49 protein-coding genes and 2 tRNA genes are annotated in these 54,559 nt (G+C 49.4%); 21 read left to right on the plus strand and 30 right to left on the minus strand.

What is annotated here, in order from left to right:
- Window positions 1-141: 141 nt before the first annotated feature.
- Window positions 142-1,482: a DUF3747 domain-containing protein gene (locus ACR6Z4_RS25795; RefSeq protein WP_479720213.1), complete on the minus strand. Its 1,341-nt coding sequence runs from the start codon at window positions 1,480-1,482 to the stop codon at window positions 142-144.
- A gap of 427 nt (window positions 1,483-1,909) precedes the next feature.
- Here ACR6Z4_RS25795 and ACR6Z4_RS25800 point away from each other — a divergent pair, with 427 nt between their 5' ends.
- Both ACR6Z4_RS25800 and ACR6Z4_RS25805 read left to right on the plus strand, forming a co-directional pair.
- The gene (locus ACR6Z4_RS25800; RefSeq protein WP_479720214.1) at window positions 1,910-2,272 is read left to right on the plus strand and encodes a single stranded DNA-binding domain-containing protein; all 363 of its coding nucleotides are present in this window, start codon (window positions 1,910-1,912) and stop codon (window positions 2,270-2,272) included.
- 147 nt (window positions 2,273-2,419) lie between these two features.
- On the plus strand, window positions 2,420-2,887 hold the full coding sequence (locus ACR6Z4_RS25805) for an NUDIX hydrolase (RefSeq protein ID WP_479720215.1): 468 nt from the start codon (window positions 2,420-2,422) through the stop codon (window positions 2,885-2,887).
- 287 nt (window positions 2,888-3,174) lie between these two features.
- Here ACR6Z4_RS25805 and ACR6Z4_RS25810 read toward each other — a convergent pair whose 3' ends face one another.
- The 3 genes from ACR6Z4_RS25810 to trpS form a co-directional block, all read right to left on the minus strand.
- Window positions 3,175-3,549, minus strand: a complete 375-nt coding sequence (locus tag ACR6Z4_RS25810) for an NfeD family protein (protein WP_479720216.1) — start codon at window positions 3,547-3,549, stop codon at window positions 3,175-3,177.
- A 61-nt stretch (window positions 3,550-3,610) separates the two neighbouring features.
- Window positions 3,611-4,558, minus strand: a complete 948-nt coding sequence (locus tag ACR6Z4_RS25815) for a methylenetetrahydrofolate reductase (protein ID WP_479720217.1) — start codon at window positions 4,556-4,558, stop codon at window positions 3,611-3,613.
- A gap of 140 nt (window positions 4,559-4,698) precedes the next feature.
- Entirely contained in the window at window positions 4,699-5,709 is a 1,011-nt protein-coding gene (gene trpS / locus ACR6Z4_RS25820) for a tryptophan--tRNA ligase (RefSeq protein WP_479720218.1), read from the minus strand.
- Between the two features lie 119 nt (window positions 5,710-5,828).
- Here trpS and ACR6Z4_RS25825 point away from each other — a divergent pair, with 119 nt between their 5' ends.
- From ACR6Z4_RS25825 to ACR6Z4_RS25845, 5 genes are all read left to right on the plus strand, one after another.
- On the plus strand, window positions 5,829-6,131 hold the full coding sequence (locus tag ACR6Z4_RS25825; protein WP_479720219.1) for a hypothetical protein: 303 nt from the start codon (window positions 5,829-5,831) through the stop codon (window positions 6,129-6,131).
- 103 nt (window positions 6,132-6,234) lie between these two features.
- Window positions 6,235-7,593 (plus strand): ATP-binding protein, encoded by a 1,359-nt coding sequence (locus tag ACR6Z4_RS25830; RefSeq protein WP_479720220.1) that lies wholly within the window; start codon window positions 6,235-6,237, stop codon window positions 7,591-7,593.
- Window positions 7,590-9,701 (plus strand): tetratricopeptide repeat protein, encoded by a 2,112-nt coding sequence (locus ACR6Z4_RS25835; RefSeq protein WP_479720221.1) that lies wholly within the window; start codon window positions 7,590-7,592, stop codon window positions 9,699-9,701. The genes ACR6Z4_RS25830 and ACR6Z4_RS25835 overlap by 4 nt, the downstream gene beginning before the upstream one ends.
- Before the next feature lie 64 nt (window positions 9,702-9,765).
- Window positions 9,766-10,161 (plus strand): hypothetical protein, encoded by a 396-nt coding sequence (locus ACR6Z4_RS25840; protein WP_479720222.1) that lies wholly within the window; start codon window positions 9,766-9,768, stop codon window positions 10,159-10,161.
- Window positions 10,162-10,173: 12 nt separating this feature from the next.
- Complete coding sequence (locus ACR6Z4_RS25845) at window positions 10,174-10,608, plus strand: HNH endonuclease (RefSeq protein ID WP_479720223.1); 435 nt, start codon at window positions 10,174-10,176, stop codon at window positions 10,606-10,608.
- 29 nt (window positions 10,609-10,637) lie between these two features.
- Here the strand turns inward: ACR6Z4_RS25845 and ACR6Z4_RS25850 are convergent, their stop codons facing one another.
- The 3 genes from ACR6Z4_RS25850 to ACR6Z4_RS25860 all read right to left on the minus strand — a co-directional run bounded on the left by ACR6Z4_RS25850 (window position 10,638) and on the right by ACR6Z4_RS25860 (window position 13,113).
- Window positions 10,638-11,156, minus strand: a complete 519-nt coding sequence (locus ACR6Z4_RS25850) for a L,D-transpeptidase (protein ID WP_479720224.1) — start codon at window positions 11,154-11,156, stop codon at window positions 10,638-10,640.
- A 115-nt stretch (window positions 11,157-11,271) separates the two neighbouring features.
- Window positions 11,272-11,919 (minus strand): helix-turn-helix transcriptional regulator, encoded by a 648-nt coding sequence (locus ACR6Z4_RS25855; protein ID WP_479720225.1) that lies wholly within the window; start codon window positions 11,917-11,919, stop codon window positions 11,272-11,274.
- A gap of 57 nt (window positions 11,920-11,976) precedes the next feature.
- Window positions 11,977-13,113, minus strand: coding sequence for an ABC transporter permease (locus tag ACR6Z4_RS25860; protein WP_479720226.1), 1,137 nt, complete (start codon window positions 13,111-13,113; stop codon window positions 11,977-11,979).
- Between the two features lie 292 nt (window positions 13,114-13,405).
- Between ACR6Z4_RS25860 and ACR6Z4_RS25865 the strand changes: the two genes are divergently transcribed.
- A complete protein-coding gene (locus tag ACR6Z4_RS25865) occupies window positions 13,406-13,810 on the plus strand; it encodes a hypothetical protein (RefSeq protein ID WP_479720227.1) in 405 nt (134 codons plus the stop codon).
- 227 nt (window positions 13,811-14,037) lie between these two features.
- Here ACR6Z4_RS25865 and ACR6Z4_RS25870 read toward each other — a convergent pair whose 3' ends face one another.
- From ACR6Z4_RS25870 to cysK, 4 genes are all read right to left on the minus strand, one after another.
- Window positions 14,038-14,421, minus strand: a complete 384-nt coding sequence (locus ACR6Z4_RS25870) for a DUF1823 family protein (protein WP_479720228.1) — start codon at window positions 14,419-14,421, stop codon at window positions 14,038-14,040.
- A gap of 56 nt (window positions 14,422-14,477) precedes the next feature.
- Window positions 14,478-14,900 (minus strand): DUF488 domain-containing protein, encoded by a 423-nt coding sequence (locus tag ACR6Z4_RS25875; RefSeq protein ID WP_479720229.1) that lies wholly within the window; start codon window positions 14,898-14,900, stop codon window positions 14,478-14,480.
- A 1-nt stretch (window position 14,901) separates the two neighbouring features.
- Complete coding sequence (locus ACR6Z4_RS25880) at window positions 14,902-15,717, minus strand: hypothetical protein (protein ID WP_479720230.1); 816 nt, start codon at window positions 15,715-15,717, stop codon at window positions 14,902-14,904.
- 199 nt (window positions 15,718-15,916) lie between these two features.
- The gene (gene cysK / locus ACR6Z4_RS25885) at window positions 15,917-16,876 is read right to left on the minus strand and encodes a cysteine synthase A (RefSeq protein WP_479720231.1); all 960 of its coding nucleotides are present in this window, start codon (window positions 16,874-16,876) and stop codon (window positions 15,917-15,919) included.
- A gap of 179 nt (window positions 16,877-17,055) precedes the next feature.
- Between cysK and dapB the strand changes: the two genes are divergently transcribed.
- The gene (gene dapB, locus ACR6Z4_RS25890) at window positions 17,056-17,883 is read left to right on the plus strand and encodes a 4-hydroxy-tetrahydrodipicolinate reductase (protein WP_479720232.1); all 828 of its coding nucleotides are present in this window, start codon (window positions 17,056-17,058) and stop codon (window positions 17,881-17,883) included.
- A gap of 168 nt (window positions 17,884-18,051) precedes the next feature.
- Here dapB and ACR6Z4_RS25895 read toward each other — a convergent pair whose 3' ends face one another.
- Window positions 18,052-20,322, minus strand: coding sequence for a RelA/SpoT family protein (locus tag ACR6Z4_RS25895; protein WP_479720233.1), 2,271 nt, complete (start codon window positions 20,320-20,322; stop codon window positions 18,052-18,054).
- A gap of 865 nt (window positions 20,323-21,187) precedes the next feature.
- On the opposite strand from ACR6Z4_RS25895, the gene patD reads away from it, so the two are divergent.
- On the plus strand, window positions 21,188-21,553 hold the full coding sequence (gene patD / locus ACR6Z4_RS25900) for a heterocyst frequency control protein PatD (RefSeq protein WP_479720234.1): 366 nt from the start codon (window positions 21,188-21,190) through the stop codon (window positions 21,551-21,553).
- 167 nt (window positions 21,554-21,720) lie between these two features.
- Here patD and ACR6Z4_RS25905 read toward each other — a convergent pair whose 3' ends face one another.
- Together ACR6Z4_RS25905 and ACR6Z4_RS25910 are read right to left on the minus strand one after the other, a co-directional pair.
- Window positions 21,721-23,571, minus strand: coding sequence for an SUMF1/EgtB/PvdO family nonheme iron enzyme (locus ACR6Z4_RS25905; RefSeq protein ID WP_479720235.1), 1,851 nt, complete (start codon window positions 23,569-23,571; stop codon window positions 21,721-21,723).
- Window positions 23,572-23,738: 167 nt separating this feature from the next.
- Window positions 23,739-24,119 (minus strand): Pepco domain-containing protein, encoded by a 381-nt coding sequence (locus ACR6Z4_RS25910; RefSeq protein WP_479720236.1) that lies wholly within the window; start codon window positions 24,117-24,119, stop codon window positions 23,739-23,741.
- Between the two features lie 346 nt (window positions 24,120-24,465).
- Here ACR6Z4_RS25910 and ACR6Z4_RS25915 point away from each other — a divergent pair, with 346 nt between their 5' ends.
- Window positions 24,466-24,885, plus strand: a complete 420-nt coding sequence (locus ACR6Z4_RS25915) for an element excision factor XisH family protein (protein WP_479720237.1) — start codon at window positions 24,466-24,468, stop codon at window positions 24,883-24,885.
- A complete protein-coding gene (locus tag ACR6Z4_RS25920) occupies window positions 24,870-25,208 on the plus strand; it encodes an element excision factor XisI family protein (RefSeq protein ID WP_479720238.1) in 339 nt (112 codons plus the stop codon). The genes ACR6Z4_RS25915 and ACR6Z4_RS25920 overlap by 16 nt, the downstream gene beginning before the upstream one ends.
- 200 nt (window positions 25,209-25,408) lie before the next feature.
- Here ACR6Z4_RS25920 and ACR6Z4_RS25925 read toward each other — a convergent pair whose 3' ends face one another.
- Entirely contained in the window at window positions 25,409-26,434 is a 1,026-nt protein-coding gene (locus ACR6Z4_RS25925; RefSeq protein WP_479720239.1) for an ABC transporter permease, read from the minus strand.
- 170 nt (window positions 26,435-26,604) lie between these two features.
- Between ACR6Z4_RS25925 and ACR6Z4_RS25930 the strand changes: the two genes are divergently transcribed.
- Entirely contained in the window at window positions 26,605-27,006 is a 402-nt protein-coding gene (locus tag ACR6Z4_RS25930) for a four helix bundle protein (protein WP_479720240.1), read from the plus strand.
- 225 nt (window positions 27,007-27,231) lie between these two features.
- Here ACR6Z4_RS25930 and ACR6Z4_RS25935 read toward each other — a convergent pair whose 3' ends face one another.
- From ACR6Z4_RS25935 to ACR6Z4_RS25945, 3 genes are all read right to left on the minus strand, one after another.
- The gene (locus ACR6Z4_RS25935; protein WP_479720241.1) at window positions 27,232-28,722 is read right to left on the minus strand and encodes an ABC transporter ATP-binding protein; all 1,491 of its coding nucleotides are present in this window, start codon (window positions 28,720-28,722) and stop codon (window positions 27,232-27,234) included.
- Between the two features lie 224 nt (window positions 28,723-28,946).
- Entirely contained in the window at window positions 28,947-30,233 is a 1,287-nt protein-coding gene (locus ACR6Z4_RS25940) for a BMP family lipoprotein (RefSeq protein ID WP_479720242.1), read from the minus strand.
- A 147-nt stretch (window positions 30,234-30,380) separates the two neighbouring features.
- The gene (locus tag ACR6Z4_RS25945; protein ID WP_479720243.1) at window positions 30,381-31,994 is read right to left on the minus strand and encodes a flavin monoamine oxidase family protein; all 1,614 of its coding nucleotides are present in this window, start codon (window positions 31,992-31,994) and stop codon (window positions 30,381-30,383) included.
- An 809-nt stretch (window positions 31,995-32,803) separates the two neighbouring features.
- On the opposite strand from ACR6Z4_RS25945, the gene ACR6Z4_RS25950 reads away from it, so the two are divergent.
- Both ACR6Z4_RS25950 and ACR6Z4_RS25955 read left to right on the plus strand, forming a co-directional pair.
- A complete protein-coding gene (locus tag ACR6Z4_RS25950; RefSeq protein ID WP_479720258.1) occupies window positions 32,804-33,271 on the plus strand; it encodes an NfeD family protein in 468 nt (155 codons plus the stop codon).
- A gap of 460 nt (window positions 33,272-33,731) precedes the next feature.
- On the plus strand, window positions 33,732-34,595 hold the full coding sequence (locus tag ACR6Z4_RS25955) for an SPFH domain-containing protein (protein WP_479720244.1): 864 nt from the start codon (window positions 33,732-33,734) through the stop codon (window positions 34,593-34,595).
- A 112-nt stretch (window positions 34,596-34,707) separates the two neighbouring features.
- Here ACR6Z4_RS25955 and folP read toward each other — a convergent pair whose 3' ends face one another.
- Window positions 34,708-35,583, minus strand: a complete 876-nt coding sequence (gene folP, locus ACR6Z4_RS25960) for a dihydropteroate synthase (RefSeq protein ID WP_479720245.1) — start codon at window positions 35,581-35,583, stop codon at window positions 34,708-34,710.
- A gap of 487 nt (window positions 35,584-36,070) precedes the next feature.
- On the opposite strand from folP, the gene ACR6Z4_RS25965 reads away from it, so the two are divergent.
- The 3 genes from ACR6Z4_RS25965 to ACR6Z4_RS25975 all read left to right on the plus strand — a co-directional run bounded on the left by ACR6Z4_RS25965 (window position 36,071) and on the right by ACR6Z4_RS25975 (window position 42,708).
- Window positions 36,071-39,286, plus strand: a complete 3,216-nt coding sequence (locus tag ACR6Z4_RS25965; protein ID WP_479720246.1) for a tetratricopeptide repeat protein — start codon at window positions 36,071-36,073, stop codon at window positions 39,284-39,286.
- Window positions 39,287-39,625: 339 nt separating this feature from the next.
- Window positions 39,626-40,222, plus strand: a complete 597-nt coding sequence (locus ACR6Z4_RS25970; protein WP_479720247.1) for an SMI1/KNR4 family protein — start codon at window positions 39,626-39,628, stop codon at window positions 40,220-40,222.
- A 311-nt stretch (window positions 40,223-40,533) separates the two neighbouring features.
- The gene (locus tag ACR6Z4_RS25975; protein ID WP_479720248.1) at window positions 40,534-42,708 is read left to right on the plus strand and encodes a glutamine synthetase III family protein; all 2,175 of its coding nucleotides are present in this window, start codon (window positions 40,534-40,536) and stop codon (window positions 42,706-42,708) included.
- Window positions 42,709-42,879: 171 nt separating this feature from the next.
- Here the strand turns inward: ACR6Z4_RS25975 and ACR6Z4_RS25980 are convergent, their stop codons facing one another.
- The 5 genes from ACR6Z4_RS25980 to ACR6Z4_RS26000 form a co-directional block, all read right to left on the minus strand.
- Window positions 42,880-43,449: a DUF421 domain-containing protein gene (locus tag ACR6Z4_RS25980; RefSeq protein ID WP_479720249.1), complete on the minus strand. Its 570-nt coding sequence runs from the start codon at window positions 43,447-43,449 to the stop codon at window positions 42,880-42,882.
- 156 nt (window positions 43,450-43,605) lie between these two features.
- The gene (locus ACR6Z4_RS25985; RefSeq protein ID WP_479720250.1) at window positions 43,606-44,508 is read right to left on the minus strand and encodes a bacteriohemerythrin; all 903 of its coding nucleotides are present in this window, start codon (window positions 44,506-44,508) and stop codon (window positions 43,606-43,608) included.
- Between the two features lie 44 nt (window positions 44,509-44,552).
- On the minus strand, window positions 44,553-45,176 hold the full coding sequence (locus ACR6Z4_RS25990; RefSeq protein ID WP_479720251.1) for a tetratricopeptide repeat protein: 624 nt from the start codon (window positions 45,174-45,176) through the stop codon (window positions 44,553-44,555).
- A complete protein-coding gene (locus ACR6Z4_RS25995; protein ID WP_479720252.1) occupies window positions 45,173-46,567 on the minus strand; it encodes an ABC transporter ATP-binding protein in 1,395 nt (464 codons plus the stop codon). Before ACR6Z4_RS25995 ends, ACR6Z4_RS25990 begins: the two co-directional genes overlap by 4 nt.
- Before the next feature lie 453 nt (window positions 46,568-47,020).
- A complete protein-coding gene (locus ACR6Z4_RS26000; protein WP_479720259.1) occupies window positions 47,021-47,911 on the minus strand; it encodes a glycosyltransferase family 2 protein in 891 nt (296 codons plus the stop codon).
- Window positions 47,912-48,042: 131 nt separating this feature from the next.
- On the opposite strand from ACR6Z4_RS26000, the gene ACR6Z4_RS26005 reads away from it, so the two are divergent.
- Window positions 48,043-49,788 (plus strand): DUF6798 domain-containing protein, encoded by a 1,746-nt coding sequence (locus ACR6Z4_RS26005; protein WP_479720253.1) that lies wholly within the window; start codon window positions 48,043-48,045, stop codon window positions 49,786-49,788.
- Between the two features lie 188 nt (window positions 49,789-49,976).
- On the opposite strand, the gene ACR6Z4_RS26010 is transcribed toward ACR6Z4_RS26005, so the two are convergent.
- The 5 genes from ACR6Z4_RS26010 to cbiB all read right to left on the minus strand — a co-directional run bounded on the left by ACR6Z4_RS26010 (window position 49,977) and on the right by cbiB (window position 52,772).
- Window positions 49,977-50,135, minus strand: a complete 159-nt coding sequence (locus ACR6Z4_RS26010; RefSeq protein WP_479720260.1) for a type II toxin-antitoxin system HicB family antitoxin — start codon at window positions 50,133-50,135, stop codon at window positions 49,977-49,979.
- Between the two features lie 222 nt (window positions 50,136-50,357).
- The gene (locus ACR6Z4_RS26015; protein WP_479720254.1) at window positions 50,358-50,639 is read right to left on the minus strand and encodes a hypothetical protein; all 282 of its coding nucleotides are present in this window, start codon (window positions 50,637-50,639) and stop codon (window positions 50,358-50,360) included.
- Window positions 50,640-50,826: 187 nt separating this feature from the next.
- A tRNA-Thr gene (locus tag ACR6Z4_RS26020) sits at window positions 50,827-50,899 on the minus strand.
- Window positions 50,900-51,086: 187 nt separating this feature from the next.
- Window positions 51,087-51,632 carry a bifunctional pyr operon transcriptional regulator/uracil phosphoribosyltransferase PyrR gene (gene pyrR / locus ACR6Z4_RS26025; RefSeq protein WP_479720255.1) on the minus strand — a complete coding sequence of 182 codons (546 nt, stop codon included), beginning with the start codon at window positions 51,630-51,632 and terminating at the stop codon, window positions 51,087-51,089.
- Window positions 51,633-51,803: 171 nt separating this feature from the next.
- Complete coding sequence (cbiB, locus tag ACR6Z4_RS26030; RefSeq protein WP_479720256.1) at window positions 51,804-52,772, minus strand: adenosylcobinamide-phosphate synthase CbiB; 969 nt, start codon at window positions 52,770-52,772, stop codon at window positions 51,804-51,806.
- A gap of 538 nt (window positions 52,773-53,310) precedes the next feature.
- On the opposite strand from cbiB, the gene ACR6Z4_RS26035 reads away from it, so the two are divergent.
- Window positions 53,311-53,652: a DUF4342 domain-containing protein gene (locus ACR6Z4_RS26035; protein WP_479720257.1), complete on the plus strand. Its 342-nt coding sequence runs from the start codon at window positions 53,311-53,313 to the stop codon at window positions 53,650-53,652.
- 4 nt (window positions 53,653-53,656) lie between these two features.
- Here ACR6Z4_RS26035 and ACR6Z4_RS26040 read toward each other — a convergent pair whose 3' ends face one another.
- Entirely contained in the window at window positions 53,657-54,037 is a 381-nt protein-coding gene (locus ACR6Z4_RS26040; RefSeq protein WP_479720261.1) for a VOC family protein, read from the minus strand.
- A 124-nt stretch (window positions 54,038-54,161) separates the two neighbouring features.
- Here ACR6Z4_RS26040 and ACR6Z4_RS26045 point away from each other — a divergent pair.
- A tRNA-Val gene (locus ACR6Z4_RS26045) sits at window positions 54,162-54,233 on the plus strand.
- Window positions 54,234-54,559: the final 326 nt, after the last annotated feature.

Consider the following 54,559-nt stretch of genomic DNA (forward strand, 5'->3'; position numbering starts at 1 on the left):
TCATGTAGTGCTACGCGCTCAAAAACAAGAATTAATGGATTGAAAAGCGGCGCTTCGCGCCGCTTTTTACGTGACTCAATAGCGGAAAACATGAGCAGGATGAGCGTTCAATGCTCACCCTGTCTTTTGCTGGAGACGGCGCTATCGTCCTCTGCCAACACAGTTCAGCATTCGCAGTGTGGCTGCGGCTGCGTAGTTGCGTTGGGCTTGCTGGTTGGGTGCAAAAGCATCTCCAGATTCGTTGAGTGGTGATGCTACGCGGCAATATGCCGACATTTGCTCGATCACAGAATTTGCCCAATGCCCTTCGGTATCTGAGAAATCAGTCGGATTGCGGGTCTCCGATAGAGTTGGACTCAGCCCTTGCAGGGTTCTGCCATATTCAGCCGCACGACGCAGCACTGCCATCATTTCAGCACGGGTCACGGGTTGAGTGGGACGGAAGGTGCCATCCTGGTAGCCGCTGACAATATTATTGTCGCGGGCAAATTTAATTTTGGCAGCGCTCCAACGCGATGTACTGACATCGGGATAGGGTGCGCCACTGACTTGAGTCGGAATCGCCAGATTGACATTAGGCAGAGTGTCTAAAGCACTAATGATCATGGAAACCAATTGTTCTCGGGTCAGAGATTGCATTGGACGGAAGGTATTGTCTTCCGGGAACCCCGCAATAAAGCCAATGGAAACTGCCTGACGAATTTCCCGTTCGTAGATATCTCCATCAATATCTCGTAGGGTGGTTGTAGATGGTGTCGGCGTTGGCGTTGGCGTTGGGGTAGGAGTCGGCGTGGGGGTCGGCGTTGGCGTAGGAGTCGGGGTAGGAGTCGGGGTAGGCGTGGGGGTAGGGGTGGGAGTGGGAGTGGGTGTTGGCGTCGGGGTTGGAGTGGGTGTTGGAGTCGGCGTCGGTGTCGAAGAAGGAGGTGGGAACACACCTTCATAGGTGAGATAGAAATGACCTAAAACGCGATCGCCAAATGTCCGTTTTGTAAACCGCCAGCCGGGTTCTAAAAATAGCTTGGCAAAGTCTGTTGTGGTGCCGCGAGCTCTGGCAATCACCAATTCAGGCCCACTGCGATCGTTGGACGTGCCCAGCAATACCAGGTCATTATCTCGATGAGCCACCCGCATACTATAGAGCAGCGCATAGTCTTCACCATTCACCCGAATGGAAAACCCATTACTATCGGTACTGCGTCCGCAAATCCCGGTGAAATCAAATGTCAGCAAAAGTGGGTTGATAATCACAGGGTTATTGCCACTTTCGCTCCAACACTGGCGTGTATCAGAGACTTGTTCTAAAACTAACAGTTGATGAGCCGTCCCCCCAGACCGAGGAGCGGCGATCGCAATTACTCGACTTTGATCGACTTCTCGCTGTCCAAACGTAGCAGCCAGCGCCAGACCTGCAACAATAGCACTGGTAGCAATGGTTGTCACTGTAGCAAGTGTGATAGTCGAACGACGAATCCACAATTTCATGATCATCCTCAGCTCATTAAACACCCGGGCGATGGTTTCAATCGGCGGTTGATAGTTTGACTCAGTCGGTTGAACGGGGTTTCAACGTCGCACTAGCCAACCGCACCAATGATGAGCGCTTTGAAACACCCCCTGAAAATAAGAGTATTCAACAGAGCGCATTTTGTTCCTTCGCAGTTGAAAAACGCAATGTTTGGTAGTCCATCGCTAAGGATCACAGATTCATTAACCTGTCGTTCTTTTTGAGCGCACGACGGCTCCGCGTCGCACGCTCAAAAAGCATTAGAGTTTATTCAATCTTCGATCCGCAACACACTATTGCATTAACCCTGGAAGCTATGTACCACACCTGATCAGGCGCGGCACACACCTTCTGGGATTTAATCATGTTTTATACCCATTCTCCAAATCAAATATCTTGGATGCTATGTTTTTCAACAGAACACGCCGTTTGACAGTATTGGGACTGGGAGCTTGTGGCTTGCTGTTGCTGGCTATTTGGCTATCGCGCGGAACCTCTTCCGTCAGACAAGTGCAAACCCATGGTCAAATGGATAGTACGGTTTATTTACAAGGAACGGTGGGCGATCGCGTTCCCTTAATTGATGCTCAAGTCTATGAACTGCAAGACAAAACCGGATCGATTTGGGTATTGACGAACGATACCACTATCCAATCTGGGGAAACAGTCCGGATTCAAGCAACAGTGCGGTATCAGAGTATTGTAGTCGAGGGACAGGAGCTAGGTGAGGTTTATGTCGAAGAATACAAGCTTCTGAAGAGAGAATAGGCAATCGAACTCGCACAGCTAGGATAAGGGTTGTGTGAGAACCCGCGCTCCGCACGGGTTCTCACACAACCTCCTGACTTAACCGTCTCGACGGTTGCCATATAATCTCAAACCTTTAAGTTGCCAGAGATCTCATAAAAAACAGGGATGGAATTTAAGTCTATGTCTAATGCTGGGGTTGAAGTTGCGATCGCCATTTTGTACCAAGACCATCAATTTCTTATGCAGCTTCGGGATGACATTCCAGGAATTATCTATCCGGGGCATTGGGGCTTTTTTGGCGGGCATCTCGACCCCGGAGAGTCGCCAGAAGACACCATGTGGCGAGAGTTGCACGAAGAAATTGGCTATGTGCCCCCCCAGGTAACGCATTTTCGCAGCTATACCGATGATCCCAGGGTGATACGCCACGTCTTTCATGCCCCGCTGGTTGTTGCCGTCGAAGCGCTGGAATTAAATGAAGGATGGGATTTGGGCTTATTGACCGTCGAACAGATTAAGCAAGGCGATCGCTATTCTGAGCGAGCCGGACGGGTCTGTCCGTTAGGAGAACCGCATCAGCGGATTTTGTTGGAATTTATAGCTGAAATCACTTCATTGTCAGGCGATTTCTAGAGCAGGTCATCCCAGCAAATCGTCAGGGCGACGCATTCTAATACCGTTTTTATACGAGGCTGCGCCTGATTTTACCCCCGGCTGTCGCCGTCCCCCTTGCCAAGGGGGACTACAGGGGGTCACAGGTTTGGCGCGTCTTCATAAAAAATTGGTATAACCATGATGTTCGTCATTGATAGCAGCCGAGAGGCTGGTTGAACAGGGTGCAGGGGTTCCACCCCTGGTTGGAGATGCAGCCTCCACACTCCCACTGTCCTAACCCTCGACTCAATGGCTATACCAAAGATCTATCGAACGAATGCTTTGCCTTTACAGGGGGTCACCAATCGCTCTTTTGGCGCTGCCGGTTCAACCAGTAAGGTAATATTTTGTCTGCCGACGACATAAACGACCGTATCCGTTGGCAGAATCACATCGCTCTCACTGCGGGCATACCACCACGAGGCTTGGAACCAGACGCGCCCTACTTTTCCGGGCAAGATGGGTTCATCCACGATCGCCTTCATTGCCGTGGAGCGATCGCCTTTCAAAAATAACAAGGGATCAGAGCGATCTAAGCGGGAGGCGGGCTGGATCGGAAACAGGGATTGAAAGAGAGCCGTTAGATTGGGGTTCATCTGAGGTTGCTCCGTGACGATAGCTGATAACCATGGCGGGTGCATGTATCAACTTCTCGGTCGGAACTTGAGGCAGTATGCGATCGCGTGCCCCTATTGCAACGAACTAACCACCAATTGGCTCAATCCCAGCCAGGTCAAGGATTTGAGGAATCAGATCTTCTCGCCGTACCGCCATCATATGGACTCCCTGACACAGTTGGCGTGCCATCTGCACCTGTTCTGCGGCAATCAACATGCCTTCTTTTAGGGGATCGGAAGCCTGTTCTAAGCGATCGATGATGTCTTGAGGGATTTGTACACCGGGGACGTTGCGGTTAATAAATTGCGCATTTTTAGCCGATTTCAGCAAGAAAATTCCTGCCAAAACAGGTTTGTTGGCTCCGGCGGCAATCTGATCCATAAATTTTTCCAGGCGATCGAAATCAGAAATTAACTGGCTCTGGAAAAATTGTGCGCCCGCTTCTAATTTGCGTTCAAACCGTCGTTGTAAGCCAGACCAACTGGGGCATTGTGGATCAACTGCTGCCCCAACAAATAGATCGGTTGCGCCATCGGCAAGAGCTTTATCGTTGAGGTCAAAGCCATTGTTCAGCCGATCGATCAATTTCAATAAACGTACTGATTCCAGATCAAACACACTCTTGGCATTGGGATGGTCGCCTGCTTTTACCGGATCACCCGTCAGCGCCAGAATGTTATGCACCCCCAACGCCTGTGCTCCCATCAGGTCAGCTTGCAACGCAATGCTATTGCGATCGCGACAGGCAACCTGACAGATCGGCTCAATGCCCTGTTGCAACAACAGCACCGACGAAACCAGGGATGACATCCGCAATACTGCCCGACTGCCATCGGTAATATTGACCGCATGAACCCGATCTTTTAGCCCCTGCGCCATCTGAATCATGTGGGCAGGGTTGCCCCCTTTGGGCGGCATCACTTCGGCAGTGACTAAAAACTCGCCTGCTTTAGCTGCCGCACGAAACTGCGATCGCCACTGCGTGGGCGTTGCAGGCTGAGAATCGGGGGTAGAACAGTTGGGATCGGACATAAACGTTTACGGATAAAAACAGTGCCAGGTCGATCGGGAACAACGGTACAAGAACGGCTAGAAACGAGATTGGTATTAGATTTGGAACGTTCGCATTGCGAACGTTCCAAATCTAACTCTAGTCACCAAGTTAGTATCAATTACAAGGGTTGGGAATACCCCAAAGCATCCTTTACCTTCGCCAGGGTCTGATTGGCGATCGCCTCAGCCTTTTCCCGTCCTTGACGCAAGACAGACTCCAAATATCCCTTATCAGACGTAATTTCGTGATAACGATCTTGAATCGGTTTCAGAGCAGCCACCATTGTGTCTGCCAGCAAGGGCTTAAACTGCCCCCATCCCATATCCTGACATTCGGCTGCCACCGCTTCTTTCGTTTGATTCGACAAAATCATGTAAAGACCCAGAAGATTATTGCATTCTGGGCGTTCCGGATCATCAAACGTCAACCCTCGGATCGGGTCAGTTTTACAACGTTTAATCTTGCGCTGGATTTCGTCGGGCGAATCGAGTAAGTTAATCCGGCTTTGATCCGATGGGTCAGACTTCGACATTTTTTTGGTGCCATCGGTCAGACTCATCACCCTGGCTCCTTCTTTGCGAATCATTGGGTCGGGCAACTTCAGCACCGGCTTATCTTCCGTGCCAAACTTGTGGTTCAGCCGATCGGCAATGTCGCGGGTGAGTTCCAGGTGTTGCTTTTGATCTTCACCCACGGGCACCTTATCAGGCTCATACAGCAAAATATCTGCCGCCTGCAAAACCGGATAAATCAGAAGACCAGCACTGACATTTTCACCTTGCTTGATCGCCTTTTCTTTGTACTGCACCATAGCTTCTAGCCAGTTGAGCGGCGTAATGCAGTTAAACAACCAGGCAAGTTGACTATGCGCCGGAACATGGGATTGCACAAAAATGGTGGCGTGATTGAGATCAATACCGCACGCCAAATACATCGCAGCAACTTTGTACGTATTTTCTGCCAGCTTGGTCGGGTCGTGCGGCACTGTAATGGCATGGAGGTCTGCCATAAATAAGAAACTCTCGTAATCTTGCTGAATCTCTACCCAGTTACGGAGTGCCCCCAGATAGTTGCCCAGGTGTAGATCACCTGTTGGTTGAATGCCGGAGAGAACGCGCTGCTTACCCATTGACACCTAAACTCATTCGTCTGAAAACCGATGCAGAATCATCTCGCTTATTATAATTAAGAAAAAGTAACACTTTTCCTGGGTCTCATTTTACGCCAACTCTATTACATTCCTGAAACATGTCTTCATCCCAACTCGTCAGTCCGGTTCGATCGCTCCAAGACTGTTTAGAACTTGCCGATGACATTACTCAACATTCAGAAGCCAATCGCGCGTTTCAAGAATTGCAGGGAAATTTAGCCGTCGAGAATCCGCTGGCTGCTGAACTGTTGGGGTTGATCTGGAAAGAAATGTTGGCAGCGCGGCGATCTGCCTTGTTTTGGGAACGCAGTTGCGATATTGAGCGGGAAATGACCGAGCAAATGGCAACCAGCCATTTGCAATTGAAACAAAATTATTTACGCCTGATGCAAGAGCAATAGTCCTTGTTTGCAGCGATCGCATAGACCCAACCCAATTCAGCGCAAGCCCATTCGCCAGTGTAAGCTTAACAGAATAAAAATCTCGATCGCAGGAACGTTCCGCATGATGACGCTAGAACAGCTTCAACAGCAGCTTGAGCAGTATCGTGCCGCCAGTCAAGATCTTCAGCTTGAACCACTGGTGACTAAAGAAAAGCTGAAGCGGCTGGGCGTGGAATATCAAACCAAGTTGATCGACGAGCTAGAGCAGGCGATCGAAGATGCTCCAGGACTCGATGAAAAGCTGATCTTTACGGGACATCGCGGCTGCGGTAAATCGACGCTGTTGGCAGAACTGGGATTTCGCCTGATCGAAACGGGACGATACTTTATCGTGATGTTTTCGATCGCCGATACGATCGAGCGATCGGCGGTTGATCACGTCAATATTCTGTTCTCGATGGCGGTTCAGATGCTAGAAGCGGCTGAGAAAGCTGAAGTGAAGCTGAAACCCGGCATTAAGAAAGAGCTGTATCGCTGGCTTGGCAAGCACACCAAAACAGAATCTCAAGATGTCGAAGCGGAGATTGAAGCGCGGGGAGAGGCAAGCGTCAAAGGTGGCATTCCCCTGATTGCTGAGTTTTTGGCAGCGATCAAATCGACCCTGAAAGTGAATTCGGTGGTGAGAAATGAGATCTCGACTGAATTTGACCGGAGGATTTCTGATTTGATCACTCAAATTAACGCGATTCAAATCTACATCAGCAATGCGACGGGACAACGAGTTTTAGTGATTATCGATGACCTGGATAAGCTTGATCTGAGCGTCACCGAATCGATTTTCAGCAAAAACATTCAGCCCCTGCTTGATCCAGGGTTTCAAATTCTCTACACCATTCCGATCGCAACGCTGCGAGAGGTGTCTCTAAAGCGAGGCATCGAAGCCCATGTGAAGCAGATTCATACCATGCGGGTGGCAAAGTTTTATAGCAAAGCGATGGTGAGACAACCCGATCGCACCCCCGACGAAGCGTGTGTAGCCCTGTTTGCAGAAGTGATCGACAAACGCCTGCCTGGGTCACTGATCGATCCGGCAGTGAAGCCGCAGATGATTTTGAAAAGTGGCGGTGTGCTGCGCGAACTGATTCGGATTGTGGATCGCTGCTGCGATATCTGTATGCAAGACATTCGGGGACGGATTCGGCGATCGCTCTTCGATAAACCACCCGTGATTATTGACCAGCAAGTGCTAGATACCGTGTTGACCGATTTGCAGATTGGCTATGCGGAACCTCTGGGACAAAAAGATTTTGACTTGCTGAAATCAATTTATGAACAGTTCAAGCCTCAAGATGCAGAAAACCAGCGGTTTCTTGATTTGCTACATGGGTTATATGTGCTGGAATATCGCAACGCGACCTTGTGGTACGACATCAACCCGATCGTGGTTGATCTGTTGGTGCAGGAAGGGGTGTTGGTATGACGATCGCGGCTACTCCGCAGGAACAGAATGCCAAAACCTATGACGCACTGATTTCGCTGATTGAAAACAGTCAGGGGCGGCTGGCTCCGATTATTGTCGCCTGCGATGACTGGGGGCTGCGGCAGCGAATCATCGAGCAGTATGAAACGGAAGCGCGGCAAGCCAAGATTCAACCCTATCGGGTGAGGCTGGGGCAAGAACCCAGCGTACGGGCAGCACTGGCGAAGCTCAAAGAAGAGCAGGATTATCTTCAGCAGGGCGGGGAAGCAGTGTTTACGATTACGGGAGCCGAACTTTTACCGCGCATCACGCTGAAGCCAGACGATGACCAAAGTGAACTCGATAAGTTTTTTGGCTACTTACAGTGGACCCGCGAAGGACTGCGAGAGTATCCCTATCCGATTGTGCTGTGGGTGACGCATCGCATTCTCAAAGAGCTGATCCGTCGTGCCCCCGACTTTTGGAGCTGGCGCAAAGCGGTCTTACGATTTGTCCCGGAAACAGAACCCAACCTATCTGCCGTCACCCAGCCACCCTTCCCATCTGACTCGACCACCCCCCGGTCAAACGACTTCTTGCCACCGCTCCACGAACTCCTGACTGAAATTCAACAGCTAAAAGCCACCGCACCAGAGTCTCCCGGTTTGGCAACGCTGTATGAGCAGTTGGGACAGGTCTACGCCCATCGAGTTCGCAGCGGCACAGCAACAAACCTGGCACAAGAGCAAGCCGCCGCGATCGCCGCCTTTCAAACGGCAATTCACCACTATCAACAGCTCGATCGCAAATCTGCTCAAGCTGCCGCACTCACCGCATTAGGAAATTTCTTAGGTGCTCAATCCAGATTCACTGATGCGATCGATTTTCACGAACAGTCGTTAGCGATTCAACGCGACGTTGGCGACCGTCAGGGTGAAGCTGCCTCGTTAGGCAATCTGGGAAATGCCTACCATTCCTTAGGGCAATACCCGCAGGCAATTGACTTCTATCAGCAGTCGTTAGCGATTCAAGGCGAAATTGGCGACCGTCAGGGTGAAGCGAACTCGTTAAGCGGTCTGGGGAATGCCTACAAGTCCTTAGGGCAATATCAGCAGGCGATCGACTTCCATCAGCAGTCGTTAGCGATTTACCGCGAGATTGGCAACCGCAACGGGGAAGCAAACTCGTTAGGCAATCTGGGGATTGCTTACCAGTTCTTAGGGCAATACCAGCAGGCGATCGAGTTCTATCAGCAGTCGTTAGTAATTCAACGCGAGATTGGCAGCCGCAATGGTGAAGCTTCATTGTTAGGCAATCTGGGGAATGCTTATCATTCCTTAGGGCAGTACCCGCAAGCGATTGACTTCTATCAGCAGTCGTTAGCAATTACACACGAAATTGGCAACCGCGAGAGTGAAGCTGCATTGTTAGGCAATCTAGGAACTTCCTACAAGTCCTTAGAGCAATACCCGCGGGCGATCGACTTCCAGCAGCAGTCGTTAGCGATTCAACGTGAGATCGGCGATTGCTACGGTGAAGCAGCCTCGTTAAGTAATCTGGGGACTGTCTACCAGTCATTAGGGCAATACCAACAGGCAATTGACTTCCAGCAGCAGTCGTTAGCAATTACACACGAAATTGGCGATCGTTACGGTGAAGCGACCTCGTTAATGAATCTGGGGAATGCCTACCAGTCCTTAGGACAATACCCGCAGGCGATTGACTTCCATCAGCAGTCGTTAGCGATTAAACGTGAGATCGGCGATCGTCACGGTGAAGCCGACTCGTTATTTAATATGGGCATTGCACTGGCTCGACTCGATCAGCATTATGAGGCATTGCAGAGTTATCAACAGGCGTTAGCCATTTACGAAGCGCTAAAGCTTGACCACAGGGTTGAACAATGCAAAACCGCCATTGCGGAACGGAATAAGATCATTGCCATACAGCGGAGTACTGCACCCAGCATTGGTACCGAGAAGCGCAACGATGACGATTGGTATGTTAAGAGCTTGCCTACCGAAAGAAAACCATCTACTTCACCTTCTTCTCGCCAAATGCAGAATGGGTGGCTTTGGTTTGGGGTGGGGTTAGCGATCGCACTTCTAATCTGGTGGCTAAAACGGTAATAGCAACCATCCCCGTTATTCCAAAGCCGATCTATGCTGAAGAGACATCACTAGCACGGCAAATATGACGATTGAAGTCACTCTCAAATTACCGGAAAACTTGATTGAGCAAGCACGCCAACTGGGTGCGGCAACTCAACGTGATTTGGGATCTGTTCTGACAGATGTTCTAGAGATGCTCTGGTTTACTGTGGACGGAGTGCCAGAGCTTGATACAGCATTTTCCATGACTGACTTGTCAGATAGTGATGTACTCATACTGGCAAACGCCAAAATGGATGAAGTGCAAAATCAACGGTTAGGCGATCTTCAGGCAAAGGGCAAAATAGAAGGCTTGACCAGCGCCGAGCGATATGAACTTCTGGCACTACTGCAAATCTATCAGATCGGACAACTTCGCAAATCAGAAGCTTTGGCAGAAGCCGTTCGACGGGGTTTGCGCGATTTATCAATGATATGACCCGTATCCCAGATGATATTCGAGCGCACGTCCGGCAACGGGCAGGCATTGGCGAAGCCTGTACGAAGTACGTATCGTTGTGAGTACTGCCTGAGCCAGCAGGATTACATAATGGGACGATTGCAAATTGACCATATTCAGCCCGTTGCTAAAGGCGGTACTGATTCAGCCGATAATCTATGTCTTGCCTGTGAACTGTGCAACCAGTATAAGTGGACTCAGACCGAAGCGCATGACCCTGAAACAGGTGAAGTGCTACCCTTATTCAATCCTCGCCAGCAAAAATGGACAGAGCATTTTGGTTGGAGTGAAGACAGTACGGAGATAGTTGGACGAACGGCTTGTGGTCGAGCAACGGTTGCAGCACTCAAATTAAATAACGTATTAGCAGTGCTTGTTCGGCGCAATTGGGTTCGAGCAGGCTGGCATCCTCCAGCAGTAGAGTAGTGAGCCAGTGTAACTTTAATGATGCCGATCTAGCGCTGTACCACAACGGGGGTGCCGATCGATGCCCAGTCAAATAGCCATTGGGCGTGGTCTACTGCCATATTGGTACAGCCATTGCTGACGGGTGTGCCAAAACTATCGTGCCAGTAAGTGCCATGAATGGCATAGTTGCCATCGTAATACATGACATAGGGTACATCGGGAATATCGTAGTCAGGCCCCTGCATCCGGGCTTCCTGGTGCATCGATTGAATCGCAAAGACGCCGGTTGGGGTAGGTTCGTCGCTGCGTCCGGTGGAGACGAGGACTGAGTAGACTGGCGTATCGCCTTCCCATGCGGTCAGGGTTTCGGTAGAAATGTCAATTTGAATCCATTGCTGACGAGAATTTTTTAGCTCATCTACAGATGTGGCAATCCATTCTTGCGCCTGAACGCCAATCTGCTGCGGTACGACAAAACTGGGGGCAATCCAGGTGGCACAGGTGGCAACCGTTAAACCCGCGATCGCACCCCAACGGGCTAGAGAACGAGACTTGAGCAACATCATATGTTCACACTCCCATACGCGGTCTCACTACCCCAATATTACAAGCGTTGTGGGATTTGGGAATCACTTTGAACGGTGCAACCTGCGGTTGCACCGTTCAAAGTGATTCCCTGATTTAGCCCGTTGATCTGACCAGATAGGCACAGCGGCGATCGCCATTAAGACTGTGTTCCACCCGTTCTACCGTAACGGCTGATCCTAAAACTGTCCTAAACAGATCCAGTTCGGCTTGGCACAATCCCTGACACGCCTGAGCCGCAACACAGATGGGGCAATGATTTTCGACCAAAAGCAATGCCTGGTCGGGCTGCTCCATCACCTCTGCCATATAGCCTTCCTGACTGCGCAACTGGGCGATCGCTCTGACCACATGCTGCCATTCGGCGGCGATTCCCATTTCTGCCAATCGGGTTCTATAGGATTGCAACTGCCGTTGACTGCGATCGGTGACCAGTTTTTGTAAACCATCATCTCCAAAAACCGTTTGCACACTGCGAATTAGATCCAGCAACAGGTCGGCATGGCTATCGGGAAACCGAGAACCTGAGCTATCGGTTAACCGCCAGAGCTTGACCGGACGCCCTGCCGGACGCCGTTCTTCAACATAGGTCACCAGGTGTTCTGCCTTTAAACTTTGCAAATGTTGGCGGATTGCCATGGGCGACACCTGCAACTGATGTGCCAATGCCGTTGCTGTTTGTGCCCCTTGCATTTTCAGGCGATATAAAACCTGATCTCGAACCTTGTGTTTAGTCTCCTCCATTGGAACAGTCGTTTGGTGAGGGTTGGGTAGAAGGGTGAAGGGTTCATGCCGCTCTATTTACCGTTGCAGATTGCGCGGGTCGAGGGCATCGCGCAACCCATCGCCTAACAGATTGAATGCCAGCACGGTTAATACAATGACGACAGCGGGCGACCAAACGAGCCAGGGGTGCAACACTAAAATCGATGCGTTAATCGCTAACGACAACATATTGCCCCAGGAGGGGTCGGGTTGTTGGATGCCCAGCCCAATTAAACTTAAAACCGCTTCAGCCAGAATAAAACTGGGAATTGAAAGGGTGGCAGAGATGATGATGTAGCTAGCCGTTTGGGGTAAAACATGGCGGGTGATGATATAGAGCGATCGCCCACCCATTGCCTTAGCTGCCTGCACAAATTCTCTTTCTTTAATCGATAACACCTGACCCCGAATTACCCGTGCCAACCCTGCCCAACTGACGAACGAGGTGATTAGCACGATCAGTAAAAACCGTTGCGAACTCGGCAATCCAGGAGGTAACACGGCTGCCAGTGCTACCAGGAGATAGATACCTGGAATCGTCATCAACACTTCGACAACGCGCATCAACACGACATCGACGATGCCGCCAAAATAGCCCGAAATTCCGCCAATCAGCATCCCCAGTGGGAAAGAAATCAAAATGCCGACCAACCCAATACTCAGGCTGATGCGTCCGCCATAAATCAGACGGCTGAATTGGTCGCGGGCTTGCTCATCGGTGCCTAGCAGATTGATGGTGCCGTCGCCGACGGTGCCAAATAAATGCCGATTACCTTTGAAACCTGGCAGGATAGTGATTTCTTCAATCTTCGGATCTGACCAGGAAAATCGGGTGGGCAGAGGCAGTTTGAGTTGCAAAAATTGATAGTCTGAACCCTTGACAAACAAGCGAATGGGAGAGGGTTTGCTAGTGTCAATTTTGATTTGGCGATCGCCCGTATCTAAATCAACCGGCCCCTGGGTGGTCGGGTAAACATGAGGTCCAATAAACTGATTTTGTTCTGTACGCCAATAGATTTGAGTTGGCGGCAGCAAGGAGCCGTCTGCCTGGGCATTGTAAGCATCATAGGGGGCAACAAATTCTGCAAAAATTACTGTCAGATAAAAAATCAACAGAATAATTGTGCCAAACCAAGCCAGGGAATTGTTTTTGAGCTTTTGCCACCAATTCATATGCGCCAGTATCACTGATAGATGAAATAGCAGGATGGGCGACGGGCTACGCCTGCCACCCACACCACCATTCCGTGTTTAAGGATCATAGATGATTTAACCGATCACTTTTATTTAGGACAGCGACGGCAGAGCCGTCGCTGTCCTAAATAGAATCGAGTTTATGCAATCCATCCCTTTAAGATACCGATTATCATACGTTTGGTATTGCTGATTTTGTAACAATTTCACAGGATGCTTTTGAGTCTTGTCATACTGTTTAAGCATCAATTTCACTTGCACCCGATTTGTTATGAAAAAAATTGCGATCGCCACGCTGGCTACTACCACTCTGATTACCCTTGCAGCCTTTAACGTCGCCCAGGCGGCGGCTCCTGTTTCTCATCTCAGCAAGCAAACCGAAGAAACAAACCCGACTACCGTGGTTGATCTCAGCCGCGCTAAAAATCTGGCGCGACAAGCCGCAGAACGAGCCAATGGCGGCGTTGTGAACTATACCGCAGAAGCCGCGATGCATGGTCCCGCGTCTGAATCTCCCTATGTGCTTAATGCCGATGGCACTGTGACGTTTACCTTTGTGGGTGGCGAACCGGGATACACGACTCCTTCGATCGAAAGCACGGTTACTGTCGATCCTGATGGTTGGGTGATTACGGTCGATTACAACGGGCCGATCCGGTCAACATCCAGCATGTAGAAGCTCACACTCTGTGCCGATTTAAACCCCCAATTGGGTAAGGATCCTTACAAAATCAAAACCCAAAACTTTTTGGGGAGAGTGCGGCAGAGCCGCACTCTCCCCAAAAAGTTATTCAAGTTATTTTTATGAGAATCCCAAGGATCGTGGATTAAATAAGATCGAATATTGAATCGTTTGCATGGGCGAACGGTCGTTCGCCCCTCCAACAAATCTTCAGGTTTTGCTCAAACGCCTGCCTCGATCGTGCCGTGATCTTTCATGTAGCTCAGCAGCCAATTGGCGATCGTTGCCCGACGGGTTTTGCGGGGCACCAACTCACCCACCTTATAGCCAGCAAACCCCAGTTGCTCTTTGAGCAATTGTTTATTATCTGGGGGAATAGAACGCGTCAACTTTACGGTTGCAGGACGACTTTCGATAAAGTTGGGCGGTTCGGGGTAGTCCGTTTGCCAATTCGGTTCTACCTGGGTCAGATCCCAGGTTTGGGTAGCGGCGTCATAGCGATAGCCCAGACAATGCCAGACGAGTTGATGGGTGGTATCGTCATCTAGTTCGTCGTTCAGAATTGTCCAAATGGTTGCGGTGGTTAGAGAAGGAAGAGAAGACATAGAGGGTTAGAACAAACTTCGTTCAATGAATATTTTTGAGTTGCTAGTTGATGAAATTATTTAAGGTGCTTGACTGAAACATTTGTCAATTCTTGTAATTTGCAAGCAACTTCGACTCTGTGGCATTTGGAAGAATCCATTTCTGCGCAGAGTAAAAGGATATTTCCATTTTCAAGCATCTCAGCTACTTCAGATAAAGTTTGCTCTGCTTCTTGTTTTTCTGGGGGAACCCAATGACTACAGCCCGATATATTGCCAAGAGATGATTTAGATATGTATTGAATATGTTTGGAGATACAAAGCTTTTCTATGGCATCTCCGTACCATTTTCTAGACCAAGCACGAGGACTTAGCCTTACGTCAATTACACAACTAACATTAAATTCTTCCAAATAATCTAGGAAAGAATCATAATTTTTTCGGTTGCCATAGCCAAAAGTCAATACAAAGCCTTTGTCAGAAGTTGTTGAATTAAACATTTTACCAATCAAATAAACTTAGAGTTTGTACGTTTTGATTTTGAACAATTTTGGGAGGATAAAAAATTCCTATAATCATGAAAACTTTGCAGTGATTTTTGAGATTTCCTACGATAAAATGAATATCTTTTTTGGTGAGAAACTCATCTTCCAACTTTTGTCTAACTTTCAATAATGCTTCCTTTTCTTTGTCTTCTAAGGCAGTTGCTTTAGATCTGTTTCTACACCCTCTGTAAAGTTGAGATATTTCCCAGTCACTTATCGTATACGAATGTTTTACATTATTTACTTCAGTGAATTTATAACCAAATTGATAAGGAATCTTTTCTAGTTCAACAGATGGCTCAAATAAATCGCCTTGATTGTGAACGGCTTGTTGCTTAGAACTCCATTCACGATTTGTACTTTTGCAAAAGTATTTTTCTATGCTTCTAGGTTTAATTATTCCTAAAGATTTTCCTTGAGCTTGAATTTCAGCAATAGAACTGAATTGTAGAGGTAAAACTAGAGATTTACGTTCTTCCCAATTATTTTTAGTCCCTACTTCTCGGATAATTTGTATGGACGAGTCATTAATCCGATAACTTTCTTCTCTAAAATCTTTTTCATTCCTTTCAATTTCGGCACTGATGATAGACCATCTTTTATACCGTTGATCAAAATCTAATCCACGGAATCTAACGGGATAAATGCGAATCCATTGTACAGGCTTCTCATTATTGTCCAGAAGAATCCCAGCCGTACAAACAGTCTCTTTGTATTTTTTGCTGATAGCTGGATAGGTTTTAGTTGCAATGAGGATTTTTCGTCTCTCCATGTCTTGCGTTCCAATTTATCGCTTTAGTTCAATTGTACTACCAATGGATAAATAGGACTAGATTCAGAACGCTGTTGATTGTAGTGTTCTTACCTGGAAAATAAAAGATTCTCTATGATTTTTTTAATTAAAATTTGTTTTTGCGAAAAAGAAAATCTGCTTCTGCTGGCGATTAGCTAGTCGCCAACAGTAATGCGTGTTACACCAGAACGGCTTCAGAGGCATCCAGATCCATAAATAGCATGGTACTTAAATAGCGTTCGCCAAAACTGGGTTGAATCATAACGATCAGCTTACCGGCGTTTTCGGGGCGCTGACCGACTTTAATGGCGGCGGCCAGGGCAGCTCCTGACGAGATACCCGATAGCAAGCCTTCTTCTCGTGCTAACCGTTGTCCATAGGCGATCGCATCTTCATCAGCGACTTGAACCACTTCATCAATCAACTGTAATTTCAGAACATTGGGCAAAAAACCAGGACCAATCCCTTGAATTTTATGGGCACCGGGTAGCCCACCGGATAGTACGGGGCTATTGACGGGTTCAACGGCGATCGCCCGAAATTCGGGTTTGCGTTGCTTCAGCACCTCAGAAATTCCGGTAATCGTGCCACCTGTGCCAACACCCGCGACTAAAATATCGACCTGACCATCTGTATCTTGCCAGATTTCTTCAGCCGTTGTTTCGCGATGAATTTTAGGATTGGCGGGGTTCTGAAATTGCTGCAAGATATAGGAATTGGGAATAGTTGCGGCAATTTCTTCTGCCCGCTGAATGGCACCCTTCATACCTGCGGCACCGGGGGTTAGTTCTAAATGGGCACCATATCCGCGTAGCATGGTGCGCCGTTCTAAACTCATCGTATCGGGCATCGTCAAGATCAGCCGATAGCCTTTAGCCGCTGCCACCATTGCCAGGGCAATGCCCGTGTTGCCAGAAGTCGGTTCTACTAACGTCGTGCGATCGGGGTGAATCAGTCCGGCGGCTTCTGCTTCTCGCACCATACTGATACCGATGCGATCTTTGACCGATGCTGCCGGATTCATGCTTTCAAGCTTGACAACAATCTGAGCTACACACCCTTCTGCCTGGGGAATTTTATTCAGCCGTACTAATGGTGTTCGCCCAATAAGCTCTGTAATATCGTTTGCAATTTTCATGCGGCGCGGCCTCAGATTGGGTTCTAAGTGTGCTGCTTTTGGGGCAGAAGGTATAGCAAGTCTGGCGATGGATCAGCCTGCGTATTTTTCATACAAGACTGTTTCTCATTGTGCCATAGTCGGAAGGATGGCTGTATCTTAAGGACTGCCAGTAGCGCTATGACAAAGGTGAATAAACAATGACGAATCAGGCTCCAATCCCAGTAGTGGTCAATGGTGCGGTCGGTAAGATGGGACGTGAGGTCGTAAAAGCGATCGCCCAAGCCCCCGATATGACGCTCGTGGGAGCAATTGATCGCGACCCCGCCTATAACGGTCAAGATATTGGTGAAATTATTGGGTGTGGGGCGCTGGAAGTGCCGGTGATTAATGATCTTCAGGCAATGTTAGTAATGGCAGCCCAGGAAAAACAACTGGCAGTCATGGTCGATTTTACTCATCCCGACTCGGTGTATGACAATGTCCGATCGGCGATCGCCTATGGGGTGCGTCCTGTTGTCGGCACGACGGGGTTGAGTTCCGAACAGTTGCAAGATCTGGCAGAATTTGCCGAAAAAGCTAGCATTGGCTGCGCCATTATGCCCAATTTCTCGATTGGCATGGTGCTGCTTCAGCAGGCGGCTGCCCAGGCGTCTCAATATTTTGACCACGTGGAAATTATCGAACTGCACCACAACCAAAAAGCCGATGCACCCAGCGGTACTGCCTTACAAACAGCGCAGTTGTTAGAAGAATTTGGTAAGTCGTTCAATCCACCCCAGGTCAAAGAAACCGAAAAGTTGCCAGGTTCACGCGGCGGACTTACCCAGGATGGCATTCGCATTCATAGCGTTCGCTTACCGGGCATGATTGCCCACCAGGAAGTGATTTTTGGGGCTGCCGGACAGATCTATACCCTGCGACACGACACAACCGATCGGGCATGTTATATGCCGGGAGTGTTGCTGACGATTCGCAAAGTGTTGGGATTGCAGTCGTTGGTCTATGGTTTAGAGAAATTGTTATAGCAATTGAATGGTTAATCAGGACAGGGTGCAGGGGTGGAACCCCTGCACCCTGTCTTAACCCTATGGTTGCTATATAGCGCCGTGCGGATTGATTCAGTGCGGTGTTGTGGGGCGCGAAGCGCCCCACAACACCGTTTCTGGACTGAAGAACTGCGTTGACCGTGGGGATCAGCCATCTACCTGGCTGACGCGACGAAGATTGAGGACATCGGTCATCTTGCGAATCTGGGTGAAGGTGCGATCGAGCTGGTTGGCATCGAGAATGTCGATGACTAAATCGATCACGGCTGTTTGCCCTGGGAATGTTTTGACTTGAGCGCTGCGAACGTTAATGTTGTAGTCGGTCAAACGAGACAGGATATCTTTCAGCACACCAACGCGATCGATCACTTCAATTTGAATCTGGATCGGGTAGGTTTGGCAACGGCTGTTGTTCTTCTCAGGGGTATTCCAGCTAACGGGGATCAGGCGATCGCCGGGGATGGTTTCGGTATTGCTACAGCCCTGCCGATGGATCGTGATCCCCCGACTGCCGAGGGTAACTACGCCAATAATCGATTCACCTGGTACCGGGCTACAACAGCCTGCCAGGTTATACAAAAGACCTTCGACACCAGCAATCGGTGATCCCGAGATTTTGGCTTGGGGGCGTGGAGAGGGTGTGGGGGTTGCCAGAAGCAGGGCAGTGGTTGGAGAGTCAGTCGCAGGGGCGATCGGTTGCTGGGCTTTGATCGCTTCGCGCACCCGATTAAGCACTAAATTCAACGTGACTTCGCCATAGCCCAACGCTGCCAGCAAATCTTCTACCGTGTGGTAGTTACATCGTTCTGCAACCGTTTGCACAGGCTCCGACTTGAGCAAGGCTTCAAAGCCTTTTTTGCCCAATTCTTTTTCCAACATATCGCGACCGCGAGCCACATTTTCGTCGCGATGCGATCGCTTATACCATTGCCGAATCCGGTTTTTGGCACCCGACGTGACCACAAAATTCAACCAGTCCAGGCTGGGGTGGGCACTTTTCTGGGTGATGATTTCAACAATGTCGCCATTTTGCAACGAGGTGTCTAACGTCACAATCCGCTCATTCACCCTGGCTCCGGCGCAGTGGTTGCCCACCTCGGTATGAATGCGATAAGCAAAATCGACCGGCGTTGCCCCCCGGCTGAGCGAAATGACGTCGCCATTGGGGGTGAACACATAGACTTCATCATCAAACAGATTGTCTTTGATATTTTCCAGGTATTCCTGGGCGTCCTTAAATTCGCTTTGCCAATCGAGGAGTTGCCGCAGCCAGGTAAATTTTTCTTCGTCATTGCTGACTCTGGCGTTAGAACTGCCCACTTCTTTATATTTCCAGTGAGCGGCAATCCCGTATTCGGCAATGTGATGCATTTCCACCGTGCGGATTTGCACTTCAATCGGTCGTCCAGAGGTGCCGATGACAACGGTATGGAGGGATTGGTAGCGGTTGGGTTTGGGTAAGCCAATGTAGTCTTTGAAGCGCCCCGGAATCGGACGAAAGGCATCATGCACTACGGCAAGCGCCCGATAACATTCGTCATTAGAATTGACGATGATGCGAACAGCAGCGATGTCGTAGATTTCATGAAATCCTTTTTGCTGTCGCTGCATTTTTTGGTAGATGCCATAGAGATGCTTGGGGCGACCGCTAATGTCAGCAGGCTTGATCCCCAATCGCTCCAGGCGATATTTTAAGATCTCGGTGACTTGCTTCAGCCGATCTTCGCGATCGCCCCGCTTATCGCTGACCAGTTGTTGCATCTGGCGATAAGCATCGGGTTCCAGGTATTTGAACGACAGATCTTCCAATTCCCACTTAAATCGCCCGATCCCCAGGCGATTTGCCAGGGGTGCAAAGATATCCATGGTTTCCTGGGCAATGCGGCGGCGTTTATCATCCTGCAAATATTCCAGCGTCCGCATATTGTGCAAACGGTCTGCCAGTTTTACCACAATCACGCGAATGTCTTGCGCCATTGCCAGAAACATGCGGCGAAAATTTTCTGCCTGACGCTCGGTTTTGCTGGAGAAGTTAAACTTAGAAAGTTTGGTGACGCCTTCGACCAGCCGCCGCACCTCCAGACCAAATCGTTGCTCAATTTCGTCGGGTGTGACCTCCGTATCTTCGACCACATCGTGGAGAAAGCCTGCGGCAATCATTGCCCCACTGCCACCCAGATCGCGAATTAACCCGGCAACAGCGATGGGATGAAAAATATAAGGTTCGCCCGATGCCCGCATTTGCCCTTCATGCAAACAATAGGCAAACTCAAAGGCTCGACACACCAGATTCGTTTCTGATTGGACATCTGTGGTTTCACAAACCATCGGCGATCGATGGGTAATCAAACAGTCCCGCAACCAGGCGGGTAAGGTCAAATCAGCCGGAATGGGAGAGGAAGGGGCGATCACGTTCATACTGCCACACTAAGGAAACTTGAAGATGACCCGGAGTATAGATATGTTTGCCGATTCTACGGCATTCTGTGTATCACAGGATACAAATAATCAGAATCTGGCAACATCTAACAGGAATAGAGATATTGCTTTAATAAAAGATGAGTTAGTTTAAAAAACTTTTGAGTTGACGCTGGTCTTCAATCTGCCTGACTGATTCAAATTCTTGATCCAATAGAAAAATTTGGAGAACCGTCTGTCCTGCAAGCAGGGACAGTTCCTGATGACTCCGCTATTGTCAGAATTGAAAGCATTAATGGGATAGCGATCGCCCCAGAAATTAAGACAAAACAGGTAGCAGGGGGTGCCCCTAATCTTAGGAGTGTTGCCGTTGCACCTTGAGCTAAATTATGGGGCGATCGCGATCAAAACTAGATTGGGTGGTGGTATTCAGCTAATGGTTTTTTGTGGCGCGGGCGACGCCCGCGCCACAAAAAACCATTATTTTTAGGATTACCCCAGATTGGAACACCCACAACCCGCAAAAGTTAATGTTAATTTTCTCAGACCAGACACAAATCAGGTTAAATTCACATGTTGCTTTAAGGTCTGCGCCGCGAACGGGTCGTTCATAACCAGACGATAAGATTCCCTTTATATTACATTTTGCTACAGAAATGAAGAGTTCGACAAAATTAGTTAGCAGCGATGTGCTGTTAGCGATCGCGTGTTATACCAATTTTTGATGAAGACGAGCCAAATCGATGACCCCCTGTAGTCCCCCTTGGCAAGGGGGACGGCGACAGCCGGGGGTAAATCAGGCGCAGCCTTATATAAAAACGGTATTAGCCTTAGAATTTAGGATGCTGCATTCTGTTGTGCTGTGATGCTCTCAGAACCGTATTGCCAGACTTATCAAGCCTTTCAGCGATCGCTTCAGCTATTGCAACGGCAAGCCACCCAGGCAAATCCCGATACCATTTCGCTGCAATCTGCGTTTTTAGAGGCGCAACAAATTTTTCAGATGCAGATTGTCAGTTTGGATGGCAACGGCTTAGACCCTGCGATCGCCGCTCAACTGCAATCGATCCAGACCGAAATCAGTAAACAACTGCGCTTAGTAGCAACCGATGTCATGTTTTTGCAAGCGGCTCGTAAAGCGGTCACGACACAACAGCGGCAAGCCCAAATGGGCGATCGGATTCGGTTATTGCTGAGTTATTGTGACGCGGTGTTGGGGTCAGATGATTAGATGGTTAGCATTGCAGATTCCCGGCATCTCGCAAATGCCGGGAATCTGGAGTGGGTGAAATCTCAAAAAATTTTTAGCGCTTCGCGCAGGGTAAAGAGAAGCAGAGAAAAGCGCAAGAGGGCAAAAGAGCAGAGGCTTTGCCGTGAGCGCTCAGTCGAACGGGCGACTCAAGTTCTCGGAGCACTACAGACGACTCGAAAACCATAGCTATAGTACCAGCCGTCGGGGCGGTCGTGGTCGCGCGTGGCAGACCGACAATACCTGGAATCAACGCTCCAAGAACCGCCGCGGCTTATGCGATATTCATTGTCTCCATCACTGATCCAATCGCTGCCATCGCTCGGCGCGCCTCGATAAGTGCTATGCCAGTAATCGGCGCACCACTCCCAGACATTGCCATGCATGTCAAACAAGCCAAAGGCATTGGCAACTTTAAAACTACCGACAGGTGTGGTTTTTCCTCGATAGCCTCCCTTGGAACTAGAGCCGTAAGTATAGTTACCGTTATAGTTTGCCAGGTCAGTGGTGATGGTTTCGCCAAAATGAAATGGGGTGGTGGTGCCAGCACGACAGGCATATTCCCATTCGGCTTCGCTGGGCAAACGGTAGGGTTTGCCTGTTTCTTGAGAGAGGCGATCGCAAAATTCTACGGCTTCATGCCAAGAAACTGTTTCAACTGGACGATCGCTTCCTTTAAAGTTTGCAGGATCAGGATTGAGATCGTGGTTGATTTTGGGGAGAGTGGCGATCGCTCTCCACTGTGCCTGTGTCACCGGATACTTGCCCATGAAAAAGGGCGAAACGTTAACCGTATGAATCGGCTGTTCATCGTTCTCTTCTATAGATCCCATTTGAAAACTGCCACCGGGGATGGCGACCATTTCCAGGTTGATGCCGTTGCCCAGTTCTTCAACGAGATACTCTGCGCGACTAGAGCGGCGATCGGTGATGGTTCCTTTGGCATTGACTGTGACAACTTCAAACTCAAAAGTTGGGACGGTGAGTTTAGAGGGTGTTGCAATCGGTGTTGGGGCAGCAACTGGGGAATTGCCACGACTCGATGATGTCGGTGAAACGGGACTGGGAGATGGTTGGGAAACGGGGGGTTGCGTCATTCGTCCCTGGGCAAGGCGTTCAATGGCAGCGATCGCATCCATATCTCCGAGAGAAACGGTTAGCACTCGAATCCATAGTTGTTTTGCCAAGCTGAAATCGCGTTGGGTTTCGGCAGCATAGGCATCGAGTTTGAGCGTCACAACATCGTGGAGGGCGGTGTGTTGCGGCATCAAAATCAGGTGTGATTTGATGATGGGTTCGGCAATGATATAGGGGGTTTGGCGGACATTGCTGTGGTAGGTGCTGACAATTTCGGGGACTCGACGTTCCAGATATTGGTTGAGGCGTTCGACGGTGGCGCATCTTCCCTGGATACCCAGTCCTTCCAGCAGGGCCTTGGTAAACGCACCTTGCTGAAGGTCTGCAATTTCATAGGAGTATTGGTGGGGGCTACAGGAAAAGATACTGATTACCCCGGTTTGTTTGCCTTGTTGAGCCGTTTGACTGCCGATACCTTGTCCGCTTTTAGTGCCACTACTGCGACAGGCATCTAACATCATCACCACATTATCGGCTCCACAACTACGCAGATGTTTGGTTATGGTATTGGTGGGAATGCCCGTGCTTTCGACATCTTCTGGGTCGCCATCCAACGGCATCAGATAGTCTTGCTCGTTGTGGCGGATGCCATGCCCACTGAAGAAAAACCAGAAGTTATCGCCATCTCCCATAAAGGGATCTTTAAAGATCTGGCGGAAGACGCGCAGCAGGTTATTGCGAAATGGCTCGGTAGTTTTGTCGCCAATGGGCGGAGAGTCGTCGGTAAATAAAAAGATGCGATCGAATTTGGCATCCTGGTTGAGAAACTGATGCATGGCTTCGGCATCCCGCTTGGCATATTGCAGCGGTTGCAAAAATCGATATTGATTAATGCCAATGGCGATCGCCCAATTCTTTGCCATCTTGTTTTTTGGATCAGGTCAGGTCAGGTTCTGTAGGGGTGAAGCATTCGGCATAAAGGCACTCAAACACTGCGCTCACGGCTGATCCGAATGCGTCACCCCTACGGTTTAATCGGCAAAACACAAAATCTGTCAGTGAATATTTATTGTAGGGGGTGATGCCTACCTTACAAGTTCTTTCCATCCGATCGGGTAAATTTCAGGGTAATTGCTCCTTTGCCAGCGGCTTTGCCACCGGCGACCAGTTTCACTTCGCCTTCACCGCTGATTTCTACCGATAGCTCGACTTCATCCAGTTTCATGTCCGACTCAGACCCGATCTGTTGATCTACCTGTTTAAACAAGCGTCCGATCAATTGTAAAAATTGATTCATGTTTTGCTCTAACTGAGAGACGGGCAACCTGACTTCTCTCAGATTAGAGATACGTTTTTGCACTTCTTCACCCCATCCCTTGGGTCTGGATGATTCAGGCAATTCATCGGGTTCATCGGTGACAATCACAATATAGTCTTCGGGCATAATCGGCTGGGGCGAGAGGATTAGCACGATGATAACGTCTGGTGAAGCGTAAAACCAAACTTAAGTGCGATCGCCGATCTTGTAGTCGATCGTGTAGGGTGCGTTCCTCAATGCAACTCTTGCTACTGCACTGATAGATTTTTGGGAACGCACCATGATCATGCTTGAAGCAAGCGATCGTAGTCGAACAATGCCCATGCACACCCCGCCGAGAGGTTATTTGTAAGTGCGAGAGGTTATCTGCGTCCGCTGACTAGGGTCGTTATGCCGCTTGGTCGTCGGTGGGGACGTACTTGAAGCTTATCTTTTGGTATCAAAAGCAACAGTAGCCGCTATATACTGGCAGCAACAGTCCCATTTATTCCGATACCCTGTGCCAGCCAAAGACATTTACCACAACACTGTGAAGCGCGCCTTACAAAAAGGCGGATGGACAATTACGCATGATCCATTTCCGCTTCAGATTGGTAAAAAGCGTTTGTCGGCTGATTTAGGTGCAGAGCGCCTGATTAGCGCCGAAAGGGGATTGCAAAGAATCATTGTTGAAGTGAAAAGCTTTGTAGGGCAGTCTGATGTCAAAGATTTAGAACAGGCGCTGGGGCAGTATGTTTTGTATCGTCAAATCCTCAATGAAATGGGCATTGAGCGCAATCTTTATCTAGCGGTAACGCAACCAACCTTTAACAACGTGTTCACTATAGAATTAGGGCAGGTCTTACTCAAAAATCAGGTGGTCAAGTTAATTGTCTTTGATGATGAAAGTGAGGCGATTGTGCAATGGATACCCGATTAAAATACCAAAACATTATTAAGAGCGTTCTGCAAAATCACGCTGATTATCGTGCTACGTTGCCTGATGGCTACACATCTCAACCCATCTTTGATGATGAACGAGGGCAGTATTTGGTTCTAGACATGGGCTGGAATGGCGATCGTTACCTCCATGCGACCCCAATCCACATCAGCTTGATTGGTGATAAGGTTTGGGTGCAATACGATGATACTGAAGAAGGGGTAGCGACAGATTTAATGCAAGCAGGGGTGTCTAGAGAAGACATTGTATTAGGTTTTCGTCATCCCAAAATACGACAGCATACAGGCTTTGCAGTGGCTTGATTAGCAAAGGTGGCGATCGCGGCGGCATAACAAGCCAATGGACGCCGACCGTTAGGGTTTATCTGTTAGAGTTCGAGGTTATTTGCAGCGAGTGATGGGCAACGTTATGCGATCGCTTACTGATGAGAATGCGATCGCCCCTCTTTCAAGATCGTTACCAGATGTCGGGGATCTGGAGTGAATGGTTTACACGATGGGTTTTATTCTTTTTCCTGTTTAAAGCGATCGCTAAAACCACGAGCAAATAAAGCAAACAGAACCAGAGTGCCTTGAATGACGCCGGAAAGCGATGATTCCATGTTGAGTGAGAGGGGTAGTTGCAGACTGCCGATGTTGAGGGCGCTAAAGAAAAAGGCGATCGGTAATAGCAACCCAATATTGGTACCTGCCAGCATGGCAATCAGTAATGCCAAATAACCCAGGTTGCTAGAAATACTGGGAATCAGACGATGAAACGTGGTTAACACTTGCAGCGATCCGGCAATGCCTGCCAAGCCGCCACAGATGGCAAAGGCACTGAGCAAATGCTGGGTCGAGGGAATCCCCAAAATATAGGCAGCCCGGAGATTGTGCCCCACGGCTCGGAGTTTTAAGCCAAAGGGAGTGCCGCGTAAAATAACCAGGGTAAGAATCAGAGCAATCAGGGCGATCGCCAGAGCAATCGGACTAGCTTCAGTATTACCAAAGGTCGGCAACCAGAGGGCTTCATGAATCTGGTCGGTACCACTCATGGAGGCAACTCCTGGCTTTTTCCAGGGCCCCAGGATCAAATACAGGGCTAGACCATCGGCAACAAAGTTCAAACCAATTCCAGCAAAGATTTCATCAATCCGTCCAAACACTTTGAGGAAACCTGCCAGCAAGCCCCAGAGCAAGCCACCTAATGCACCCGCCGCGATCGCCAACATCACCACGAATACAGGTGGTAATGCCTCTTGAAACAGACGGATGGGAACCATAGCAGCGATCGCCCCAAATACAATCTGTCCCTCGATTCCCAGGTTATATAGCCCTGCGGTAAAGGTATAAATCAAGCCACTAGCACAGAGCAACAACGGAGCCAGCGTCGCCACCACCCGCGAGAGTTGATCGGCTGTCCCAAATGCCCCCCAGGTCATATTCGTCATCACATCCCACGGCGACCCACCGACGAGAAGAATGATACTGGCGATGAAGATCAAAGAAAGAATCAGGGAACCCGTTTGGTAGTAAAGGGAGCGTGGCATGAGGGAAAGGGGTGAAGGGGGTGAAGGGTGAAGGGTGAAGGGTGAAGGGGTAGAGGGATGAAGGGTGAAGGGTGAAGGAGTAGAGGGGGAGAGAAAAATTTAAAGGGGTAGGGGGGAGTTGTTTAGGATGTGGGCATTTTAGATTAGTAAAGGGTTTCGGGAGCAGGGTGATGAATCAGGGGTTGGTGCGGAATCATACAGATTTAGAAGTTTATCAAGTTGCGTTTGAATCAGCGATGCGTATCTTCGAATTATCCAAACGATTTCCGGTAGAAGAACGATATGCTTTAACCGACCAAATCCGACGTTCATCTCGATCTGTTTGTGCAAATTTGGCGGAAGCATGGCGAAAGCGACTCTATGAATCAGCTTTTGTCTCAAAGCTGAGTGACTCAGCAGCCGAAGCCGCAGAAACTCAAACTTGGCTATCGTTTGCAGTGAGATGCTCATACTTAAATGCTGAAACGGGCGCAGAACTCCATAAAACCTACGATTGTGTTCTGGGAATGTTAGTCAAACTCATTAATCACTCTGAGAAATGGGTTGTTCCGAATAGCAAGGCTAGAAAGTGAAGGGATAGGGAGGGGAAGGGGTAAAGGGTGGAGAGTGAAGAGGTGAAGGGATGAAGAGGTAAAGATGCGGTAGAAAGATTCAATACAAAACACCCTCCATCCCCTCATCCCTCCATCCCTCCATCCCTCCATCCCTCCATCCCTTCATCCCTTTATCCCTTTATCTCTCCATCCCCTCATCCCCCTCATCCCTTCATCCCTCTATCCCTCCATCCCTCTATCCCCTCATCCCTTAACTAAAGATGGCTGTTGCGCATCAAACCTGCCACCAATCATCTGTCCGAGTCGATCGACGGTTAACTCTGCGGCATCGATTGGGGCAGAAACTTGACCGCCGCTAAACACCAGAATGCGATCGCTGTATTGCATAATTTCGTCCAGGTCGGAGGAGGTAAACAGGATGGTGGTGCCTCCCTGACAGCGGGCAATCAGTTGTTGCCAGACCCAGAGGGTAGAGCCAATATCCAGTCCACGGGTGGGATGTTCCATCAGCAGTAGATTCAGGGGTACGGGCAGGAGTGCCAGTTGGGTGCGTTGCTGGTTACCGCCAGAGAGTTGTTCAACGGTGGTAGTGGGTTTGCCCCGAATGTTGAATAGGGCGATCGCCTGTTGGGTTTTAACCAGGGTATCTTGCCAATCAATCAGCCAGCCTTGGGTGGGAGTTTTGAGGGCAACGTGTTCCTGAATTGATAGACCTCTGATCAATCCTTCGCGCAGGCGATCGGCAGGGGAATAGCCGATTCCGGCGTCTAGATAGGCGGCGTAGGGCTGACGGGTCATGGCGTTGCCGTTAATGTGAATGCTACCCGTTGAAGTAGACACCAATCCGGCACAAAGCTGCAATAAAAGCTGTTGTCCGCTGCCTTCTAATCCCGCTAGCCCGATCACTTCACCTTGATGGGCAATGAGCTGAGGGACAGAAATCGTCAGGCGATCGCCACTCAGGGTGACATTTTCCAGGTGCAGCATGACGGCATCCTGGCGGGTTTGGGGTTTGATCGGGGGTGCCAGGGCTTGACCAAAGATCAGTTCAATCAGTTTTTGTTCAGAACAAGGAATCGGTAATTGTCCGACGAGGTAGCCGTGGCGCAGAACGGTAACGCGATCGCACAGGTCGTTGACGTCTTCTAACTTATGGGAGACAAAAATGACAGATTTACCCTGGTCTGCCAGTTTGCGAGCGGCAGCAAATAACGCGTGTTTTTGAGCCGCAGAAATCCCCGTAGTCGGCTCGTCCAAAATCAACGTACTCACCCCCAACGACAGGAGCCGCAGAATTTCTACTTGCTGCCGTTCCCCGACGGTGAGGCTGCCAACGGGTGCATGAATATCCAGGTCAAAACTAAACTGATCTGCCAGAACACTGAATTCTCGCATCACCCGTTGCCGATTGATCAACCGCCCGCCCGGTCTCCCCACCATGAAGTTATCCAACACCGACAGGGGCGGAAAGTCGAGTGGGTCTTGGTGCAACATACCAATCCCCAGACGCATGGCATCGGCGGGTGTTTTGATCTCGACGGCTTGTCCATCTAATAAAATAGTGCCGCGATCGCGACTGATGAAGCCGCTGAGAATTTTAACCAGGGTACTTTTTCCTGCCCCATTCTCCCCCAGTAATCCATGAATGCTGCCTGCTTCAACCGTTAGCGAAATATCTTCATTCGCCTGAACTGCACCAAAGCGTTTGGATATGTTGATTAACTCGACTTTCATGAATTGGGAGATATCCTACGAAGACGTGCTACACACAAGGGTTAATGATCAATGGGGATAAAGGTGCGATTCATCAGTCAAATTCGGGATAAGGGCACAATTCATCGATCAAATTTGAAGTAGAGACGCGATGAATTGCGTCTCCAGACGCTTGATCCATCAATTTTGGCAAAAAAGCGCGATGAATCGGTCATTTTTGGGGTAAGACGCGATTGGCCGCATCTCTACGAACTCGACCCTTCCATGCCTTCTAGCAATTGTGGCATATACCAGATCTGTTGATCGGTGGCGGCTTCGCCGTCTTTGACGAAGACAGTACCATCCTGAAAGTTGATTGGTCCCTTGTAGAGGTTGATGCTGCCATCCCCCATGCCTTTGATCAGTTCGTCAATGTACGTCTTGTTGTCACCCAAAGCATCTCCGGGTAAGAAGCCCAGAATTGAAGTATCGGGATTGTTGATGTCGCTCCAATTGGGACCGTCCCAGATGAACTCGCTGGGCATTTTGCCCTGCATCACGGCTTGAATCGTATTGGAGTAAGGCAATGCCCAATTGTAATAGGGTACCCCTAAACAAATATCAGGAGCCAGCTCACACCCGCCCTTGAAGTCATAGTGAACATACTTCACAGGCTTTCCGGCTTCAGCGGCTTTCTTCGCTTGTACGGCAGCTTCGGGGGTGTCAATGCCAGACATGACGACGTCATAGCCGCCGTTGTAATAGTCATCGGCAACTTTGGTGGGATCCAGGGTTTTACCGGGGATGTTGAACCAGAAGCCAATCCAGGTGACTTTAAAGTCCAATTCATCTGCACTTTTTTGGCGATAGGTTTCCCAGCAATACTTTGCACCCAGGTAAGCGGCAGAAACATAGCGGCGGGTTTCATCATTGATCAGAGGTCCCAGGTAGCCGATTTTTCCAGTTTCGGTACCCAACGCGGCTGCACAGCCAGCCAGCATTTTGCCGTACTCCATCCGTGCCATGATGTTGCCCAGGTTGGGCTGGTTTTTATAGTTTTGCCCTTCCTTCCAGGCATAGTCGCCAGACACATGAATGACGGGGGTATCGGGATGCTTTTTCGCTGCTTCCAGTGCATCATCCTTAAAGTCGTCGGAATTAAAGATGACCAACTTAGCGCCCTTGGCAATCAAGTCATCTGCCACTTGCGCGCCCGTGACATTGGGGCGATCGCCCGGATTCACCTTATCAATGTATTCAAACTTCAATCCCGGCATTTTAGCGACGACTTCTTCCATGCCATCATAATGAGCCTGGTTCCATCCGGCATCATTTTTGGGACCCACCAACACCATACCTACGGTGAACTCTTCACCTGCGGCGGCGCTGGGCGATTCAGCGGCACTGGGCGACTCGGTTGGGGGTTGACTGCCACACCCGACCATTAACCCGACCGTTGCCATGAATAATGCCGTCACCTGCCAATAGCGGCGAAACAGCGATCGCACTTGAGATAGCAAAGAACCCTTAGACCGTTCAGTAAAAAAACTCATAATGTATTCAACAAAGTCAAACTGGATCGATAGGCTGACACGGACGTTTCAGCAACTCTTCGGATCGACTCTCATGCCCGTCCCCTGAAAACTTAAAGCGATCGCCTGTGCAAAAATGTATCTTATCTAACAATTTGCTCAACGTCTTTAAGCAGTAAAGGTTTTGATGCGGCTGCGTTGTTGGGTCGCGCTGGCATTCAGTCCCATATCTTCCAGAATGCTGAGGGCAGCCAGTTCTGCGGTTTCGCAAGCCCCATTCATATAGCCTTGCGACTCAAAGGCACAGTGTTCTCCGGCAAACCAGAGGTTGCCGACCCGTTCTCCTTCGGCACCGCCAAACTGTGTCCATTGTCCGGGTTTGTAGCACGAGTAAGACCCTAAAAAATGCGGATCTGAAGCCCAGTCAAACCGTAGGGCTGCCCCTCGATTGATCGCACCGATGCCGGGGAAAATGCCGTCCAGGTCTTGGGTAAATTGTTCGGCGTGGGTGTCGGGATAGCCATAGCCCAAGGCAATGCCCTGTTTGCCCCCGCGCAAATTGGTGACCCAGCCACCAGGGCCGGGAGAATAGCGGGCACTTTCCCAGGTATTTTGAAAGTCTAGATCGGTATAGACCGAGATGGTGGATTGGTAGCGATCGCGCCAGATCTTTTGGTGATAAGGCGTTGCCAGTTTAGAACAGGTGCCATACCCGAGTTGGGCGATCGCCTGTTGTTTGGCAGGGGGTAGGTCAACGGCTAACTCGATATAGCGCAACACACTAAAGGGCACAGTCAACAGAATCCGTTCATAGGTGCGTTCGATGCTGTTAGAAACCTGACGGAAACTGACCCGATAGCGACCCGCAGGCGTCGAGCGAATGGACTCCAGATCCATGCCAAACTCAATGCGATCGCCAATTTTATCTGCCAGTGTTTGGGCAATCCGCTCGTTGCCCCCCAGCACATGCCAGCGTTCATCGCTGACCCCATAGGTGCTCCATTGCCCCACCTGCTTGCCAATCAAAAACAACATATTTAAGCAGGTCTGTTCGTCGGCATCTCGTCCAAATTCCGTCACATAGGCAACCTTGACCAGTTGACTGATGACGGGATCAGCCGCTGCCTGGTCGAGATATTCGGCTAACGAAAGCCGGTCAAGCTTACGGGCAAAGGGACTGGCAAACTGGTAGGTGGTGTCGCGTCCACTCAGGGTTAGTAAGTCGGCAGCAATCCGGTCTGCCAGGGGTGAAAAGCGTTCGATCACCTGAGCGTGGCTCAGCTTATTACCCTGAAAATAAAGCACCTCTGGTTCTAATCCGGCATCGGCAGCTCTTAGATCCATCAGCTTTAGACCCAGTTCTGTCGCCAGCGATCGCACGGCTCGATGGCGCGTATCAATAAATTCACCACCCAATTCCACCGTGCCGGGAATGTTGGATAGATCGTTGAAACTGACCAACCGTCCACCCGTGCGGTGGCTGCTTTCTACCACATCGACTGCCACACCCGCCTGACGCAAGCGATAGGCAGCCGTCAATCCGGCAATGCCTGCCCCAACAATTAAGACTTTGCGATCAGATCGACTGGAATCGAAACGGTCAGATGGATCGGGATGATCGGGATAATCTGAGGCTGGAAGGGTGGCGATCGCACGGGTGGCGTCGGGTAATCCCAAAGTCCCGATTAAAAAAGCACCGGCCTGAAGCGTGCGGCGACGAGACATGGACTGATGTAGCAATCCTTCAACATCTGTCGAAGGAATATTGTATTGTGTTGACATTCGAGCCCTGTGATAAGCCCGATGGAGCAGATTGATTAAGGCTGATTTAGCCATACAAAATAAACCAAATTTCTTTAGGAAAACTCAGGGGTATCGATTCACGAATCTGGAATTTTGGTTAAGAGAACGACGGCTCCGCCGTCACTTTCTTAACCAAAATTCGGTTTTATTAAATCTCTGATCCTCAGTTCTCCCAAACCCAGGCTAACGCTTTTTAAGCCGACAGGTAATAATAGACATCATATCCTAGAACCCTGTGTTGCCCGCGCAGCCAGCCGTTCAGGGCTTTAAATTTAAGGTTTAAAGCCTGTTTAATCCAGTCTCTCAATGGCTAGCAAACGACTGCCGATCTCCCTAACGTCCACTCACACCAATTTTTTATGAAGATGCACCAAACCTATGACCCTCTGTAGTCCCCTTGGCAAGGGGGACGGCGCAGCCTCACACAAAAACGGTATTACCCGGCGGGAAAGTTTTGCTGACCCAAGAGAGTGTGAGCCTAAGGAATGGGAATTAAATAACTCCGATGATTTGTTGTACGGGCGAACGGCCGTTCGCCCCTCCAAACGATCCAATATTCGATCTTATTTACTTCACGATCCTAAGATGCCAACCGATCGCTTTGCCACCCTCTGCTAAAGTCTCATCAGCAACCTTAAACTCTACTCTGTACACTGTAGGTATAATAGTTACTTTTTATTAGGTGTGCGTCTAGCCATGTCGAGTCAGCCCTTTCGCGTCTCCACTTGCTTCAAGACAAACACATTTCCAACACATTGCTTTGGTATTGGGGTTTTGTCGTGGATTTGATGCATTTATTAACAAGTCAACCTGCTCACGTTTTGTGGCTGGTCGGTGGAGTCAGCTGTTTGGCAATTGGGATGTTAATTGTTGATCCCACCCTCTCTGCATTGGGAATTTCGGCAATTATCACGGCGATCGCCTCGTTTAGCGTTAAAAGTTTAGGAATTCAACTACTGATTTGGGGCATCCTTTCCGTTGCTCTCGCAGTAATATTTAGAGGGTTAGTTCCACGGGAATCAAAAGACCTTTTGCCTGCGGTCGAAGCCGAAGTGTCTCAAGCCATTCCCAAAGGAGGTGTTGGCGAAGTTTCCTATGAAGGGTCATTCTGGTCAGCCCGCTGTCAAATTTCTGATATCAGTATTGAGAAAGGGCAGATTGTGCATGTGGTGGGTCGTCAAGGAAACACGCTAACGGTATTGCCTGTTAGTTTTCCAGAAGAGGGAGAAGAAGACATTTTCGATCGCAAACTGTAGATTGGAATCAACTGATTACCTATTGGCAATTGAAACTGATCGCAAATCAGGGTTGGGTAAGCAACGGGCGTATAGAACTGTGCCCCCAGACAGGGGTTCCACCCCTGTACCCCGAATGTCCACCTCTATTTACGATCAGTTGTACAGAGAACCCCCTAAAGGTTCCCCCGCAGGGAAATGAACCCCCTCCTGGGCATAGCCCTGCCTCCCCGGTTATAGTTCACAGGTGTAGGTCGTTTTTCAAAAATCACCCGTACACCTGAACCCTCACCCCCACGATAGGCATCATGCAGTGGTTGCAACACTTGTACACCAAATTAAAAGTTTTGACGGGGGTGGAGGGGTGCCCTCCTCGTGGGAGCTACGCTCCCAAATCCCTCATGTTGCATCATTCAGTGGTTGCAAAACTAGTGCAACCTTTAGCCCTGGCTACACCCGCTTCGTAGGAGATGATTGATTTATGGAGTCTATTCTGATTGCTCTTTCCCTGATTATTATTGGTTATACGGTTGGCTCTGTAAAAATCATCAACCAGGGGTCGGAAGCATTAGTCGAGCGGTTGGGACGATATAACCGCAAACTTGTGCCAGGTTTGAATTTCATCGTTCCCTTGCTGGATACGATTGTGCTGGAAGAGTCCACCCGCGAACGCGTGCTAGACATCGAGCCGAAAGATGCCATCACGTCCGATAACGTGTCACTCAAGGTAGATGCGGTGGTTTATTGGCGTATTTTGCAACTAGAACGCACCTACTATGCCGTTGAAGATATCGATTCAGCACTGAGCAATTTGGTCACCACAACGCTGCGGTCTGAGATTGGCAAGATGAATCTAGCGGATACCTTTTCTTCTCGCAGTGAGATCAATCATGCCCTGCTGCATCAGTTGGATGATGCCACCGCAACCTGGGGGGTGAAGGTGACGCGGGTCGAAGTGCAGGAAATTACCCCCACCAAGACGATGCTGGATGCCCTGGAACAAGAACGTTCGGCAGAAAGTAAGAAAAAAGCGGCGATTTTAGAAGCAGAAGGGAAGAAGAAAGCGGCGATCGAAGAAGCCGAAGGTACCGTGCAATCGATGCGGATGATTTCTGAAGCATTGCGATCGCAACCCAATAGTGCTCAGATTTTGCAATACATGGTGGCACAGCGTTATGTTGATGCCAACTATCGCTTGGGAGCCAGCACCAACTCCAAAATTGTCTTCATGGATCCCAAAGCTCTAACTGAGGGCTTGAATGAATTGATCACCGAAGTCGAATATCACCATCCGGGTGACGTCAATGGTGGCAATGGTAGCCCACCGGCTCCTCCTTCAGCCTGACGGACAATGAGTCAAGACGCGATGAATCATGTCTCGACCAGAAATTCATCGCGTCTCTATACATTGCAATCATGGGAGGGGAAAGCAACGCTTTCCCCTCCCATGATTCTTTCTAGGGAATCCGCCAGATGGCATCGGCAACCTGACAGGCATCCCGGATTTCTTTAACATCATGCACCCGCACTATATCAGCTTGACCTGCGATCGCCGCACAACAAGCTGCTGCTGTTCCCCAGACCCGTTGTTGAGGATCAGGCTGATTGAGAATCTGACCGATAAAGCTTTTGCGCGAGGGTCCAATCAACACCGGACAGCCCAGGGCTCGCAAAGTAGGAATATGTCTGAGAATCTCCAGGTTTTGCTCATAGGTTTTGGCAAAGCCGATCCCCGGATCAATAGCAATTTGGGATTGGGGCAGACCCTGGGCGATCGCTTGATCTACCTGGGTTTTGAGAAATCTACAAATCTCGCCCATCAAATCGGAGTAATCGGTCAGTTGTTGCATGGTTTTCGGTGTCCCCCGAATGTGCATCAAGATCGCGGGAACCCCTAATTCTGCAACGGTTGATAAGATCTCCGGTTCGAAGGTGCCCCCCGAAATATCATTCACGATATCTGCACCAGCGGCGATCGCCTGCCGTGCCACATCTGCGCGAGTGGTATCAATCGAGATGGGGATATCCAATGGTGGGTATTGGGACGATCCTGCTCGAATCGCTTGAATCACTGGAATCACCCGATCCAACTCGTCTGCCAATGAAATCGTCTCTGATTGCGGTCGCGTAGACTGCCCACCCACATCCAAAATATCGGCTCCCGACGCTGCTAAGTAATGCACCTGGGCGATCGCCGCTTCCAGTGTATTAAAGCGTCCACCATCACTAAAACTATCGGGCGTGACATTCAACACCCCCATGAGATAGGTGCGCTGCCCCCAGATAAACTCACGACCTCGCACAGTCCAGGGAGCAAATTCAGTCGATGGCATTGCAGATGAATCCAGTACTTCAGATGACATATGGGTTGAGCTGTTAGCTGTTAGCTATTAGCTATTAGCTATTAGCTATTAGCTGTTAGCTATTCATGAATGAGCGATCGCATTATATCAATTCCTCAAATCTAGGCTACTCGTGGGGGTTAAGGGGGTTTTGCCTCATTATGGGGACGGAGTCCCACACACGCTTCCTCTGATGTATAGATTGGCTGTTAGCCAATAGCCAATAGCCAATAGCTATCTTCCCATCATCCATCCAGAGCATCGCAGCGGATCGGGCACAGATCCGTGCTAAAAAGTCCCACCCACAAAAATTGCCGGATATACTTGGGACAACCCACCCCTGAGCATTTTATAAAAAGGTCGTGATTGTTGGATGCGGGGGCGATGCCCCCGCATCCAAAACTATTCCTACTTATGCCATTGAGGGGTTGCACCACGTTGTCATCTTGCCATGACTGTCAGGAACTCCGTTGACCCTATGATGTCTGCAAAGATCTTCATTTCCTATGCCCCCAGTGATGCAGAGCTGTTGACCGAACTGGAAGCGCATCTGTCTAACCTGAGCCGTCAGGGCAAAATCCAACCGTGGCATAAAGGGGCGATCGCTCCTGGCTTAGAATGGGATGCCGAAATCAAACGGCAACTCGAAACTGCTGATCTGATCTTGCTGTTGATCAGCCCCAGCTTCATGGCATCCAACTATTGCTATGGCACCGAACTGAGCCGCGCCATCGAACGTCACGATGCTGGCAACGTCCGCGTTATCCCGATCTTGCTCAGACCCGTAGATCGAGAAGGTAGCCCCTTCAGTAAATTGCAAGCCCTACCCCGCAACGACCAACCCATTACCACCTGGCGCGATCGCGACGAAGCCTTCTATACCATCGTCCAAGAAATTCGAACGGTTTTGGAGGCGCGAGCAATCGCGCCTCCAAAACCATCCTTTTCTCTACCCCCCAAATTCTCCACTTACAACCCCGACACCTGGACAGGACGAGACGCCGATATCGCCCACCTGAGTCAAGTTGTGAATCATGGCTGCAAATTATTGTTGGTTCATGGCATGACGGGTATCGGCAAAACTGCTTTGGCAGAACGATTAGCAGCTGATTTTATTGGCGTTCCCGATGTAGATCAAACCGATAACCCCATTGGAGCAAACGTCCCGGATGTAGAGGCGAACGGGGACGTAGGGGCGAACGGCCGTTCGCCCCTACCGTATATTCAGGTGGTCATGGATCGGGGCAGCACCACCCCAGATTTCACCCAGGGCGCGATCCGCATCCTCCATGCCATGGGCGACGATACGGCTCAACAACTGCCCAACGCCCAAATCCTGCCCTACCTGCTGCAAACCCTGGAACGGCAACCCCACTGGCTGCAACTCGACTCCCTGGAATATCTGCTCTGTCAAACCGATCAGGGCGACTATCGCTTTACCGATGCCACCTGGGTCGATTTTTTCTGCCAATTTCTCACCTCATCGCGCCATACCAGCTGCATCGTTCTTACCTCTCAAGCCGTGCCCATGGGACTGGTCGAGCGGATCGATCGCTACGACCAACTCTGGCGCGAATACCCCCTGCGCGGACTGGAAGCCGACCATTGGCTAGACCTTTTCCGCAACCATAATGTTATTCCCCAAACCGACCCCGAAAAACAGCACCTTTGCGAGATCGCCAGCTACTTTCAAGGGCATCCGCTGATCTTAAAAATGATTGCCGGAGATATCCGCAGTCGCTTATTTGGCGGCAGCGTCAGCAAATATTGGAACCAGTATTACACCCCCCGCCAGACCCAAACCCACCTGAAACTAGCCCAGAGCCAGGAACAACGGGCACGCCGTTGGGTAGACCAGACCATCGCTCAACTGCCCGACCTGCCCCGCACCCTGCTGCAACGCAGTGCCGTGTTTCGTCGTGCTGTCCCTGAAGCCTTTTATCTGCAACTGCTGGACGATCTTCCCGACACCGATCGCAGCACCGCCCTATACACGCTCAAAGCCCGCAACCTGGTCGAAGACACCGATATCCAAAACGGACACCTGCTGATTCAGCAACACAACCTGATCCGCGATAGCGCCTACGCCCAGCTAAAAGCGGATCGCGCCACATGGGAAGCTGCCGAACGTCAGGCTGCCCAGCTCTGGCTCACTGCCTACGAACCCGCACCCGATGCAGAGAATTTAGAGAAAGTACGAGGTTATTTAGAAGCGTTTGACCATTTCTATACCGTAGAAGATTGGAAAGCTGCACGAACCATTGCCTGGACTCGCATGAATACCCCAACTAAAGAATACCTATGCGGGCAATTAGGAACCTGGGCATACTATCGGGAGCAAATTCTGCTGCATAGTAAACAATTAGACATTGCTCGAAAGACAAAAGATCAACAAGAAGAAAGTGCGGCACTGGGCAATCTGGGAATTGCTTACTACAGTCTGGGGCAGTATCGGCAGGCGATCGACTATCTTCAGCAACAGTTAGCCATTGCCAGGGACATTGGCGATCGCTCTGGTGAATCCAAATCATTGGGCAATCTGGGACTTGCTTACTACAGCCTGGGACAGTATCCACAGGCGATCGATTATCATCAACAATCCTTAGCCATTAAACGGGAAATTGGCGATCGCGCTGGTGAATCGAAATCATTGGGCAATCTGGGACTTGCTTACTACAGCCTGGGACAGTATCCGCAGGCGATCGACTACCATCAGCAAGCCTTAGCCATTGCCAGGGACATTGGCGATCGCGCATGGGAAGCTGGAACACTGGGCAATCTGGGAAATGCTTACTACAGTCTGGGACAGTATCAGCAGGCGATCGACTATCAGCAGCAGGCTTTAGCCATTGCCAGGGAAATTGGCGATCGCCAGGGTGAATCCAAATCATTGGGCAATCTGGGACTTGCTTACTACAGCCTGGGACAGTATCCGCAGGCGATCGACTATCATCAGCAATCCTTAGCCATTAAACGGGACATTGGCGATCGCTCGGGTGAAGCGAATTCTCTGGGCAATCTGGGAAATGTTTACGACTGTCTGGGACAGTATCAGCAGGCAATCGACTATCATCAGAAATCTTTAGCCATTGCCAGGGAAATTGGCGATCGCCAGGGTGAAGCGGATTCTCTGGGCAATCTGGGAAATGCTTACTACAGCCTGGGACAGTATCCGCAGGCGATCGACTATCATCAGCAAGCCTTAGCCATTGCTAGGGAAATTGGCGATCGCGCTGGTGAAGCTGCTTTTCTGGGCAATCTGGGAGTTGCTTACAACAGTCTAGGGCAGTATCCACAGGCAATCGCCCATCATCACCAACAGTTAGCCATTGCTAGGGAAATTGGCGATCGCCAGGGTGAGGGCATTGCTTTGGTGAATTGGGGACAGACTCAACTCAAGCTCGAACAATATGATACTGCCCTGCCCAACTTGCAGACCAGCCTCGCCATTTGTCAGGAGATTGGTGACAGAGCCAATGAAGCTGAGGCATTGTTGCGGTTAGCAGAGTATTATCACCAGACGGGGCAACCAGAATTAGCGCAGGCGCAGGGTCAGCAGGCATTGTCACTGGCAACCGAGTTGGGCATTCCCCTGGTGGAGGAGTGTCGAGCATTGATGTTAGAACTGGATGGTGGAGATGGGGAAGGTGAGGGAGATGGGGGAGGTGAGGACGATGAAGGGATGGAGAGATGATGGGGTGATGGGGTGATGGGTGAAGAGGTAGGAAGGTGAAGGGTGTGTTAGGCGATCGCCGTGATGCACCGCAAGTATTTTCTTTTCTAAAATTGCGTTACGATGCTGAGCTTTAGTAACGAAAAAACTCGACAAAAACAACGTTGGGTTGTGGCGATCGCCCGACGCTTGAATCGTGTTTTTTTGATTATGGCTTATCAAACAGATGCAATAATTGTTCGCTTACACGTCGCTTGACCCAAATCGTAGTGTTTCGTTAGATTGAAGCGCACGGTATAAAAACTCAGGATTCTAAAGCATCTAATCTCGACGGTTTGAAACAGGTTTGAGAACAAGGGAATGACAAATTATCATTGGGAATCGCTGCTCCAGAACCTCAGTCGTACGTTGATCGATCGGCGCGATCAATATCATCGATGGCAGTTGACTCCAGACATGGTGGCGTCTGCCTGGTTAGGCAATCCTGCCGCATCTGAAGACCACATTGTTGCTGCTGAAACGCGTTTGGGAACTCGATTGCCACCCTCGTATCGGTCATTCCTTCAGGTATCTAATGGCTGGCGCAATTCCGATTGGACTGAGATGCAACTCTGGTCAACGTCAGAAATAGATTGGTTTTCTACACAACATCAAGATTGGATTGATGCCTGGCTGCCGTACACCAACGACCGACCTTCTGTGCCCGATGATATTTACTTTGTCTATGATGAGACTCAAGATTGCGTCCATTTAAGACGTGAATATCTGGCAACGGCTTTAGAAATTAGTAGTGATAGTGGAGATGGCGACGTTTTTCTGCTGATTCCTGACGTTGTTTTTGAGGATGGAGAATGGGAAGCATGGCACCTGGGCAATAAGTTGCCGGGAGCTATTCGATATCGTTCGTTTTATGCATTGATGCAACAGGTTTTAAAACAAGGATGCTTTGTGGCTTAACAACTTTAGGGTGAACGTCGCGGTTCTAAAATTTTGTGTTGACTGGCTCCTCGATTTCAGGAACGCCGATTTTTTCTTTTGCGATCGCCCATTAAATAAACCCCACAGGCTTATAGCAGTGTGCAAGTTCGTTCAGTACAGAAACGGTGTTGTGGGGCGCGGAGTGCCCTACAACACCAAAGTAAAATTTTTACGGATTTCCCAGGGTTAGCGTTCATTTTGCTCTGAAGAATTAGATTTTGGTATCTATGCTATCTATTTCAGGGATCTGCTTTGAGTAACATCGAACAGTCAGAACCTACGTGAAAATTATGAGTGGAAATGAAGCCCGTGTCCAAGCTGTCCATCAGATCACTAATCGGCAGCTGATGCCGCCCAAAGCCCCAGAACGCCTCGAAGAAATCTGGGCAGAGAACGTGTTTAACCTGAGCAAAATGCAGGCAAGTCTCCCCAAAGCGGTCTTCAAATCGATCAAAAAGACGATTGTTACGGGTGAACGGCTAGATCCGTCGATCGCAGATGCTGTTGCCACTGCCATGCGAGATTGGGCAATGTCCAAAGGGGCATTCTACTACGCCCACGTCTTTTACCCTATGACCAACCTGTCCGCAGAAAAGCACGATGGCTTTATCTCGGTGCAGGGAGACGGCAATGTGATTTCAGAATTTTCTGGCAAAGTGCTGGTGCAGGGCGAACCGGATGGGTCTTCATTTCCCAATGGTGGCATTCGTGACACGTTTGAAGCACGGGGCTACACGGGCTGGGATGTTACCAGTCCTGCTTATATTATGGAAACGGACAATGGTTCGACCTTGTGTATCCCTACCGTTTTCGTATCCTGGACGGGTGAAGCGCTGGATAAAAAAGTGCCCCTGCTGCGATCGATCGCTGCAATGGACAAAGCTGCTAATAAAGTACTGAAACTTTTGGGGAATGAGGATGTTGCCCATGTTAACTCTAGCTGTGGGGCAGAGCAAGAATACTTTTTGATTGATGCCAATTTTGCTAGCCAGCGTCCTGATATCTTGCTGGCAGGGCGAACCTTGTTTGGTAAAGCACCGGCAAAAGGTCAAGAATTTGATGATCACTACTTTGGTGCTATCCCTGAGCGGGTTCAAGTATTTATGCAAGATGTGGAAGAAACCCTTTATAAACTGGGGATTCCAGCCAAAACTCGGCATAATGAAGTAGCTCCAGGTCAGTTTGAAATTGCACCCTTTTTTGAAGCAGCCAATGTTGCCAGTGATCATCAGCAATTGTTGATGACGGTGCTGAAACATACGGCTAAAAAGCATGGGTTTACGTGTTTGCTGCATGAAAAGCCATTTGCTGGCATCAATGGCTCTGGGAAGCACGTTAACTGGTCAGTCGGCAATGCCACACAGGGTAACTTGCTTGATCCGGGTGATTCTCCCCATGATAATGCGCAGTTTCTGGTCTTCTGTGGTGCTGTGATTCGAGGGGTACACAAGTATGGGTCGCTGATGCGAGCTGTGATTGCAACTGCCAGCAATGATCACCGCCTGGGAGCCAATGAAGCCCCACCGGCCATCATGTCGGTTTACTTGGGGACGCAACTAGAAGAAGTCTTTGAGCAAATTAAGACTGGAACTGTCACTGAGTCCAAACAAAAAGGGGTGATGGATTTGGGTGTGGATGTATTGCCTCATCTAACCAAGGATGCAGGCGATCGCAACCGCACATCTCCGTTTGCATTTACAGGCAACCGCTTTGAATTTCGAGCCGTCGGCTCCAGCCAATCGGTATCGGGTCCCTTAATTGTCCTCAATACCATGCTGGCAGATTCGCTAGATTGGATCGGCAATCGCCTGGAACGTGAATTAGCCACTGGCATGGAACTGAATACAGCCATCATCACTGTTCTTAAAGAAGTGATGGAAATGCATGGGGCTGTGGTTTTTGGTGGCAATGGCTATTCCGAAGAATGGCATACGATGGCAGTTGAAGAGCGCGGTTTAGCCAACCTGCGCACTACTGCTGATGCTTTACCGACCCTCAAAGCAGAATACATTGAAGACCTGTTCACAAAAACGGGGGTATTGACACCTGTCGAGCTGGAAAGCCGCTTTGAAGTCTATGCAGAGCAATACATTCTCTCGATTGAAGTAGAAGCTAAGCTGGTCGTCAATATGGCAAAGACCATCATCTACCCCGCAGCGGTCGAGTACTTGTCAAAACTGTCTTCTACGATCGCCAGTTTGGCAGGTCTGGGGATTGATTTCGAGAAAGAAAGTGCTAAGAAGGTTGCAGATCTGGTGAATGCTATGGTGGCAGAAACCAATCAGTTGAGTGAAGCTCTGGGTAAGCATGACTTTGCCAGCACCGAAGAGCAAATGCAGTATTGTGCCCAAACGATTCGTCCATTGATGGATCAAGTCCGCAGTTATGCAGATGCCTTAGAAGGTGAAGTAGCAGATAGCTTCTGGCCCTTGCCCACCTATCAGGAAATGCTGTTTATCAAGTAAACGTCTTTGATTTGGTAGGTTGGTTTTCGTACCAACCAAAGATGAAGCTGTAACTTTTTAAGAGGGGGTTGGGGGTTTCACCCCCAACCCCCTCTTAATTCGTGCGGCGTCGCCGCACGTCCGAACATCAACGGCTTCAGCAATGTTGTTATTGATAGTTCACTGGATGGTTTACTCTGAGGATTGAATTTTTTGGGTCAACAGGGCTGTGATCTGATCCAGGCGTTGTAGGATATCGGTTTGCACTGGATCTGGCGCATTCGGCAACCGCTCTACCGTAAGACTGCCGCCCGTTTCTAACGTAGCGGTTTTGATCTCAGAGAGGTCTTCAAACCCTTGTCGGCGTAAATCAACCCGCAGATCTGCTTCGCTAATCAGTTCTTTGGCTAAGTTTTCAGGAATGAACTGACCTTCAAAAATCAGCAAGGTCGGTTTACCTTCTACCACCTGCTCAATCTGGGGATATCGATAGGCAAGACGGACGACAAAATAATTGGTAATCAAAAGGGTGGCTGCACCAATCAATCCACCCGATACTGAATTGTCATTGCCAATGATGGCGTTTTGAACGGTGTTTGATAACATCAACAAGACGACCAGATCAAAGCCTGTCAGCTGTCCTAACTCTCGTTTTCCACCTAAGCGCAATGCAATCAGCAGAAAGAAATAGACTAATATTGGACGAACAATTTTTTCCAGGATTGGAATGTGGAGAATCCAAAGATCGTCGAGTGTCGTCATGGCGCAGCCCTCTTATTTACGTACCACCGCTTTCATCAGGTTGCCATCGGAAATATCAAACAGTCAACTAGTGTTGCAAACACCAAATTTTGCAACATGGAGTATGGGGCTGCGCTCCCACGCAGGGGTGGAACCCTGCACTCCGGTGTAAAACTTTTAATTGTGGCTACTAGCGATTTTGCGGGCTTGCTCCTTTTGTCGTTCTTGGCGCAGAAAGGTGATCATTTTTTGATCTTCATTTTTAATGTGATGAATCAGCCAATCGGTTAAAAAGTGGGACACCGTAATGGTGAGCTGAGACGCATTTTGCTGCTGTTCTGGTTGAAGAAACTGCTCCACTTTTTCTCGGAGTGCTTCATGCTTGGCTTTATGATCTACGTAGCCGGGATAACTATACTTGAGCATAAATTGTTCTTCCGTCTCAAAATGAATGGTACTGTAGGTTCTCAAACTTTTGAGGGTGCGATCAAGCAATACTTCTGCATGTCCTTCTAACATGGCGCTATTCAAGGCATTAATGGCATGAAATAGGCTACGGTGTTGATCATCAATCAGTGTATAACCTGTTTCATATTCTGGTCGCCATTGCGCGATCGCCATAGCAGGTGCCCGATGCGTAGGCGTTTGATTTGAGCCTACATCCGCTTTAACCCAATGACCTTGACGGCAAAAGGTAATCATTTTTTGGTCTTCATTTTTAATATGATGAATCAACCAATCGGCTAAAAAATGGGAAATGGCGATCGCTAACTGAGATACATCGTGTTGCTTTTCTTGTTCAAATTGCAACACCCTGGCTTTGAGGGCTTCATGTTTCTCACGATGGTCTGCATAGCCGGGATACTGATGCGCCAACATAAATTGTTCTTCTGTATCAAAATGGACGCTGGTATAGTCCTTTAAACTCTGAAGTGTTTGCTCTAATAACGCCTCACCCGAGCCCTCTAATAAGGCATTATTCAGCGCATTGATGGTACTGAAAAGACTTTTATGTTGCTCATCTACGACCGCATCACCGCTTTCATAATCGGGTTGCCATTGAGCGATTATAATCCCCATAGCCTCGTACTCCTAAAGTACCTTGTCTTTAGAGTTCCCGAAAATTAGTGACTCCAACCTCTGAGTTGGACGTGAACCCGCGCCAGATACCACATATAGTCGTCCAGGCGATAGCGAGTTGCAGCTTGTACGATGTAGTGCTGCGCCAATGTAAGCTCTTGGGCAGCTTCATAAAACAAACCCAGATAGAGATGGCTATAAAATAAACCCCGCTGTCCCTCGTCTTGCCCGATCGCCAGAACGGTGTCTGGGGTTGCAGTTCCGGCAAACAGGTCGTAGACGCTGCGCATTACGGGACGCGGATCATGGTTGACAACCAGCAATGCCGTTTGCGCCTCGCTCACACTGCGATCGCGTGCCATACAAAGGTATCGCCATACCGTTTCTTCGATATCATGGGCATTCACTTGCAAGTCGATTTCAAACTGGTTTGCGCCATCAGCAAAGCGTCCGGCGTAATAGTACGATAACCCGCGTTGCCACAGATAAGGAGTGAGGGCGGAATTGAGCCGTTCTGCCTGATCGAAGTCTTGAATCGATGCCTCGATTTCAGCCCGTTTGAATTGCACCATGCCGCGCTGAATGTAGGCTTTGGCATCATTCGGATGGGACTGGATCTGGCGATTCCATTGCTCAAGCTGACGGTCTAAAACTGAGCGGTGAATCATCGTGCGATCGCCTCTCCTGTTTCAGCATCAAAGAGATGAATTTTGTCGGCAGCGATCGATAACCACAGTTGTTCGCCAATCGGCACACGGCGATCGGGTTCGACTCTGGCTTGCAAGCGGGGAGCCGTTTCTAAGTCTGTGCCATCCATGTTATCTAACCGCACCGTTAGATAGGTTTCACTCCCCAAAGCTTCTACCCGTTCCACCCGCACCGGCAAATTTTTAGGAGCCGGAACACTGATACTCAAATGCTCTGGACGAATCCCCAGCAGAATACGACGACCGTCATAGGGTCGCAATCCAGCTTCCCAGAGTTCGGGTACGGTGAGGCGAAACTGACCATGGCTGATCAGCAAGGGAGCTTTTACATGCACCGACAAAAAGTTCATGGGGGGTGACCCGATGAATTCTGCGACAAAGCGATTGGCAGGTCGGTTATAAAGTTCTAAAGGTGAGGCAATTTGTTGAATTTGTCCGGCATTCATCACGGCAATGCGATCGCCCATGGTCATCGCTTCGGTCTGGTCATGGGTGACGTAAATGGTAGTGATCCCCAATTTGTGTTGAAGATTGACAATCTGGGCGCGGGTTTCGGTACGCAATTTGGCATCTAAGTTTGACAAAGGTTCATCCATCAAAAATACCTGGGGATTGCGTGCCATCGCCCGACCTAATGCGACCCGTTGTTTTTGTCCGCCCGATAGTTGTTTGGGCAAGCGATCGAGCAACATCTCAATTTGCAACATCTGTGCCACCCGCTCGACCTGTTGAGCGATCGCCCGTTCCTTTGCCGACCAATAGCGTAATTTCTTCGGTAGGGGACGGGTGAGCAGGGTTAACACATCGTCTATCCAGGGATATTGGGTCGATAAAGACTTGCCGGATCGTCTCTCTACCGTTCTCGTTGATCTCGAATCTGAGGGAGACGTCATGGATCGCGTCTCTACTTTTGATCCCTGATCTGAAGGAGCGGCGATCGCGGGTGTCTCTACGGTGCGTCGCAATCCAAACGCCAAATTTTCATATACCGTCATGTGGGGATAAAGGGCATAACTCTGGAACACCATGGCAATATCCCGTTGTTTCGGTGGTAGGTCGTTGATCAGGCGATCGCCCACCCAGATATTGCCAGCGGTAAGTGTCTCCAATCCTGCTATCAACCGCAGCAACGTACTTTTGCCACACCCCGATGGTCCCACCAGCACCATAAATTCGCCATCGTTGATCGTCAGGTTGATCCGTCGCAAAATGGCGATCGCCGTTGCCTGCGAAGATTCGGCTGCTACTGTGGCATGATCCGTCGTATCAGGCTGAGGAGATGGGGTTGATGCGGATTTTCCAGAACGGTTGGGAAAACTTTTATAGATATTTTCGAGATGAACCTGCGCCACAATAAACCTACTCGCCTGCTAAAGCAATGGAAGAAAAACATGGGGAATCAGGCAAATCATACCCGAATTCAGAAAAATCAGACGTTGATCTCTTGAGGATCATGAGTTTGATCGAACCTAATTCCGCTTGGGAGAGCGACGGCGAAGCCGTCGCTCTCCCAAATAGAATTACGGGTTAATGACTCTATGATCCCTGGCTGGTTGACTGACAAATCTTTTTCGTAGGTTGGGTTGAACAGCGTAAAACCCAACACTAGCAAAGGTTCTGTTGGGTTACGCTAACGCTAACCCAACCTACGAGAGAATAAGGGTTTCGGGAGTTTTGTCAGTCAACCAGGATCCCTGGTGTTGCGAACCCTAAATTTTGCAATATGAGGGGTGGGGGCGCAGCCCCCACGCAGGGGTGGAACCCCTGCACCCCGGTGTAAAACGTTCAATTGAGTTTACTCGTGCCTACAATCTCCCGGTTCGTTTATCAATCATGTCGGCTAGCAGGGCAAACATGGCAATTTGCGTTGCCGCAATTAACAAAATCAGCGTTCGATCAGTCAGATCATCTCGAATAAACAAGTCTTGCACCAGCGTAAACAGGAATCCGCTAAAAAATATGCCTGCAAGGGGTAAAAATACTCTCAACGGAGCAAAATACATCCCCGTCCGCAAGATCAACTGAATAAACCGCAGCGTATCGCGGATTGGTTTGATTTTGCTTTTTCCGACTCGGGGACGATAGCTAATCGGCTCGTAATGCACCACGTAGTTATTCATCAACATGGCAACTGTAATGCTGGTGGTAAAGCTAAAGGTATCAGGCAAGATGGTGATAAAGCGGTTGACAATAGTTTTGTCAAACACCCTCATGCCACTGTTGAGGTCAGGAATACGCGATCGCGTTAACCACTGGGCAAAATGCACCAAAAACCACTTAGGAATTCTACGAATTGGGGAATACCGGACATTTTCGCCAATTCTTGCACCCACGACCATATCCGCTTGTTTCGCGAGGTTCACCAGTTCGGGAATGCGGTCGTTGGGATAGGTGCCATCGGCATCGGTAATGGCAATGAGCGGATATTTAGCATAGCGCACCCCAGTTTTGAGCGATGCCCCATAGCCTAAGTTGCGATTGTGCTCGATCAAGCGAATGCCGCCATAGGTGCGCAACAATTTGCCCGTCTCATCAGTCGAACCATCATTGACCACAATCAGTTCATACTCACACGCAGCGGTATTGAGGATGGCTTTCAGGTCATCTAACACGGGAATGATGCCCTGTTGCTCGTTATAGGCTGGAATGACCAGTGAAAAAGCGGGACAGATGGCGTCTGATACAGCGTTATCCATGCCTGGTGTGGGGTGGGTGGTATAACTGGTTGGTTGCGATCGCTGACCCTGCGGCATAGACTACGTTGCTTAATCAATTACCTGATCGAGTATAGGAGATGCCTTGCCCGTATTTTTGAGGAATCCAAATTTTGCAGACAATTTATGGCAAATTTCATCCCGGTAAATGGCGAGATGGGTTAGTATACCCAATTAAAAGTTTTTTGGGAGGTGGCGAGGCTGAACCCCGCTCATGGGAGGGCAAACCCCACCCGCCTGTGCTGCAAAATGTAGGATGGACGCTATTAGAAATTTTGTTGTTAACTGCCTTTATCAGTTTGAAATGGCTGATCGACGGCAATATGGGCATCACCAATGAAGTCGATATTTTACCGTTTGCCCGACAGCACGCCGACCCCAGTTGGATTCCCAACGACTGGTATTTAAATCAGCCCGCTGGCTATCGCTTGCCCTTTATTGCCGTGTTTGGCACGATGGCAGCTCATTGGGGCTTTGGGGTGACCTCCATCCTGGGTCGCCTGGTGTGCTATGCAGGGGTTGCATCGGGATTGGTTGCTCTGCGCCATTGCCTCCAGTTGCCTGCCCAACTGCTGGTTTTTGCACTGGGTTTATTTCTCTATGTCAATCCAGATCAGGGCGCGGCAGCCTTTGAGTGGTTGCTGAAAGCATTGGAATCTAAAGCTATTGCCTATGGATTTGTCCTCTGGGCGATCGCCTTTCTGCTTACAGCTCGCTATCGATGGATGGCATTGATGCTGGGGTTAGCCACCTCGTTCCATACCCTGGTGGGTGGGTGGGCATTTTTGACCGCTGTAGGGTGGATGCTGGTTCACCGCAAGCTACCCCTCAGACCGTGGCACCATAACGGCATTTTGCTGGGGATCTATGGCTGCGCCAGTGTTTTTTCAATTCAACCAGTGTTAGAACATGTGTGGACGGCAACGCCACCGAGTCGGTTTACTCCGTCGTTTATCAGTGTGTTTATCCGATCGCCGCATCATCTCAATCCCCTCTCCTGGCAATCGTGGGAGTGGCTCAAACTCGCGATTTATCTGATTATTTTTGCTATTAGCTATGCCGTTATCCATACCACCCCTGCCCATCGACAAAAATCAGACGTACAAGATCGTCGCCTGGGCTTAGCCCACTTCACCCTGATTAGCTTGATTCCGTTTGGGCTAGGATTGGCGATCGCACCTTTCGATTTACAGGGTCAATTTCTGGTGTACTATCCCTTTCGCTTTGGGGATATTATGCTGTCGCTTAATACCTGTTTGCTGGTCACCTGTCTGTTGACCTGTCTATGGTCTAATCAGCGGACAGAACAATGGTTGAAAGGCATCTGTCTGAGTAGCTTGGTGCTGGCGTGTGTGCTGCAATCCCTGACGTTTCATTTGCAAATTCAGGCGCTGCAAGCATTTCCGGGAGAAGAGCAAAATGTTGATGCGCCCATGCAAAAATTATTCGCCTGGGTGCAGGATAATACGCCCAAAGATGCCGTCTTTATTGCACCGCCCGTAGATTTGGTCAGCTTCAGCTGGCTAGCCGAACGAGCCACCATTGCAAATTTTAAGCAAATTCCACCCACCGCAACAGGAGTAGTGGAATGGATCGATCGGCTCAGCGATCTCGGTGGTAGTGTTGACCCCTGGGCAAATTTAAGCCGCACAACCGATCAACGCCCTCTGGTCGAAGATCGACTCCTGGCAGGATATGGCGATCTGACAACCAACCAGGCAAAGCAATTAATGCAGAAATATCAAGCCCATTATTTGGCAACTCGCCGAGAACATCGACTCAATTTGCCCAAACTCTACCAAAATTCTCGCTATATCGTCTATGGCGATCGCCCTGCCCAAACGAAACCCTTGGTGTGAGCTTAAAGATCATCCACGAATGAATCCGTCATGCTGGGGAACTGTCCGTTCGATATAGTTGACAACGCATGAAAAAAGCCGCACGATGTGCGGCTTTTTTCATGCATCACATTATTAAATTAGACCACCCCAACTGGCTATAGGTCGTACTTGCGACCGAGGGTATACCATCGCAATCACCAAGAGCATCAAGCAACCTGAAGTGTGCTGGGTTCGGGAATCACTTTATCTTCTGCTTGCCAAGCTTCCAGGTACATTTCAATCACCTCTTCACCGCTGCGAATAGCTTCTTCGCGAGTTTTTCCGTGAGTGCAAGACATGACAACCAGTTCAGAAAATTCTGGGATCGTGACTAAGAAGAGTTGATCCTCATCTGACTACTGAACGAGCATGCTGTATCGATTCATGAATCTTCCTCCTCTCTTAATTTTTCTAGTTCAGAAAGCAGCTTTGCTAATTGCTTTCCTGGATGCTACATCATCCTCTATTATGCAACGCCAAAGATAGCCGTTACACCCTTGTTTTATCTACCCTTTACGAAAAAGTACTCCCCTATCATCATAGAGGTTCTAAGCAAACTGTCGTGTGGCAAGCCTGGCTCCTAAGAGTTTTGCTTCTTCCTCAGCCTGCCTCAGCCCTTTAGGATTTGTCAGAAGCCTTAGCGCAATTCTTTGTTGATGGGGTTTTGTTCGCTTGGACTTTGAGCCAGGACGTGGTGGCAGCGTTGCCACGAGGGAAAGACAACTGCCTCGTCGCTCAACTCGAACTCCTACCTTACCAGCTTTTAACCGGGCATTGATCTCAGTAGTTCTTTGATCAATTTCTTTATCGGATAAGGTCTGAGTTTCCATAGAGCCGCATCCTAAGGAGCCTTAGTGGTGGTTGACGTGCCTCACACTACATTACTGTCTTGGCTTTCCTTAAGCCAGCAATATGGCTTAAATCTGGCTTAAATTTTTGGCATAATCTGGGGTTTCTCAGAGGGATTGAGAAGGATAGAATCCTTCCCAACCAAACCTCAATCCCTTATTATGACGAAGCTGGTGACGGGACTCGAACCTGCGACCGGCTGATTACAAATCAGCTGCTCTACCAACTGAGCTACACCAGCGTTGCAACTTATCTTAGCATTGAGAGGTGCGATCGCACAAATGTGATCCGCTTTTCTATCTGTGAGGGGTGGTATTGCCCAAAAAAGTTGGGTTACGTTTACCATGAGGGACTTGGGCGATCGCCTAACCGTAAGTTTTCCAGTATTTTAGCGATCGCACATGATCCTATCGTTGGCTCATGGAGGACTAAAATCGACTGCGGGTCATCAGTTCGACAGCATCTCGTCCATCAATATCGTGCAGATAGACTTTGACTTGTTCTTCCTTGGCGGTGGGTAGTTTCTTCCCTGTAAAATCGGGATGAATCGGTACTTCTCGGTGTCCCCGATCGACTAATACGGCTAGGCGAATTGTTGCGGGGCGACCATATTCATTGACGGCGTTGAGTGCAGCGCGAATGGTTCGTCCCTTATAAATCACATCATCTACCAATAAGACGGTTTTGCCGGTGACATCAAATGAAATTTTTGTGCGTGCTGGAGTACGTAACTGAATTTGATCTAGATCATCCCGATAGAACGTAATATCTAACGATCCAACAGGTACCTGAAATTGTTCTAGGACTTCAATCTGTCGGGCTAACATTTCTGCCAACGGTACTCCCCGAGTATAAATTCCCAGCAACACCAAATTTGATAGATCACCAGCCCGTTCAATCACCTCCGATGCCAGTCGGGTCATCGTACGACGGATTTCTTCGGCAGATAGAATTTCAACAATTTCAGGCGACATAGGTAAGCGATAGGGGAGAGAATAAGGAATACAACGCCGGACAGAATAGAGTTTGCCGCACTCGCTGGATTAGGATCACAGAATTCATGAACCTGTTATTTGGCTGGAGAGAGTGACGGCGGAGCCGTCGCTCTTTTATAAAGAACTTGGATTTTATGAAATCCACAATCCTTACGGTTTTAGTACCAAGACGGCGAGTGCAAGCAATACCCAGATGAGAAAACTATAGCGGGTCAGGTGGGTTGCTTGCTGAATTATTGAAGGCGTAATGGGCTGGATGCGATCGCCCAACAGGGGTTTGTGTTTTACCATACCGCGATAGCTATTGACACCCCCAACCTGTACCCCCAGAGCGGCTGCATAGGCACATTCGCTCCAACCGGCATTGGGGCTGGGGTCTTGGGGGGCATCGCGGCAGCAAATCTGCCAGACGTGACGGGGTTTACCCGACAGCAATGCAATGGTAAAAACTGTCAGCCGACAGGGTATCCAGGTGAGCACGTCGTCAAGACGGGCACTGAACCAACCCAGATGAGTGTAAGGTGCATCGCGATAGCCCACCATTGAATCCAGGGTACTGGCAGCTTTATAGGCAAGGGCAAACGGTGCCGGGGCGATCGCCAGCATTGCCCCCAAAATGGCATAAAACAAAGGTGCCATGACCCCATCCGTCGCATTTTCAGTCACCGTTTCAAAAACTGCCCGTAAAATGTCTGGCTCTGATAATTGGTCGGTGTCTCGTCCGACATAGCGGCTCAAATGGCGACGCGCTGTTTCTAAATCACCTGCCACCAACGGTTGCAAAACATCGTCCGCTGCTACCCTGAGACTGCGGCCGGCAAAACAACTTGCCAGCAGAATGCTCTCAACGGCGATCGCCACTGCCCCATGAATCTGACCGGCGGCTTGTACGATCAACCATCCCGCCGCCCCACTCAAACCGACCAACCCCAGCGCTAAAACCATGCCTGCCCCACGCAGCAACCAGGGTTGTTTGACCCGCTGCAAGACAAATTGGCTGTAGTGATGAATGCCCCAACCCATAATCTGCACTGGATGGAGCCAATTCCAGGGATCGCCAATGAGATAATCTAACCCTGCTGCGATCGCCAAAACCAGAGCAGATTGTTGCAGCACCATGTTTTCTTATGTCGCTTAATCGAGTACACCAACTTAAAAGTTTTAGAGGGGGTGGAGGGGGTAAAACCCCCTCTTGGGGGCGCAGCCCCCAAACCCCCATGTTGCAAAATTTTGTGTTTGCAACACTAGTTACTTGGGGTCTGTTTTAGAAGTTGTTTTTTCGGGCGCTTCGCGCCCGAAAAAACAACCCTCTTAGCGAGCTTTAAAACACGCCCTAAACTATTTTCATCCAAACTTAGGATCACAAATCAATCAAAACCCGGAAGTTTATGTTGAGAAGTGCGGCAACGCCGCACTTCTCAACATAAATGCCACACATCGATTGGGTTAGTCCGAAAGTAGGACGCTAGTTTTGCTCAAAAAATTCATACTAGAGAAAAGACGTTGTTTATTTTAGTAAGCCCAATTAGACACTTTACAACGGGATGCAGGAGTGGAACTCCTGCGCGGGGGCACCGTCTCCAAACCTTACGCCGAAAAATTTAGTGTTTGCAACACCAGAAATCTTTTTCACTACAGATTCAAGGGAGTATGAATCATGACAAATCTACAAGACTCTGTTCAAGATACCGTTCCCAACCCTGAATTTGAACCAATTCCGGTCAATACAACACCCCCTTCAGAAGAAGACATTCGGGTTGAAGAATTTAAGATCACAGGGGATGCATTGGTCACAAAAGTCAAAGAACTGATTCATCAAGGCACCATTCGTCGCATCATCGTCAAAACCGAGGATGGACATACATTGATCGAAATTCCTATGACCGTCGGTGTTGTGGGCGGTGTCGTTGCCACTGCCCTTTTCCCCATCGTTGCCGCGCTAGGCGCGATCGGGGCATTGGTGGCAAAACTTACTGTAGTGATTGAGCGCAAGGTGTAAGCTATCAATCGGCTTGTCGAGCTTCGTGCAAAATTAGTCGATTTCCAGCCGGATCATAGGCATAAATCTCTCGCCCATGAGTAGCGATCGCAATGTCTCCCAAGGGTGCATATCCCAGTTCGGTGAGAAACGCGATCGCTATTTCTAAGTCGTTAACTTCTAAACAAAGACTCATTCCACCACTGGTCGGCGCACGAAACTCCACATCATGCCCCACCTTGGGTTGAAAAATGCCTAACCGCAGCCCCGGCAATTGAAACTCGGCATACACATGCGGGATGTGTAACGTCGGTTGCTGCCCTAAAACCTGAGTATAAAACTCAACCAGTCCTGTGTCTGCAACCTCTGCCAATGTGACAAAAACACTACTCAACGGCAAAGACATAGGCGATCGCACTTTTAAAACGGGATAGCGAGACGACCCATGACGCTGTCTCAAATGTTCAAATTCTGGGTTACACTAGTTTAGCGAGGAACGGGTGCAACTCATCCAATCCGAGTCATAACCGGGGCGATTAGCACAGTGGTAGCGCACTTCCTTCACACGGAAGGGGTCACTGGTTCGAATCCAGTATCGCCCATATGAGATGAAACCCTTAAAACAACGCTGAAAGCTGCCTCTGGGCGGCTTTTTCAGTTATGTGCCTCTTCTGTAGGTGATTAGTTCGTCTGTATTAATTTAGGTATCTTTAGGTCACGTTGGATAACGGATTGGGGTAAAGATTGGGGTAATTGGGGTAGCCTGAGTAGCATCCTTCCTCACCGACTTCCAGGCTATGTACTCAAAATCAAGACAACGCAAAAAGTCAAAATCTGGTTCTGTGCAAGTCAAAACCAGTAACGAGCGGCTCCAATTGGTCTTCTCTTTCGGCGGGAAGCGGCACTACCTCAGCTTAGGCTTGTCTGA

The sequence above is a fragment of the Calyptranema fuscum S582 genome (assembly GCF_055793305.1).

Coding starts and splice junctions, on each gene's coding strand:
- ACR6Z4_RS25800 (WP_479720214.1), top strand. CDS start 1,910: ATGTTTTTCAACAGAACACGCCGTTTGACAGTATTGGGACTGGGAGCT.
- ACR6Z4_RS25950 (WP_479720258.1), top strand. CDS start 32,804: ATGCATTTATTAACAAGTCAACCTGCTCACGTTTTGTGGCTGGTCGGT.
- ACR6Z4_RS26000 (WP_479720259.1), bottom strand. CDS start 47,911: ATGGATAACGCTGTATCAGACGCCATCTGTCCCGCTTTTTCACTGGTC.
- ACR6Z4_RS26015 (WP_479720254.1), bottom strand. CDS start 50,639: ATGGAAACTCAGACCTTATCCGATAAAGAAATTGATCAAAGAACTACT.
- ACR6Z4_RS25815 (WP_479720217.1), bottom strand. CDS start 4,558: ATGTCCGATCCCAACTGTTCTACCCCCGATTCTCAGCCTGCAACGCCC.
- ACR6Z4_RS25835 (WP_479720221.1), top strand. CDS start 7,590: ATGACGATCGCGGCTACTCCGCAGGAACAGAATGCCAAAACCTATGAC.
- ACR6Z4_RS25845 (WP_479720223.1), top strand. CDS start 10,174: ATGATATTCGAGCGCACGTCCGGCAACGGGCAGGCATTGGCGAAGCCT.
- ACR6Z4_RS26035 (WP_479720257.1), top strand. CDS start 53,311: ATGACAAATCTACAAGACTCTGTTCAAGATACCGTTCCCAACCCTGAA.
- ACR6Z4_RS25810 (WP_479720216.1), bottom strand. CDS start 3,549: ATGCACCCGCCATGGTTATCAGCTATCGTCACGGAGCAACCTCAGATG.
- ACR6Z4_RS25830 (WP_479720220.1), top strand. CDS start 6,235: ATGATGACGCTAGAACAGCTTCAACAGCAGCTTGAGCAGTATCGTGCC.
- ACR6Z4_RS25895 (WP_479720233.1), bottom strand. CDS start 20,322: ATGAACGTGATCGCCCCTTCCTCTCCCATTCCGGCTGATTTGACCTTA.
- ACR6Z4_RS25825 (WP_479720219.1), top strand. CDS start 5,829: ATGTCTTCATCCCAACTCGTCAGTCCGGTTCGATCGCTCCAAGACTGT.
- trpS (WP_479720218.1), bottom strand. CDS start 5,709: ATGGGTAAGCAGCGCGTTCTCTCCGGCATTCAACCAACAGGTGATCTA.
- pyrR (WP_479720255.1), bottom strand. CDS start 51,632: ATGTCGCCTGAAATTGTTGAAATTCTATCTGCCGAAGAAATCCGTCGT.
- ACR6Z4_RS25965 (WP_479720246.1), top strand. CDS start 36,071: ATGATGTCTGCAAAGATCTTCATTTCCTATGCCCCCAGTGATGCAGAG.
- ACR6Z4_RS25795 (WP_479720213.1), bottom strand. CDS start 1,482: ATGAAATTGTGGATTCGTCGTTCGACTATCACACTTGCTACAGTGACA.
- ACR6Z4_RS25990 (WP_479720251.1), bottom strand. CDS start 45,176: ATGATTCACCGCTCAGTTTTAGACCGTCAGCTTGAGCAATGGAATCGC.
- ACR6Z4_RS25970 (WP_479720247.1), top strand. CDS start 39,626: ATGACAAATTATCATTGGGAATCGCTGCTCCAGAACCTCAGTCGTACG.
- ACR6Z4_RS25805 (WP_479720215.1), top strand. CDS start 2,420: ATGGAATTTAAGTCTATGTCTAATGCTGGGGTTGAAGTTGCGATCGCC.
- ACR6Z4_RS25935 (WP_479720241.1), bottom strand. CDS start 28,722: ATGAAAGTCGAGTTAATCAACATATCCAAACGCTTTGGTGCAGTTCAG.
- ACR6Z4_RS25945 (WP_479720243.1), bottom strand. CDS start 31,994: ATGTCAACACAATACAATATTCCTTCGACAGATGTTGAAGGATTGCTA.
- cbiB (WP_479720256.1), bottom strand. CDS start 52,772: ATGGTGCTGCAACAATCTGCTCTGGTTTTGGCGATCGCAGCAGGGTTA.
- patD (WP_479720234.1), top strand. CDS start 21,188: ATGCTCTCAGAACCGTATTGCCAGACTTATCAAGCCTTTCAGCGATCG.
- ACR6Z4_RS25940 (WP_479720242.1), bottom strand. CDS start 30,233: ATGAGTTTTTTTACTGAACGGTCTAAGGGTTCTTTGCTATCTCAAGTG.
- ACR6Z4_RS25905 (WP_479720235.1), bottom strand. CDS start 23,571: ATGGCAAAGAATTGGGCGATCGCCATTGGCATTAATCAATATCGATTT.
- ACR6Z4_RS25925 (WP_479720239.1), bottom strand. CDS start 26,434: ATGCCACGCTCCCTTTACTACCAAACGGGTTCCCTGATTCTTTCTTTG.
- ACR6Z4_RS25955 (WP_479720244.1), top strand. CDS start 33,732: ATGGAGTCTATTCTGATTGCTCTTTCCCTGATTATTATTGGTTATACG.
- ACR6Z4_RS26040 (WP_479720261.1), bottom strand. CDS start 54,037: ATGTCTTTGCCGTTGAGTAGTGTTTTTGTCACATTGGCAGAGGTTGCA.
- ACR6Z4_RS25855 (WP_479720225.1), bottom strand. CDS start 11,919: ATGGAGGAGACTAAACACAAGGTTCGAGATCAGGTTTTATATCGCCTG.
- folP (WP_479720245.1), bottom strand. CDS start 35,583: ATGCCATCGACTGAATTTGCTCCCTGGACTGTGCGAGGTCGTGAGTTT.
- ACR6Z4_RS25860 (WP_479720226.1), bottom strand. CDS start 13,113: ATGAATTGGTGGCAAAAGCTCAAAAACAATTCCCTGGCTTGGTTTGGC.
- ACR6Z4_RS25975 (WP_479720248.1), top strand. CDS start 40,534: ATGAGTGGAAATGAAGCCCGTGTCCAAGCTGTCCATCAGATCACTAAT.
- dapB (WP_479720232.1), top strand. CDS start 17,056: ATGACGAATCAGGCTCCAATCCCAGTAGTGGTCAATGGTGCGGTCGGT.
- ACR6Z4_RS25980 (WP_479720249.1), bottom strand. CDS start 43,449: ATGACGACACTCGACGATCTTTGGATTCTCCACATTCCAATCCTGGAA.
- ACR6Z4_RS25875 (WP_479720229.1), bottom strand. CDS start 14,900: ATGTTTAATTCAACAACTTCTGACAAAGGCTTTGTATTGACTTTTGGC.
- ACR6Z4_RS25920 (WP_479720238.1), top strand. CDS start 24,870: ATGGATACCCGATTAAAATACCAAAACATTATTAAGAGCGTTCTGCAA.
- ACR6Z4_RS25865 (WP_479720227.1), top strand. CDS start 13,406: ATGAAAAAAATTGCGATCGCCACGCTGGCTACTACCACTCTGATTACC.
- cysK (WP_479720231.1), bottom strand. CDS start 16,876: ATGAAAATTGCAAACGATATTACAGAGCTTATTGGGCGAACACCATTA.
- ACR6Z4_RS25840 (WP_479720222.1), top strand. CDS start 9,766: ATGACGATTGAAGTCACTCTCAAATTACCGGAAAACTTGATTGAGCAA.
- ACR6Z4_RS25880 (WP_479720230.1), bottom strand. CDS start 15,717: ATGGAGAGACGAAAAATCCTCATTGCAACTAAAACCTATCCAGCTATC.
- ACR6Z4_RS25870 (WP_479720228.1), bottom strand. CDS start 14,421: ATGTCTTCTCTTCCTTCTCTAACCACCGCAACCATTTGGACAATTCTG.
- ACR6Z4_RS25985 (WP_479720250.1), bottom strand. CDS start 44,508: ATGGGGATTATAATCGCTCAATGGCAACCCGATTATGAAAGCGGTGAT.
- ACR6Z4_RS25930 (WP_479720240.1), top strand. CDS start 26,605: ATGAATCAGGGGTTGGTGCGGAATCATACAGATTTAGAAGTTTATCAA.
- ACR6Z4_RS25850 (WP_479720224.1), bottom strand. CDS start 11,156: ATGATGTTGCTCAAGTCTCGTTCTCTAGCCCGTTGGGGTGCGATCGCG.